The organism is Rhizobium sp. USDA 3886 (genome assembly GCF_056279785.1).
On sequence record NZ_JBWCDC010000001.1, the window covers coordinates 3334578 to 3389655 of the forward strand.

General features: G+C 60.0%; 59 protein-coding genes and 1 pseudogene (2 of these 60 only partly in view). 30 read left to right on the forward strand and 30 right to left on the reverse strand.

Going from position 1 to position 55078, the window contains the following annotated elements:
• From ACZ9BX_RS16860 to ffh, 7 genes are all read right to left on the reverse strand, one after another.
• Positions 1-333: the start of a transporter substrate-binding domain-containing protein gene (locus ACZ9BX_RS16860; RefSeq protein WP_476219023.1), read on the reverse strand. Its footprint begins 465 nt before the window's first position; only the first 333 of its 798 coding nucleotides appear in the window; it begins with the start codon at positions 331-333; its stop codon lies beyond the left edge, outside the window.
• Positions 334-479: 146 nt separating this feature from the next.
• The gene (rplS, locus tag ACZ9BX_RS16865) at positions 480-1043 is read right to left on the reverse strand and encodes a 50S ribosomal protein L19 (protein ID WP_027511776.1); all 564 of its coding nucleotides are present in this window, start codon (positions 1041-1043) and stop codon (positions 480-482) included.
• A gap of 224 nt (positions 1044-1267) precedes the next feature.
• Positions 1268-1948, reverse strand: a complete 681-nt coding sequence (trmD, locus tag ACZ9BX_RS16870; protein ID WP_476219024.1) for a tRNA (guanosine(37)-N1)-methyltransferase TrmD — start codon at positions 1946-1948, stop codon at positions 1268-1270.
• A gap of 4 nt (positions 1949-1952) precedes the next feature.
• A complete protein-coding gene (gene rimM / locus ACZ9BX_RS16875; RefSeq protein WP_132562342.1) occupies positions 1953-2522 on the reverse strand; it encodes a ribosome maturation factor RimM in 570 nt (189 codons plus the stop codon).
• 118 nt (positions 2523-2640) lie between these two features.
• Positions 2641-3009, reverse strand: a complete 369-nt coding sequence (gene rpsP / locus ACZ9BX_RS16880; protein ID WP_476219027.1) for a 30S ribosomal protein S16 — start codon at positions 3007-3009, stop codon at positions 2641-2643.
• Between the two features lie 50 nt (positions 3010-3059).
• Entirely contained in the window at positions 3060-3380 is a 321-nt protein-coding gene (locus tag ACZ9BX_RS16885) for a chorismate mutase (protein WP_027511772.1), read from the reverse strand.
• Between the two features lie 16 nt (positions 3381-3396).
• A complete protein-coding gene (gene ffh, locus ACZ9BX_RS16890) occupies positions 3397-4968 on the reverse strand; it encodes a signal recognition particle protein (RefSeq protein WP_476219029.1) in 1572 nt (523 codons plus the stop codon).
• A gap of 353 nt (positions 4969-5321) precedes the next feature.
• Here ffh and ACZ9BX_RS16895 point away from each other — a divergent pair, with 353 nt between their 5' ends.
• Positions 5322-5522: a hypothetical protein gene (locus ACZ9BX_RS16895; protein ID WP_476220087.1), complete on the forward strand. Its 201-nt coding sequence runs from the start codon at positions 5322-5324 to the stop codon at positions 5520-5522.
• Positions 5523-5661: 139 nt separating this feature from the next.
• Here the strand turns inward: ACZ9BX_RS16895 and ACZ9BX_RS16900 are convergent, their stop codons facing one another.
• A complete protein-coding gene (locus ACZ9BX_RS16900; RefSeq protein WP_476219031.1) occupies positions 5662-7611 on the reverse strand; it encodes an elongation factor G in 1950 nt (649 codons plus the stop codon).
• A gap of 187 nt (positions 7612-7798) precedes the next feature.
• Here ACZ9BX_RS16900 and dapF point away from each other — a divergent pair, with 187 nt between their 5' ends.
• From dapF to ACZ9BX_RS16925, 5 genes are all read left to right on the forward strand, one after another.
• Positions 7799-8704, forward strand: a complete 906-nt coding sequence (gene dapF, locus ACZ9BX_RS16905) for a diaminopimelate epimerase (RefSeq protein ID WP_476219032.1) — start codon at positions 7799-7801, stop codon at positions 8702-8704.
• Positions 8701-9954, forward strand: coding sequence for a tRNA (N(6)-L-threonylcarbamoyladenosine(37)-C(2))-methylthiotransferase MtaB (mtaB, locus tag ACZ9BX_RS16910; protein ID WP_476219033.1), 1254 nt, complete (start codon positions 8701-8703; stop codon positions 9952-9954). The genes dapF and mtaB overlap by 4 nt, the downstream gene beginning before the upstream one ends.
• Positions 9955-9989: 35 nt before the next feature.
• The gene (ftsY, locus tag ACZ9BX_RS16915; protein WP_476219035.1) at positions 9990-11549 is read left to right on the forward strand and encodes a signal recognition particle-docking protein FtsY; all 1560 of its coding nucleotides are present in this window, start codon (positions 9990-9992) and stop codon (positions 11547-11549) included.
• Positions 11550-11612: 63 nt separating this feature from the next.
• A complete protein-coding gene (locus tag ACZ9BX_RS16920) occupies positions 11613-12257 on the forward strand; it encodes a septation protein A (protein ID WP_476219036.1) in 645 nt (214 codons plus the stop codon).
• Positions 12254-12841, forward strand: coding sequence for a DUF2585 domain-containing protein (locus tag ACZ9BX_RS16925; protein ID WP_027511765.1), 588 nt, complete (start codon positions 12254-12256; stop codon positions 12839-12841). Before ACZ9BX_RS16920 ends, ACZ9BX_RS16925 begins: the two co-directional genes overlap by 4 nt.
• Here ACZ9BX_RS16925 and ACZ9BX_RS16930 read toward each other — a convergent pair.
• The 5 genes from ACZ9BX_RS16930 to ccmA form a co-directional block, all read right to left on the reverse strand.
• Positions 12838-13443, reverse strand: a complete 606-nt coding sequence (locus ACZ9BX_RS16930; RefSeq protein ID WP_476219037.1) for a DsbE family thiol:disulfide interchange protein — start codon at positions 13441-13443, stop codon at positions 12838-12840. The genes ACZ9BX_RS16925 and ACZ9BX_RS16930 overlap by 4 nt on opposite strands.
• Positions 13440-13607, reverse strand: coding sequence for a heme exporter protein CcmD (gene ccmD, locus ACZ9BX_RS16935; RefSeq protein WP_027511763.1), 168 nt, complete (start codon positions 13605-13607; stop codon positions 13440-13442). The genes ACZ9BX_RS16930 and ccmD overlap by 4 nt, the downstream gene beginning before the upstream one ends.
• A 2-nt stretch (positions 13608-13609) precedes the next feature.
• Positions 13610-14371 (reverse strand): heme ABC transporter permease, encoded by a 762-nt coding sequence (locus ACZ9BX_RS16940; RefSeq protein ID WP_476219039.1) that lies wholly within the window; start codon positions 14369-14371, stop codon positions 13610-13612.
• A gap of 58 nt (positions 14372-14429) precedes the next feature.
• Positions 14430-15089 (reverse strand): heme exporter protein CcmB, encoded by a 660-nt coding sequence (gene ccmB, locus ACZ9BX_RS16945; RefSeq protein ID WP_027511761.1) that lies wholly within the window; start codon positions 15087-15089, stop codon positions 14430-14432.
• Between the two features lie 181 nt (positions 15090-15270).
• A complete protein-coding gene (gene ccmA / locus ACZ9BX_RS16950; protein WP_476219041.1) occupies positions 15271-15918 on the reverse strand; it encodes a heme ABC exporter ATP-binding protein CcmA in 648 nt (215 codons plus the stop codon).
• 258 nt (positions 15919-16176) lie between these two features.
• Between ccmA and acnA the strand changes: the two genes are divergently transcribed.
• The 3 genes from acnA to ACZ9BX_RS16965 all read left to right on the forward strand — a co-directional run bounded on the left by acnA (position 16177) and on the right by ACZ9BX_RS16965 (position 20507).
• The gene (gene acnA / locus ACZ9BX_RS16955; RefSeq protein ID WP_476219043.1) at positions 16177-18867 is read left to right on the forward strand and encodes an aconitate hydratase AcnA; all 2691 of its coding nucleotides are present in this window, start codon (positions 16177-16179) and stop codon (positions 18865-18867) included.
• Between the two features lie 220 nt (positions 18868-19087).
• The gene (locus ACZ9BX_RS16960; RefSeq protein WP_132562366.1) at positions 19088-19828 is read left to right on the forward strand and encodes a DUF1223 domain-containing protein; all 741 of its coding nucleotides are present in this window, start codon (positions 19088-19090) and stop codon (positions 19826-19828) included.
• Positions 19829-20105: 277 nt separating this feature from the next.
• Positions 20106-20507, forward strand: coding sequence for a DUF2794 domain-containing protein (locus ACZ9BX_RS16965; protein WP_132562368.1), 402 nt, complete (start codon positions 20106-20108; stop codon positions 20505-20507).
• 5 nt (positions 20508-20512) lie between these two features.
• Here ACZ9BX_RS16965 and ACZ9BX_RS16970 read toward each other — a convergent pair whose 3' ends face one another.
• The 4 genes and pseudogenes from ACZ9BX_RS16970 to ACZ9BX_RS16985 all read right to left on the reverse strand — a co-directional run bounded on the left by ACZ9BX_RS16970 (position 20513) and on the right by ACZ9BX_RS16985 (position 25329).
• Complete coding sequence (locus tag ACZ9BX_RS16970; protein WP_476219045.1) at positions 20513-21070, reverse strand: N-acetyltransferase family protein; 558 nt, start codon at positions 21068-21070, stop codon at positions 20513-20515.
• A 102-nt stretch (positions 21071-21172) separates the two neighbouring features.
• On the reverse strand, positions 21173-21901 hold the full coding sequence (locus ACZ9BX_RS16975) for a Bax inhibitor-1/YccA family protein (RefSeq protein ID WP_476219047.1): 729 nt from the start codon (positions 21899-21901) through the stop codon (positions 21173-21175).
• A 179-nt stretch (positions 21902-22080) separates the two neighbouring features.
• Positions 22081-24625: pseudogene (locus tag ACZ9BX_RS16980) on the reverse strand (ABC transporter permease).
• Positions 24622-25329 (reverse strand): ABC transporter ATP-binding protein, encoded by a 708-nt coding sequence (locus ACZ9BX_RS16985; RefSeq protein ID WP_476219048.1) that lies wholly within the window; start codon positions 25327-25329, stop codon positions 24622-24624. The pseudogene ACZ9BX_RS16980 and the gene ACZ9BX_RS16985 overlap by 4 nt, the downstream one beginning before the upstream one ends.
• Positions 25330-25383: 54 nt before the next feature.
• On the opposite strand from ACZ9BX_RS16985, the gene ACZ9BX_RS16990 reads away from it, so the two are divergent.
• Complete coding sequence (locus tag ACZ9BX_RS16990) at positions 25384-26028, forward strand: arylesterase (protein ID WP_476219050.1); 645 nt, start codon at positions 25384-25386, stop codon at positions 26026-26028.
• 68 nt (positions 26029-26096) lie between these two features.
• Entirely contained in the window at positions 26097-26690 is a 594-nt protein-coding gene (thpR, locus tag ACZ9BX_RS16995) for an RNA 2',3'-cyclic phosphodiesterase (RefSeq protein ID WP_476219052.1), read from the forward strand.
• On the opposite strand, the gene ACZ9BX_RS17000 is transcribed toward thpR, so the two are convergent.
• On the reverse strand, positions 26597-27097 hold the full coding sequence (locus tag ACZ9BX_RS17000) for a low molecular weight protein-tyrosine-phosphatase (protein WP_476219054.1): 501 nt from the start codon (positions 27095-27097) through the stop codon (positions 26597-26599). The two genes, thpR and ACZ9BX_RS17000, sit on opposite strands and share 94 nt — an antisense overlap.
• A gap of 36 nt (positions 27098-27133) precedes the next feature.
• Between ACZ9BX_RS17000 and ACZ9BX_RS17005 the strand changes: the two genes are divergently transcribed.
• The 7 genes from ACZ9BX_RS17005 (at position 27134) to ACZ9BX_RS17035 (ending at position 33022) form a co-directional block, all read left to right on the forward strand.
• On the forward strand, positions 27134-27436 hold the full coding sequence (locus ACZ9BX_RS17005) for a 4a-hydroxytetrahydrobiopterin dehydratase (protein ID WP_027511749.1): 303 nt from the start codon (positions 27134-27136) through the stop codon (positions 27434-27436).
• A 51-nt stretch (positions 27437-27487) separates the two neighbouring features.
• A complete protein-coding gene (locus ACZ9BX_RS17010) occupies positions 27488-27877 on the forward strand; it encodes a YkvA family protein (RefSeq protein WP_476219056.1) in 390 nt (129 codons plus the stop codon).
• 339 nt (positions 27878-28216) lie between these two features.
• Positions 28217-28732: an invasion associated locus B family protein gene (locus ACZ9BX_RS17015; protein WP_476219058.1), complete on the forward strand. Its 516-nt coding sequence runs from the start codon at positions 28217-28219 to the stop codon at positions 28730-28732.
• Between the two features lie 223 nt (positions 28733-28955).
• The gene (rlmN, locus tag ACZ9BX_RS17020) at positions 28956-30185 is read left to right on the forward strand and encodes a dual-specificity RNA methyltransferase RlmN (protein WP_476219060.1); all 1230 of its coding nucleotides are present in this window, start codon (positions 28956-28958) and stop codon (positions 30183-30185) included.
• 90 nt (positions 30186-30275) lie between these two features.
• Positions 30276-31229: an ABC transporter substrate-binding protein gene (locus tag ACZ9BX_RS17025; RefSeq protein ID WP_476219062.1), complete on the forward strand. Its 954-nt coding sequence runs from the start codon at positions 30276-30278 to the stop codon at positions 31227-31229.
• Positions 31230-31349: 120 nt separating this feature from the next.
• Complete coding sequence (locus ACZ9BX_RS17030) at positions 31350-32231, forward strand: ABC transporter permease (protein WP_132562389.1); 882 nt, start codon at positions 31350-31352, stop codon at positions 32229-32231.
• The gene (locus ACZ9BX_RS17035; RefSeq protein ID WP_476219065.1) at positions 32228-33022 is read left to right on the forward strand and encodes an ABC transporter ATP-binding protein; all 795 of its coding nucleotides are present in this window, start codon (positions 32228-32230) and stop codon (positions 33020-33022) included. Before ACZ9BX_RS17030 ends, ACZ9BX_RS17035 begins: the two co-directional genes overlap by 4 nt.
• A gap of 11 nt (positions 33023-33033) precedes the next feature.
• On the opposite strand, the gene ACZ9BX_RS17040 is transcribed toward ACZ9BX_RS17035, so the two are convergent.
• Both ACZ9BX_RS17040 and ACZ9BX_RS17045 read right to left on the reverse strand, forming a co-directional pair.
• Entirely contained in the window at positions 33034-33675 is a 642-nt protein-coding gene (locus tag ACZ9BX_RS17040; protein ID WP_027511742.1) for a LysE family translocator, read from the reverse strand.
• 80 nt (positions 33676-33755) lie between these two features.
• Positions 33756-34607, reverse strand: a complete 852-nt coding sequence (locus ACZ9BX_RS17045) for an SDR family NAD(P)-dependent oxidoreductase (protein ID WP_476219068.1) — start codon at positions 34605-34607, stop codon at positions 33756-33758.
• 188 nt (positions 34608-34795) lie between these two features.
• Between ACZ9BX_RS17045 and ACZ9BX_RS17050 the strand changes: the two genes are divergently transcribed.
• Positions 34796-36019, forward strand: a complete 1224-nt coding sequence (locus ACZ9BX_RS17050; RefSeq protein ID WP_476219069.1) for an argininosuccinate synthase — start codon at positions 34796-34798, stop codon at positions 36017-36019.
• A 129-nt stretch (positions 36020-36148) separates the two neighbouring features.
• Complete coding sequence (locus tag ACZ9BX_RS17055; RefSeq protein ID WP_476219070.1) at positions 36149-36790, forward strand: LysE family translocator; 642 nt, start codon at positions 36149-36151, stop codon at positions 36788-36790.
• 6 nt (positions 36791-36796) lie between these two features.
• Here the strand turns inward: ACZ9BX_RS17055 and ACZ9BX_RS17060 are convergent, their stop codons facing one another.
• Entirely contained in the window at positions 36797-37228 is a 432-nt protein-coding gene (locus ACZ9BX_RS17060) for a hypothetical protein (protein WP_476220054.1), read from the reverse strand.
• Positions 37229-37439: 211 nt separating this feature from the next.
• On the opposite strand from ACZ9BX_RS17060, the gene ACZ9BX_RS17065 reads away from it, so the two are divergent.
• The 5 genes from ACZ9BX_RS17065 to ppa all read left to right on the forward strand — a co-directional run bounded on the left by ACZ9BX_RS17065 (position 37440) and on the right by ppa (position 44607).
• Positions 37440-39527 (forward strand): M3 family metallopeptidase, encoded by a 2088-nt coding sequence (locus ACZ9BX_RS17065; RefSeq protein ID WP_476219071.1) that lies wholly within the window; start codon positions 37440-37442, stop codon positions 39525-39527.
• Between the two features lie 137 nt (positions 39528-39664).
• On the forward strand, positions 39665-41242 hold the full coding sequence (locus ACZ9BX_RS17070) for an alkaline phosphatase D family protein (protein WP_476219072.1): 1578 nt from the start codon (positions 39665-39667) through the stop codon (positions 41240-41242).
• A 126-nt stretch (positions 41243-41368) separates the two neighbouring features.
• Positions 41369-43186, forward strand: a complete 1818-nt coding sequence (gene typA, locus ACZ9BX_RS17075; protein ID WP_476219073.1) for a translational GTPase TypA — start codon at positions 41369-41371, stop codon at positions 43184-43186.
• A gap of 202 nt (positions 43187-43388) precedes the next feature.
• Complete coding sequence (locus ACZ9BX_RS17080) at positions 43389-43895, forward strand: N-acetyltransferase family protein (protein WP_476219074.1); 507 nt, start codon at positions 43389-43391, stop codon at positions 43893-43895.
• Positions 43896-44073: 178 nt separating this feature from the next.
• On the forward strand, positions 44074-44607 hold the full coding sequence (gene ppa / locus ACZ9BX_RS17085) for an inorganic diphosphatase (protein WP_476219075.1): 534 nt from the start codon (positions 44074-44076) through the stop codon (positions 44605-44607).
• A 4-nt stretch (positions 44608-44611) separates the two neighbouring features.
• Here ppa and ACZ9BX_RS17090 read toward each other — a convergent pair whose 3' ends face one another.
• From ACZ9BX_RS17090 to hemC, 8 genes are all read right to left on the reverse strand, one after another.
• Complete coding sequence (locus ACZ9BX_RS17090) at positions 44612-44926, reverse strand: DUF167 domain-containing protein (RefSeq protein ID WP_027511732.1); 315 nt, start codon at positions 44924-44926, stop codon at positions 44612-44614.
• Positions 44923-45213: a YggT family protein gene (locus ACZ9BX_RS17095; RefSeq protein ID WP_027511731.1), complete on the reverse strand. Its 291-nt coding sequence runs from the start codon at positions 45211-45213 to the stop codon at positions 44923-44925. The genes ACZ9BX_RS17090 and ACZ9BX_RS17095 overlap by 4 nt, the downstream gene beginning before the upstream one ends.
• A gap of 189 nt (positions 45214-45402) precedes the next feature.
• Positions 45403-46161: a glutamine amidotransferase gene (locus tag ACZ9BX_RS17100; protein WP_476219077.1), complete on the reverse strand. Its 759-nt coding sequence runs from the start codon at positions 46159-46161 to the stop codon at positions 45403-45405.
• Positions 46151-46636 (reverse strand): tellurite resistance TerB family protein, encoded by a 486-nt coding sequence (locus ACZ9BX_RS17105; protein ID WP_476219078.1) that lies wholly within the window; start codon positions 46634-46636, stop codon positions 46151-46153. The genes ACZ9BX_RS17100 and ACZ9BX_RS17105 overlap by 11 nt, the downstream gene beginning before the upstream one ends.
• A gap of 16 nt (positions 46637-46652) precedes the next feature.
• Positions 46653-48257, reverse strand: a complete 1605-nt coding sequence (locus tag ACZ9BX_RS17110) for a heme biosynthesis HemY N-terminal domain-containing protein (protein ID WP_476219080.1) — start codon at positions 48255-48257, stop codon at positions 46653-46655.
• Between the two features lie 3 nt (positions 48258-48260).
• Positions 48261-49514 (reverse strand): COG4223 family protein, encoded by a 1254-nt coding sequence (locus tag ACZ9BX_RS17115; protein ID WP_476219082.1) that lies wholly within the window; start codon positions 49512-49514, stop codon positions 48261-48263.
• A gap of 90 nt (positions 49515-49604) precedes the next feature.
• Positions 49605-50309, reverse strand: a complete 705-nt coding sequence (locus ACZ9BX_RS17120) for a uroporphyrinogen-III synthase (protein WP_476219084.1) — start codon at positions 50307-50309, stop codon at positions 49605-49607.
• A 6-nt stretch (positions 50310-50315) separates the two neighbouring features.
• Entirely contained in the window at positions 50316-51245 is a 930-nt protein-coding gene (hemC, locus tag ACZ9BX_RS17125) for a hydroxymethylbilane synthase (RefSeq protein ID WP_476219086.1), read from the reverse strand.
• 73 nt (positions 51246-51318) lie between these two features.
• On the opposite strand from hemC, the gene tsaD reads away from it, so the two are divergent.
• From tsaD to ACZ9BX_RS17150, 5 genes are read left to right on the forward strand one after another with little or no spacing between them, the layout of a single operon-like run.
• The gene (gene tsaD / locus ACZ9BX_RS17130; RefSeq protein ID WP_476219088.1) at positions 51319-52416 is read left to right on the forward strand and encodes a tRNA (adenosine(37)-N6)-threonylcarbamoyltransferase complex transferase subunit TsaD; all 1098 of its coding nucleotides are present in this window, start codon (positions 51319-51321) and stop codon (positions 52414-52416) included.
• Complete coding sequence (locus ACZ9BX_RS17135; protein ID WP_476219089.1) at positions 52413-53396, forward strand: NAD(P)H-dependent glycerol-3-phosphate dehydrogenase; 984 nt, start codon at positions 52413-52415, stop codon at positions 53394-53396. The genes tsaD and ACZ9BX_RS17135 overlap by 4 nt, the downstream gene beginning before the upstream one ends.
• Positions 53397-53405: 9 nt before the next feature.
• On the forward strand, positions 53406-53699 hold the full coding sequence (locus tag ACZ9BX_RS17140; protein WP_476219091.1) for a YciI-like protein: 294 nt from the start codon (positions 53406-53408) through the stop codon (positions 53697-53699).
• A 3-nt stretch (positions 53700-53702) separates the two neighbouring features.
• Positions 53703-54134: an EVE domain-containing protein gene (locus ACZ9BX_RS17145; protein WP_476219093.1), complete on the forward strand. Its 432-nt coding sequence runs from the start codon at positions 53703-53705 to the stop codon at positions 54132-54134.
• A gap of 6 nt (positions 54135-54140) precedes the next feature.
• Positions 54141-54788, forward strand: coding sequence for a class I SAM-dependent methyltransferase (locus ACZ9BX_RS17150; protein ID WP_476219095.1), 648 nt, complete (start codon positions 54141-54143; stop codon positions 54786-54788).
• On the opposite strand, the gene ACZ9BX_RS17155 is transcribed toward ACZ9BX_RS17150, so the two are convergent.
• Positions 54778-55078, reverse strand: the 3' portion of a protein-coding gene (locus tag ACZ9BX_RS17155) for a hypothetical protein (protein ID WP_476219097.1). The gene runs 161 nt beyond the window's last position; 301 of the gene's 462 nt are visible here — the last part of the coding sequence; the start codon falls outside the window, past its right edge — the gene reads right to left on this strand; the stop codon is at positions 54778-54780. The two genes, ACZ9BX_RS17150 and ACZ9BX_RS17155, sit on opposite strands and share 11 nt — an antisense overlap.

A 55078-nucleotide genomic window follows, 5' to 3' on the forward strand; every position in this document is an offset into this window, starting at 1 on the left:
ATCCACTTTCTGCTTGCGGTCGTCCTTGATGGTGATGCCGGTCATGCCGATACTGTACTGATCGTCGGAGACGGCCTGGATCATCGCGTCCCAGCTCGTGTTCTGATACTCGACCTTGAAGTTCAGCCGCTTGGCGATCTCGTTCATCGCATCATATTCCCAGCCGATCTGCTTGCCGGATTTGGGATCGACGAATTGCAGCGGCGGGTAGGCATTCTCCGTGACGACGACCACCGTCTTGCCGCCAAGATCCGGCAAACTGGCACCAAGGGCCGCCAATGGCGAAAGAACGAGAGCGGCGAGGCTTGCAAGAATGGTGCGGCGGAACGGCATCAGAAATCTCCAATGAATATGGCTAGGGGAAATTGTCATAGTTGCGAAGCGGATGGCAAGAGCATTGGCCCCGACGCCGCAGGCCGAAAACAGAAAAGGCGGCCCAAAGACCGCCTTTTCATACAGAGAATTTTGCGTGGTAGAACTTATTCTGCCGTAGGCTCTGCAGCGGCTGCAGCTTCAGCTGCTGCCTTAGCTTCCGCGGCTTCAGCCGCCGCCTTAGCTTCCGCGGCTTCGGCTGCTGCCTTTTCGGCTGCGAGAGCCTGAGCTGCTGCAACCTTCTCGGCTTCGATGCGTGCTTTTTCCTCGGCAACAGCGGCGCGCTCGGCGTCGTTGAGCTTGCGGGCACGAACGCCGGTGTCTTCAACGATACGGGCGGACTTGCCGCGACGGTCGCGCAGGTAATAGAGCTTGGCGCGACGGACCTTACCGCGGCGAACGACGTCGACGCTTTCGATCATCGGCGAGTAAACCGGGAATACGCGCTCGACGCCTTCGCCGTAGGAGATTTTGCGGACCGTGAAGTTCTCCTGCAGGCCGCCGCCAGAGCGGGCGATGCAGACGCCTTCATAGGCCTGCACGCGCGTACGGGTGCCTTCTGTGACCTTGACGTTGACGCGGACGGTGTCGCCCGGGGAGAATTCCGGAAGCGTGCGCTTCGCTTCGATCTTGGCGGCCTGTTCGGCCTCGAGCTGCTGAATGATGTTCATCGTCTTAACCTTTGTTTCTTCTGAAACAGCCAGAGCGCTCGATACATGATCCTTTGGACTCGCCTCGGGATTTTGCCCTTCGCGGGCGGGAGCGGATTCGCCATTCTTTGTTTACTGGCAGACGGGGATAACCCCATTTCCGCGTGCGCTACTACACGAAAGCCTGGGGCTTGTCATCCCTCGGACGGCATTTTTATGAGGCAGAGGCACGGATTCTCTGGCTTTCAGTCCTTCAGCAGGTCCGGCCGCCTTTCTTTTGTCAACGCAACCGCCTGTTCATGCCGCCATTTTTCGATGGCGCCGTGATTGCCGGAGGTTAGGATCGCTGGAATTTCGCGGCCTTCCCATTCCTGCGGCCGGGTATAGTGCGGATGCTCCAGCAACCCGCCCTCGAAACTTTCATGCAGGCCCGAGAGATCATTGCCCATGACCCCCGGCAGTATGCGCACGATTGCGTCGAGAACGATCAGGGCGGCGGGTTCGCCTCCTGAAAGCACGTAATCGCCGATCGAAACCTCTTCGAGCTCCCGTGCATCGATCACCCGCTGATCGACACCTTCGAAGCGGCCGCAGACGATGATCACGCCGTCGCCCGAAGCAAGCTCGCGCACGCGTTCCTGCGTCAGCGGCTTGCCGCGCGGGCTCATCAAAAGCCGCGGGCGAGTATCGTTTTCGGAGATGCTGTCGATCGCACAGGCCAGCACGTCCGGCTTCAGCACCATGCCGGCGCCGCCGCCGGCGGGTGTGTCGTCGACGGTCCGGTGTTTATCGGTGGCAAAATCCCGGATCTGCACGGTATCCAGCGACCATTGCCCACGCTCCATCGCCTTGCCGGCGAGCGAACAGCTCAGATGCCCCGGAAACATTTCCGGGTAGAGTGTCAGGACGGTTGCCCGGAAACCCATGGCGTTACTTCTTTTTCTTCGGCTTGCCGGAGGCGAGCTTGGAGATTTCCTGCGGATCGTCAATAAGTCCTGCCGCCAGCGGGTCGATCAGGATCGTGCCGCCTTCGAGATCGATTTCGAGAACCGACGCTTCGGAGAAGGGAATGAGCACAGGTCGCTTGCCCGGCCCCTTGAGCTCCAGCAGGTCGCCCGCACCGAAGTCGAAAACGCCGGTAATGTTGCCGTAGCTGACGCCCTTGTCGTCCAGTGCCTCCAGCCCCTCGAGGTCGGCATAGAAGAATTCGTCTTCCTCCAGCTCGTCATCCGGCAGGTTGTCGCGCTCGATGTAAAGCTCCAGGCCGTTGAGCGCCTCGGCCGCATTGCGGTCGTTGATGCCGCGGAAGCGGACCACAACGACATTCTTCATCTCCCGGACTTCGAGGATCTCGAAGGTTCGTCCATCCATGCTGTGCAGATGACCATAGTCGCCGAGTGCCGTCGGGTCGGCCGTATAAGCCTTGGCGCGCACTTCGCCGCGGATGCCTTGTGCACCGCCGATCGTTGCCATCAATACGGGGTTTTCGAGCTTTGTCATGGGGCCCTTCATGTGAAGCCGGAAATCTGGCTTCTCATAAACGAAGTCTGCCGAAATGAAAACGAAAACGGGCGGCATGTTGCCATGCCGCCCGTCCAATCAGGATGTGATCCCGGGATTATTCTGCGGAAGCGGCGGCTTCAGCTGCGTCGGCAGCCTTCTGAGCCCTTTCGGCGGTGCGCTCCTGAGCCTTCTTGCCCGGCTTTGCCTTTTCCGGGTTGTTCTTGGCTTCGCGCTTGGCAACGCCGGCTTCGTTGAGGAAGCGCAGAACGCGGTCGGTCGGCTGCGCGCCGTTATCGAGCCAGTGCTTGATGCGTTCGGCGTTCAGTTCAACGCGCTTTGCGTCGTCCTTGGCAAGCATCGGGTTCCAGGAACCGAGCTTTTCGAGGAAGCGGCCGTCGCGCGGCGAGCGAGCGTCGGCAACGACAACGTGGTAGTACGGGCGCTTCTTAGAGCCACCGCGGGCGAGACGAATTTTCAGTGCCATGTCATTTACTCCTTAGGCTTTTCTTGACCGCTTCGTGAGGCGGTATCGGTTCACTTTGCCGCGGCGCCTTGTTCAGCGTGATCCGCAGCGATCTGCTCATGGTGCCGGATGACTTCTTTAATGACGAAGTTCAGGAACTTCTCGGCGAAATCCGGATCCAGATGTGCGTCTTCGGCAAGCTGCCGGAGACGGGCGATCTGGTATTCCTCGCGCGCCGGATCGGCCGGCGGCAACTTGTACTTGGCCTTCAGCACGCCGACCTCTTTGGTGCAGCGGAAACGTTCGGCCAGGATGTGAACGAGCGCGGCGTCGATATTGTCAATCGACTGGCGATAGCTCGAAAGCTGGGCTTTGACTTCTGGATCAATCATGGGCCAGGCGATCCTCTCACTTCTTCTTCGGCAGTCCGGGCAGACCCGGCAAACCGCCACCGAGACCCGGCAGCTTTGCGCCGCCAAGACCCGGCAAACCGCCGCCCAAACCGGGCATGCTCCCGCCCGGCTTTCCAAGACCCGCCGCTTCGGCCTGCTTCTGAAGCGCCTCCAGCTGTTTCGGGTCGATATTCGAGAGATCGGACATGCCGCCCATTCCACCCATGCCGCCAAGGCCCATCTTGCCGGCAAGACCGCCCATCAGCTGCTTCATCATGCCGCCTTTGCCCTTGCCGCCCATCATCTTCATCATGTCCGCCATCTGGCGGTGCATCTTGAGCAACTTGTTGATGTCGGAGGCTTCGGTGCCGGAACCGGCGGCGATGCGCTTCTTGCGGGAATGCTTGAGGACGTCCGGGTTGGCGCGCTCGGCCTTGGTCATCGAAGAGATGATCGCAAGCTGACGGCCGAAAAGGCCGTCGTTCAGGCCGGCGGACGCCATCTTGTCCTTCATGCCGCCCATGCCGGGCATCATGCTCATGATACCGCCCATGCCGCCCATCTTCTGCATCTGGCGCAGCTGGTCGGCGAGGTCGTTGAGGTCGAACTTGCCCTTGGCCATTTTGGCAGCCATCGCGGCTGCCTTTTCGGCATCGATATTTTCCGCCGCGCGCTCGACAAGCGAAACGATGTCGCCCATGCCGAGGATGCGGTCTGCGATGCGGCGGGGATGGAATTCTTCCAGCTCATTCATCCGCTCGCCGACGCCGATCAGCTTGATCGGCTTGCCGGTGACGGCACGCATCGAAAGAGCGGCACCGCCGCGGCCGTCGCCATCCATACGCGTCAGGACGAGGCCGGTGATGCCGACGCGCTCGTCGAAATTGCGGGCCAGGTTGACGGCGTCCTGACCGGTCAGCGAATCCGCGACAAGCAGGATTTCATGCGGGTTCGACTTCTTCTTGATATCGGCCATTTCGACCATCAAGGGTTCATCGATATGCGTACGGCCGGCGGTGTCGAGAATGACGACGTCGTGGCCGCCGAGCCTGGCTGCCTGAACGGCGCGCGCGGCGATATCGGTCGGCGACTGGCCGGCGATGACCGGCAGCGTGTCGATGCTCGCCTGCGCTCCGAGTTGCCGAAGCTGCTCCTGCGCAGCCGGACGGCGCGTGTCGAGCGATGCCATCAGCACCTTCTTCTTCTCGCGCGTCGTCAGGCGAAGGGCGATCTTCGCCGTCGTCGTTGTCTTACCGGAGCCTTGAAGGCCAACCATCATGATGACGACAGGGGCGGCAGCGTGCAGGTCGACACCGACGCCTTCGCCGCCCAGCATCTCGATCAGTTCGTCATGAACGATCTTGACGACCATCTGGCCGGGCTTGATCGACTTCAGTATCTCGGCGCCGACGGCCTTTTCGCGCACGCGGTCGGTGAAGCCGCGCACGACGTCGAGTGCAACATCAGCTTCCAGCAACGCACGGCGAACCTCGCGCAGCGCTGCGGAAACATCGGCTTCCGAAAGCGCGCCACGGCCTGTCAGTCCATTCAAAATGGATCCAAGACGGTCCTGGAGGTTTTCAAACATAGGCTCTTCCTTGATACATTTCGGGCGGGATTGGTATGCCCGGAAACGTCGTGCTTTTCCTTGACGAAAACAAGACGCAAAGCCAAAAAGCACCCGAGGGCGCATCGCGCTGTCGGGTGTGGACCTCCGGGATCTCTTTATACCTTTGCGGGTCCCGGTCGGCGGCTCGAGTCTTGAAGCTCGTCATAGAATGAGCGGCGGTAAACAGGAAAATGCAGACAAAGTCAAGAGAATGCGGACAAATGACCGCGTTGCGGGCTCCTGAAGCCTTCGGCGTGCCGCTTGCGTAATCTCAAGTGGCACGATCAAAATGCCGCCTTTATCAATCTCGCTGTGTGAAAAAACGTGGCGCCATGAGCGGGTATTGGGATTTCTGGATCGACCGTGGCGGCACCTTCATGGATATCGTGGCCCATAAGCTGCTCTCGGAGAATCCCGAAGCCTATCGCGATCCAGCCGTGCAGCCATCCTCCCCTCCCATCGCACGATCCGGCCTTTCGGCGAATTGGGCAAAACAGAGGCCCGTCGCGCCGGCGGGCAAATCGAAACCATGACCGGCTGCGACCAGTCAACGCTTGCTGCGGGCGAAGCGGTTATCGTCACGACTCCGACCGGAGGAGATTACGGTGCGGCTTGAGGTTAGGCTGGCGACACTCCGGGTAGCTTTGAGTATCTTCAAAGATGCGTGGCGCTTTAATTCGCGTGCGATCCCGAACCGTGTGTATGGATGATAGACTCGGCCTCCTTGCCGTAGATCTCCTCAAAGTGGTCGAAGGTTTTGGAGAAGTACCCGATCCCCTGAGTGGCTGAGCGCAGTGCCCGAGCCAACTCGTCCAGCGCCCCACCGGGAACGAGTGCCCGGAAGACATCCCAGCCTTTGGCGCTCTCATCACGATCGAATCCAAGCACCTGGCCCTTGAGCGCCGAGACGATCGCCACCATGCTGCCGGAGAAGATGGAGGGTATGTGGATTTCGACGCGAACCACCGGCTGCATTAGCACGGCCGCTGCCTCTGACAGCGCCTGCCGCACGCCCATCCTTGCCGCTGCCCGGAAGGCGAAATCGGAGCTATCGACAGAGTGGTACTGGCCGTCCGTGAGCGTCACATCGACATCGATCACCTGAAAACCGAGCGGGCCTTTCTCCATGGCTTCACGGGCGCCGGCCTCCACCGCCGGTATATAATTCCGTGGAACGGTGCCGCCCTTGACCGTCTCGCTGAAGGTGAAGCCTCGTCCGCGCGCGTTGGGCCGGACGCTCAATTGCACGTCCGCGAACTGACCTGCGCCGCCCGTTTGCTTGCGGTGACGGTAGTGGACGTTCGAGGGCTTCGAGATCGTTTCTCGATAGATAGGGTTCGGCGATCGATCGGTCACCTCGACGCGGAACACCTCCGACAGGGTCTTGCGCAGATCGCGCAGGTGAATCGGCCCTTGGGCGCAGATCAACTGCGCGCCCGTTCCTTCTTCCTGCATCACCTTCAGGCCGCGATCGGTCTCGGCCAGCTTTGCCAGCGTCGCCGAGAGCTTCGTCTCGTCGCGCTCTGTGCCCGGAACGAGGATGCGTTCGAGCATTGGCGTCGGCGGCGTCGTCCAAGCGGGCGGCGGCAACGCGTCGGCCGGTGTCAGCAGCGCAGGTGCGGATAGGTGGTCTGACTTGACTGCTGCGAAAATCGTGCCGCGTGTCAGGTTGGGACGGCCGTTTCCTCCCTCCTGAAGCGAGCCGAGCCCCGAGCCGCCCAGCGCCGCGCCCTGCTTCAGTCCGTCGGCAAGCGCGCGGGCGAGAACTGTCTTCCCAACGCTCGGCCGATGGTAGGCGTGAAAGCTCACGGCAGCCAACGCCGTTTCATCTAGGCTGGCGGCTGCGGCCAGCCGCCTCTTCAGAGCTTCAACAGGCGGCGCTTCGTGGCGCAGCGCCTTCATCAGCCGCTTGATGCCATTGCTGTGGGAAGCTGCCCCGAAGAGCACGGGAATGACCCTGTTTTCCTTCAGGATCCGCGAAGCGATGGCAAAGAGTGCGTCGCTTGCCGGTTCGCGATCTTCGATCAGCTCCTCCAGAAGCCAGTCATCATAGTCGGAAAGATGCTCCAGCAATTCGGAGCGTGCCTCGTGCTCGCGCGCTGCAGCACTGTCGGGAAGTTCAACGAGGGCGGAAGGTTGACCTTCGCGATAGCGCCAGGCGCGCTCCGAAATCAGGTCACAGCTGCCGACGACCGCATCTCCGTCGCGGATCGGTATCTGCCGCAGGACGAGGGGATGGCTGGAATAGTCCTGCAGGGCGGCGATGACGTCGCGCAGGCGCCCTCGCGGCTCGTCCATGCGGTTCACGAAAAGAATGCAGGGTGTTCCCGAAGCTTCGATGACACGAAGATAAGGGGCTGCCAGCACGGCTTCGTCCGGTGACGGCGATACGCAGAGGATGCAGGCGTCGCTTGCCAGCAGCGAATCCTGGGCGAGCGCCAGCGCCTCGTTGGCGCCGGGTGTGTCCAGCGCACACCATCCCTCGCTTCCGAATTCGAATTCCGTCAGGCTTGATCCGTATGGCGAAACAGACTTTCTCGGTGTCCCTTCGAGCGAAGCCAGTTTTGCGACGAGCGTCGACTTTCCCGTCTGCGAGGGTCCAAGTACCGTGAAGCAGCGCATCGGCTATCCTCCCATTGCCAAGAACACGCATCCCATTGCCAAGAATGCCTTCAACCGATGAAAAGCGCTAGGCCATTGCGATTTTTCTCAAGGATGATGTGGCACGATGGGCGTCCGCTTTGTCGGTGCCCACTGGTAATTCCTGCGCGTTTCCGCCATATACAGCCGAAATACACGGAATGATCCTATGAGCACAACGGTCGAATTCGCGAAGATGAACGGGCTTGGCAACAAGATCCTGGTCGTTGACATGCGCGGCCGTGCGGACAAGGTGACGTCGGCTGCGGCGGTTGCGCTGAATGCCCATCCGGATACGGCCTTCGACCAGATCATGGCGATCCATGACCCGAGAGCCCAAGGCACCGATGCCTGGATCGATATCCTGAACTCCGATGGGTCGAAGGCGCAAGCCTGCGGCAACGGCACGCGTTGCGTGGTGCAGGCTCTTGCTGCGGAAACCGGCAAGAAGGTCTTCACCTTCCAGACGGTGGCAGGCATCCTCAATGCCGTCGAGCATGATGACGGCACGATCTCGGTCGACATGGGCAAGCCTGTTTTCGATTGGGACAAGATCCCGCTTGCGGAAGAATTCCACGATACGAGCCGCATCGAACTGCAGATCGGCCCGATCGACAGCCCGGTCCTGCATTCGCCCTCCACTATTTCGATGGGCAATCCGCATGCCGTCTTCTGGGTCGACCGGGACGTGATGTCCTTTGATCTTGCCCGCTTCGGACCGTTGCTTGAAAACCATCCGATGTTTCCGGAGCGCGCCAATATCACGCTGGCACAAGTCACCTCGCCGGTATCGATCACGACGCGCACGTGGGAGCGCGGCGCGGGTTTGACGCTTGCCTGCGGTTCGGCTGCCTGCGCAACCGCGGTTTCCGCTGCCCGCACGGGCCGCACAGGCCGCAAGGTCGACATTCATGTCGCCAGCGCCAAGCCGCCCGGCATATTGTCGATTGAATGGCGCGAGCGCGACGACCACGTGATCATGACCGGCCCAGCCGAATGGGAATGGTCCGGCACTGTCGATCCCGCCAGGGGCTCATGGTCGCGCGACCAGGTGCAGGGGGCCGAGGCGCGGTGAGCGGCGTCGAGGTCATCACCTTCGGCTGCCGCCTCAATACCTATGAATCCGAAGTGATGCGGGCGGAGGCGGAAAAGGCCGGGCTCAACAATGCCATTCTAGTGAACACTTGCGCGGTCACAGGCGAGGCCGTGCGTCAGGCGCGGCAGGCCATCCGCCGCGTGCGCCGCGATAATCCACATGCCCGCATCATCGTGACGGGCTGCGCGGCCCAGACCGAAAAGCAGACATTTGCCGAAATGACCGAGGTCGACGCCGTTCTCGGCAATGAGGAGAAGCTGACGAGCACTTCCTACCGCGCGCTTCCCGATTTCGGCGTTTCGGCGGAAGAGAAGCTGCGCGTCAACGACATCATGAGTGTGCGCCAGACGGCGCCGCAGATGGTGAAGCACATCGACGGGCATGTGCGTGCTTTTATCCAGGTGCAGAACGGCTGCGACCATCGCTGCACTTTCTGCATCATTCCCTATGGCCGCGGTAATTCCCGTTCCGTGCCCATGGGTGCCGTGGTCGATCAGGCGCGCAACCTCGTTGAAAGTGGCTATCGCGAGATCGTGCTGACAGGCGTCGATGCCACCAGCTACGGCGCCGACCTCACGGGCGAACCGACGCTCGGGCTGCTCGCTAAGACGCTTCTGAAGCAGGTACCCGACATCCGCCGTCTGCGGCTGTCTTCGATCGACAGCATCGAGGCGGACAAGCATCTGTTCGATCTGATCGCCGACGAGCCGCGTTTCATGCCGCACCTGCATCTTTCGCTGCAGCATGGCGACGACATCATTCTGAAGCGCATGAAACGGCGGCATTCGCGCGCCGATGCGTTGGGCTTCGTCGAGCAGGTCCGCCGTCTGCGTCCGGAGATGAGCCTCGGCGCGGATATGATCGCCGGTTTCCCGACCGAGACCGAAGCGATGTTCGAAAATGCTGTCAGCCTGGCGGAAGAAGCGAAGATCGCTCATCTGCACGTCTTCCCTTACAGCCCTCGTCCAGGCACGCCGGCAGCCCGCATGCCGCAACTCGACCGAGCACTCGTCAAGGATCGCGCGGCACGGCTTCGCGCTACTGGACATCAGCTTCATCAGTCCCATCTGGATCAGATGGTTGGAACGCGGCAATGGCTGCTGGTGGAAAACAACGGGCTGGCACATACCGAAAACTTCACGCTTGTCGCAGCTCCCGGTCTTCGTCCGGGTTCGTTCGTCGAGGCGACCATCACCGGCCACAACGACAACATCTCGACATGCAATTGATAGCCGCCGACGCGGCCTGATTTCACGGAATTCCCATGGCGCTCAGTTTCATCAAAAAGGTCTTCACCTTCGGCAGGGAAAAGCCGGCGGAAGAACAGGCGCCGGAGGCGGCAGAGACGAAAGCTCTCGAAGCCGAACTGGAGCCGCATTCGCGCGAAGAGCACCTGCCGCGCGCAAGCGATCCCGCTTTGCCGGAGGAGATGGATACCGCGGGTGAGCCGGCTGCGGATGCGTCTGAGACTTCCGCAGAGGAGAATTTGACGATTCTTCCGGCGGCCGACCAGATTGGTGATCTGGGAGTGATACCACTCTCGCTGCTGGAGGCGGAAGCCGAGCAGGAGGTGGGCGAGATAAAAACACCCCCCTCTGTCCCTATGGGACATCCCCCCCACAAGGGGGGAGATCAGTTGGAGGGCGAGGCTGCCTTTTCGGAAGAAAGCGCTGCTGAGGTTGTTGAGGCGTCAGAAGCTGAACCAGTGACGTCAGAGTCTGGGAAAGACATCGCCACTCAACCGCTCTCCCCCCTTGTGGGGGAAATGTCCGGCAGGACAGAGGGGAATATTCCTAGTCCTGAATCGGATGGCGAGCATGCTTCAGAGGCGGAGCCTGTGCTTCCCAAGGGCTTTGCAACCGGTCCGAAAATCGCCGAACCGGAACCGATTGCTCTGACGCCAAAACTCAGCTGGTTCCAGCGTCTGCGTGCTGGTCTCGCGCGCACCTCGTCGCAACTTACGGGCCAGATTTCCGCGCTCTTCACCAAGCGCAAGCTGGACGACGACACGCTTCAGGATCTCGAAGACCTGCTGATACAAGCCGACCTCGGCCTCGAGACCGCCATGCGCGTCACCGGTACGCTTGCTTCCGAGCGCTATGGCAAGGATGTGACGGGAGAAGACGTCAGCCGCATCATGGCGTTTGAAATTGCCAAAGTGTTGAAGCCGGTCGCAAAGCCGTTGCAGCTCGATCTCAGCCACAAGCCGCATGTCATTCTCGTCGTCGGCGTCAACGGCACCGGCAAGACGACGACAATCGGCAAGCTGGCGTCGAAGCTCTCGGGTGCCGGGTTGAAGGTCATGGTGGCGGCGGGCGACACTTTCCGTGCCGCGGCGATCGAGCAGTTGAAGATTTGGGCCGATCGCACGAAGTCGGAATTCATCGGCACCAAGCTCGGTGCCGATGCCGCGGGCCTCGCCTATGACGCCTTCGAGCAGGCGAAGGCGAAAAAGTGCGACGTGCTGATCATCGATACCGCCGGACGCCTGCAGAATAAGGCGGAACTGATGGCGGAGCTTGAAAAGATCGTCCGCGTGCTCGGCAAGCTCGATCCCGACGCTCCGCATACGGTGCTGCAGACGCTGGATGCGACCACCGGCCAGAACGCTCTCAACCAAGTCGAAATCTTCCGCAACGTTGCGGGCGTCAACGGCCTCATCATGACCAAGCTCGACGGGACGGCGCGAGGTGGCATCCTCGTCGCCATTTCCGCCAAGCACAAGCTGCCGGTCTATTTCATCGGCGTCGGCGAAGGTGTGGACGATCTGGAGCCCTTCGAGGCCGAGGATTTCGCTCATGCCATTGCTGGTCTCGGGCAATGATGCCACAGATAAGTCGACAACTGCGCGCAAGCCGCGCGAACGATGAACAGGTTTGACGGGTACATGACCACTGAAAGCGATATTACGCCCAGCGCCGCCGACCGGCACCATCCGATGCTGAAGCTGGCGCTGGAACTTGGGCCGCTCCTGATCTTCTTCTTCGCCAATCTGCGCGGCGCCTGGCTGGTCGAGAGGTTCCCTGCCTTGTCCGAACTCGGCGGGCCGCTCTTCGTGGCGACGGGGCTGTTCATGGCGGCAACGATTGTCTCGCTCGTTGTTTCCAAGCTTGTTCTCGGCCATCTGCCGATCATGCCCTTCGTGTCGGGCATCGTCGTTCTGATCTTCGGTTCGCTCTCGATCTACCTCCAGAACGAAACCTTCATCAAAATGAAGCCGACGATCGTCAATACACTGTTTGGCGTCGCGCTGCTGGGCGGGCTTGCCTTCGGCAGGTCTCTGCTCGGCTATGTCTTCAATGCAGCCTTTCAGCTCGACGCCGAAGGCTGGCGCAAGCTGACGGTCCGGTGGGGTATCTTCTTCCTGTTCCTCGCCGTTTTGAACGAAGTCGTTTGGCGCAATTTTTCGAATGATTTCTGGGTGGCCTTCAAGGTCTGGGGGACGATGCCGATTACTATCATTTTCACCATGGCGCAGATGCCGCTCATCCTGAAGCATTCGATAACTCCTGCAGGAGAGACCGAGAAGTGACGGCTTTCAGTGCGGCGGAAAGAACGAGGCATCAGAATTTCTGGTTTGCGGCCTGCCTGGCGGTTTTGATCGCCCAGATGGCTGCCGAGTATCTGATGGGCCGCACGCCGATCTGCACCTGCGGCTATGTCAAGCTGTGGGAAGGCGTTGTCAACTCGAGCGGCAATTCCCAGCATCTTTCGGACTGGTACACGCCATCCCACATCATTCATGGCTTCCTGTTCTATGGGCTGGCGCATCTCGTGCTACGCGGCAAACCTATTGCCGTCCGCCTGCTTCTGGCGCTCGTCATCGAGTCCGGCTGGGAGCTGATGGAGAATTCGCCGATCATCATCGACCGTTACCGTGCGGCGACGATCTCCCTCGACTATTATGGCGACAGCATCCTGAACTCGGCCATGGACACCGTCTTCATGGTCGCCGGCTTCTTCTTCGCTGCCCGCGCGCCGGTCGCGCTTACCGTTGCCATCGCGATCTTCTTCGAGATTTTCACGGGTTATATGATCCGCGATAACCTGACGCTCAACGTGCTGATGCTGGTTTGGCCGGTCGAGGCGGTCAAAACCTGGCAGAGTGCGATTTAGGAAACAGGTTTCCCGAGGGCCTTTTCCATCGCTGGATAGAGGCCTTCCTTGAGGCTGACATCATCGAAGGGGCCGACGCGCTTATAGAGGATCGTGCCGTCGGGGCCGACCAGGTAACTCTCCGGGATGCCATAGACGCCCCAGTCGATCGCTGCCTTGCCATTCGGATCGACGCCGATCGCGGCATAGGGATTTCCGAGCTCGGCGAGGAAACGCAGTGCGCTGTCGTTCTTGTCCTTGTAGTTGATCGCCACGATGTTGAGCCGGTTGTCCTTTGCCAGTTCCGTGAGGATCGGGTGCTCCTCCCGGCAGGGAAGGCACCAGGAAGCAAAGACGTTGACCAGCGTCAGCTTTCCCTTGATCGCGGTGTCCGTCAGAGGCGGCAGGTTGGAGCCTTCGAGCGGTGCCAGGTTCAATGCCGGAGCCTTGGTGCCGATCAGTGCTGACGGAATTTCCGAAATGTTCTTGCCGTGGAAATCCTGATCGTAAAGCATTTTTGCAGCTGTCACTGCGATGCCGCCGAAAACCATAAGCGGGACCAGAGCCAGCGCGTAACGGGCCAAGCGACGCGGTTTCGGCTGATCCTGCTGTTGCGTGCTCATTCGCCATCCTTTGCGCGCGCCGAGCGGCGGCGGATACCGGAAGCCTCGAGCACTGCGAGTTCCTTCCGCCGTGCTCGTCCGTCGGCCCAGACCCAGAGCGTGACGGCAATCGTGAGCAAGGCTGCGAAACCGTAGGCGCTATAGACGTAAAAAGCATGCGTCATGGCTATTCCTCGCGGCTTGCCATGCGGGCAGCGAGGCGGCGCTGGGCAGTAACGCGACGGCGCCAGATCTCGTTGCGCATTGCGGTGACGTGCAGCGTGAAGAAGAGCAGCGTGAAGCCGATGGCCATCACGAGAAGCGGCCGCAGGAATTCCGGATCGATTGCGGGGCCGTCGAGACGCACGACGCTTGCGGGCTGATGCAGCGTATTCCACCAGTCGACGGAAAACTTGATGATGGGGATGTTGACGAAACCGACGAGAATCAGAACCGCGGTGACACGTGCGGCCCTGGACGGATCATCGATGGCGCGGTTCAGTGCAATGAGACCGAGATACATCAGGAAGAGGATGAAGACGGATGTCAGCCGCGCGTCCCAGACCCACCAGGTACCCCACATCGGCTTGCCCCAGAGAGAGCCGGTGACGAGCGCTAGGAGGGTGAACGCGGCACCGAGCGGTGCGGCCGCCTTCGCGGAGACATCGGCCAGCGGATGGCGCCAGACGAGGGTGCCGATCGCCGAAATGCTCATCACCGTGTAACACATCATCGCAAGCCAGGCCGAAGGCACATGGAGATACATGATGCGGACGGTTTCGCCCTGTTGGTAGTCGCCTTCCGTTGAGAAGCTGAGATATAGCCCGACGATGAGACAGAGCGCCGTTGCCGCCGCCATCCACGGGATCGTGCGCTGCGCCAGCGCCAGAAACCGCGTCGGATTGGCGAGATCGCTAAATTTGCTGATGGCAAGGCTTGTTTCGTTCATGAACGGTTCTTTACCTTGAACGCAGTGCTCCCGCAATTGATCGTGATCAAAGAGCCGATCAATCCGATGTGTTTCGCAGCGCAAGTGCTGCGGCTGCCGGGCCGATAACTGCAAAGAACAATGTCAATGCGATCAGAATGAGGAAGGGCGGCAGGAAAGGTGCCGGATCCTCCACGGCCGCATAGGTGGCGCTTACGCCGAAAATCAGCACCGGAATGGTCAACGGTAGGACAAGGATCGAGACCAGCAGCCCGCCGCGCGGAAGCGCGACGGCGACGGCCGCGCCGACGGCGCCAATGAAGGTGATCGCGGGCGAGCCGGCCAAGAGCGTCAGCATCGTCGCGCCGATCGCAATCTCGTTCATATTCATGAAGAGACCGAGGAACGGGGAGGCAATCACCAACGGCAGGCTCGTTGCCGTCCAGTGCGCGAAGCATTTAACGAGAACCGTCAGCACAAGCGGCGTTTCCTGCATCAGCATCAGGTCCAGCGAACCGTCGTCGCGTTCGGCTTGGAAAAGCCGGTCAAGACCGAGCAAAGCCGCAAGCAGCGCACCAATCCAGACGATCGCGGGGCCAATCCGCGAAAGCAGATTCAGGTCTGGCCCGACGCCGAACGGGATGACAGCGACGACGGTGAGGAAAAACAGCACGCCAACCAGCGCACTGCCGCTGGCGCGGATGGAAAGCTTCAGGTCGCGGAAGAAGAGGGCGGTCATATGCAGATGTCCCCTCGGATGGACGACCCCTCCCCAACCTGCCGCGTCGGCTGGCGTCTAAAGCAGGCCATTTCGGAATTAGCGAGGATACGATCCATATGAGCGGATGCCGTGTTGAAGCCCCTCGCCCTTGTGGGGAGGGGTTGGGGAGGGGTCTTGTTCGGGTGTGCCATAAGCTTCATCAACCCCAAACTCCTCGATCCACACCCGCAAACCCGGTCATCTTGAGTTCCCGGGCACTCTCCAGCCCGAGCGGCTGGTGGGTCGCGGCGAGAACGATGCCGCCCTTTCTGCGGTGGGCGTCGATGAGATCGGCAAACAAGCGGTCAGCGCTTGCGTCGAGCGCTGCGGTCGGTTCGTCGAGAATCCAGACCGGGCGGTAGGCGACGAGCAGCTTGGCGAAGGCAAAGCGGCGTTGCTGGCCGGCAGAGAGATAGCCGAAGGGAAGATGCGTAATGCCCGAGAGGCCGACGGCCCCGGCGGCGTCTTCGATCGATAATTCTGAAGCGCCGAGCGTGTCGCCGAGAAAATTTTGCCAGAAGGCGAGATTTTCTGAAACGGTCAGCTCGCTTTTCATCGCATTGCGGTGGCCGAGATAGTGGCTGACCTCGCGCGGATCCCGGTCCGTTTCACCACGCGAATCAGTGAATTCGACTGTGCCCCTTTCGGGCGTCAAAAGACCGGCCACGACACGCAGCAAAGTGGACTTTCCCGATCCGTTTTTCCCAGTCAAAACTAGCGCTTCGCCTGCGTCGAGACGAAAGGATACGTCTGTGAAAATCAGGTCTTCGCCCCGCCTGGCAGCGAGATTGGAGGCGTCGAGATGCATAGGTTTTCCGTTCGATAAGTTTTTGGTCACCGCGACGCAAAAAATGTCCCAAATGGGCCAAGCTCTCTCTGGCACCTTTCTTAGAAATTATCTATAAGAGCCGCAACCACGCCAGCGGCCGGCGTGAATTTCATCCTTGCGCCGAACATGGAGAACCTCTCCACGTGCGGACAGCGGAAATGGCCGTACCCGCATCCTGATGTGCATTAGTGCATAGGCGTCCGCACGACTGTGTTGGCTATCAGAACGGGGTCTCTCGTGTCTAAATCTCTTGACAGCTTCAATTGTCGTTCCACGCTTTCCGTGAGCGGGAAAGACTATGTCTATTACAGCCTGCCGAAGGCTGAGGCGAATGGTCTCAAGGGCGTGTCGAAGCTTCCCTATTCGATGAAGGTTCTGCTCGAGAACCTGCTGCGCTTCGAAGACGGCCAAACGGTCACCAAGGAGCACATCCTGGCCGTCGCCGAATGGCTGAACAACAAGGGCTCCGTCGAAAACGAAATCGCCTATCGGCCGGCACGCGTGCTGATGCAGGACTTCACCGGCGTTCCGGCTGTCGTCGACCTCGCCGCGATGCGCGACGCGATGGTCTCGCTCGGCGGCGATCCGGAAAAGATCAATCCGCTGGTTCCAGTCGACCTGGTCATCGACCATTCGGTCATCGTCGATGAATTCGGCACGCCGCAGGCCTTTGCGAAGAACGTCGAACTGGAATACCAGCGCAACGGCGAGCGCTACCGCTTCCTGAAGTGGGGCCAGCAGGCATTCAAGAACTTCCGCGTCGTTCCTCCCGGCACTGGCATCTGTCACCAGGTCAACCTCGAATATCTCGGCCAGACCGTCTGGACGAAGGAAGAGGATGGCGAGACGATTGCATACCCGGATACCTGCGTCGGTACGGACTCTCACACGACGATGATCAACGGCCTTGGCGTTCTCGGCTGGGGCGTCGGCGGTATCGAAGCGGAAGCCGCCATGCTCGGCCAGCCGGTCTCGATGCTCCTGCCGGAAGTCATCGGCTTCAAGCTCACCGGCAAGCTCAAGGAAGGCGTGACCGCGACTGACCTTGTTCTCACCGTCGTGCAGATGCTGCGCAAGAAGGGCGTCGTTTCGAAGTTTGTTGAGTTCTTCGGCCCGGGCATGGACAACATGCCGCTCGCAGACCGCGCAACGATCGGCAACATGGGTCCGGAATACGGCGCGACCTGCGGCTTCTTCCCGGTCGACGGCGAAACCATCAACTACCTCACCATGTCCGGCCGTACACATGACCGGATCGCGCTGGTCGAAGCCTATTCCAAGGCGCAAGGCATGTGGCGCGATGGCGATGGTTCCGATCTGGTCTTCACCGACACGCTGGAACTCGACCTCGGCGACGTCGTGCCGTCCATGGCAGGCCCGAAGCGCCCGGAAGGCCGCATCGCGCTCGAAGGCATCGCGTCCGGTTTCGCCACGTCGATGGACGCCGACTACAAGAAGCCCGGCCAGCTTTCAAACCGCTATGCGGTCGAAGGCACGGACTTCGATCTCGGCCATGGCGACGTTGCCATTGCCGCCATCACGTCCTGCACTAACACCTCCAACCCATCGGTGCTTATCGCTGCCGGCCTGCTTGCCCGCAACGCCGTTGCCAAGGGCCTGAAGACTAAGCCCTGGGTCAAGACCTCGCTGGCGCCTGGATCGCAGGTTGTTGGCGAATATCTTGCCAAGTCCGGCCTACAGGCCGAACTCGACAAGCTCGGCTTTAACCTCGTCGGCTTCGGCTGCACGACCTGCATCGGCAATTCCGGCCCGCTGCCGGCACCGATCTCGAAGACGATCAACGACAAGGGCCTTATCGTTTCGGGCGTGCTTTCGGGCAACCGCAACTTCGAAGGCCGTATCTCGCCGGACGTTCAAGCGAACTACCTGGCATCCCCGCCGCTCGTCGTCGCTTATGCGCTCGCCGGCACGGTCCAGAAGGACTTGACCAAGGAGCCGATCGGCGAGGACCAGAACGGCAAGCCGGTCTATCTCAAGGACATCTGGCCGACCGCGAAGGAGGTTCAGGAATTCATCCTGAAGTATGTCACCCGCGAACTCTACGAAACGAAATATGCGGATGTCTTCAAGGGCGATGAAAACTGGCAGGCCGTTCAGGTTCCTCCGGGCCAGACCTACGCCTGGGACGACGACTCAACCTATGTCCAGAACCCGCCTTATTTCGTCGGCATGGGCAAGAAGGGCAGCGGTACCTCGGATATCAAGGGTGCCCGCATCCTCGGTCTCTTCGGGGACAAGATCACCACCGATCACATTTCCCCGGCCGGTTCGATCAAGGCTGCGTCGCCGGCCGGTTCTTATCTGCTCGAGCACAATGTCGGGGTCGCGGACTTCAATCAATACGGCACGCGGCGCGGCAATCATGAAGTGATGATGCGCGGCACCTTCGCCAACATCCGCATCCGCAACCACATGCTCGGCCCGAACGGCAAGGAAGGCGGCTACACGATCCACTATCCATCGAAGGAAGAGGAATCGATCTACGACGCCGCCATGAAGTACAAGGCAGAGGGTGTCCCGCTGGTCATCTTCGCAGGTGTCGAATACGGCAACGGTTCGTCGCGTGACTGGGCGGCGAAGGGCACGAACCTGCTCGGTGTCAAGGCCGTTATCGCGCAGTCCTTCGAACGTATCCACCGCTCGAACCTGGTTGGTATGGGCGTCATCCCCTTCGTCTTCGAAGACGGTACGACTTGGCAGAGCCTTGGCCTCAAGGGTGACGAGACCGTTACCATCGAGGGCCTGGAAAACATCAAACCTCGCCAGAAGAAGATCGCCAAGATCACTTACGGCGACGGCACGGTAAAGGAAGTTCCGCTCCTGTCGCGCGTCGATACGCTTGATGAAGTGATCTACCTTAACAACGGCGGTATCCTGCAGACGGTTCTGCGCGATCTTGCTGCCTGATTGTTAAGAGGCATGGCATATAATGACCGCCGGAGAGCAATCTCCGGCGGTTTTCTTTGCGGGTTTCCATCTCACGCCGATGTGTTCCGGCGACGATGCCGGCGGGTGGCGTCTCACCCCTTCGTGACTTCCCGTTTGCGGCCGGAAGGATTATCTCTACCATCGTAAATCAGGGCCTGCGGTTTTCGGTCTGCTGCGTGTCTCTGGAAAAGAGGTTGGAATGTCGCCGCGTTTTGTGATCTCGCTGGTCGCCGGTATGGTGCTTACAGCGCCGCTTCATGCCGAGGATGGCAAGCCGAAAGGCGTCGTTGAACTTTTCACCTCGCAGGGATGCTCCTCTTGTCCCCCCGCCGATGCTGCCTTCCGGAAGCTTGTTAGCCAGGGCGATGTCATCGCGCTCGCCTATCATGTGGACTACTGGAATTATCTCGGGTGGACGGACACGTTCAGCTCGAAGGAAAACACCGAGCGCCAATATGGTTATGCGCGGATGATGGGCCGCAGCAATGTCTATACACCGCAGGTCATGGTGAACGGCCGCGATCACCTGACTGGCTCAGACCTTTCTGCTATCAACGGCAAGATCGATACATTTTCGACGGAAGGCAAAGGCTTGACCGTGCCCGTGGACGCGCAGATGCGCGGCGACGAGCTCGAGATAAAGATCGGCGCCGGCGAAGGAAAGGCCAATGTCGTTCTTGTCTATTTCGACAAGGAAAAGACGATTACCGTCGAAAAGGGCGAAAACAGCGGCAAGAAGATTTCCTATCTCAACAGCGTCAGCGATGTCGAAACGATTGGCATGTGGGACGGCAAGTCGGCAAACCTGACGCTGCCCGCAAGCGTTCTGCAGAAACCAGGACTCGAGGGGTGCGCCGTCCTGCTTCAGGCTGCGACAGCGGACGGCGATCCGGCCGCGATTCTCGGCGCAACAATCGTCATGGCAGGCAAGAATATCTGACCGGTTTCACCGCTTCGACGCGGATGGAAATGAGGCGGCCCGGCTGATCGTATTCGGGGCTGGGGTTAAGGTCGATACGCTCAGCCGGGCCCTTTGGCGCGCTGGCGCCAAATCAGTGAGCGAACTTCCCCCGGAAATGAGGCGCTGTTTTGACTGAAATGCGGCGCTTGGGAGATTGCATAGCATATGTTTAATGTGATGGTTGGCCGCACTTGCAATTTGATGTGGCTCGGGCAAACTGTCGTTCTCCTGTCATAAGCGGAGGCTTGGGAGACTGATGACAGATCAGCCGGATTTGCGGCATGGCGACGCCCGTTCCGCCAGTAGTAGTTCCTCGGTCGTCGTCGATTTAAAAGAGTACAAGCAAAGCAAGGATCCGCCGCCGGTGACGTTTCATCGCCGCGAGCTGGATGCGATTCTGTGGATCTACGGAAGGATGGTCGGCGAAGGCGAGTGGAAAGACTACGCCATCGACCATTTGAAGGAGAAGGCCATCTTCGCCGTGTTCAAACGTTCAGGCGAGATGCCGCTTTTCCGCATCGAGAAGGATCCGAGGCTTGCCACCAAGCAAGGCGCCTATTCGGTGGTCAATTCAAACGGCATGATCCTGAAGCGCGGCCATGACCTCCAGCAGGTGCTGAAAGTCTTCAACAAGGTGCTCAAACTCGTCGAGAAGTGACGGCATCAGCCCATGAACAGCGTGCCGGGATAGACCGACGGATTAGGATCGCTGTCTTTGCCATCGCCGAGCGGCCGCTGCATGATCATCGTGTCAAGCCAGCGCCCGTGTTTGTATCCGGTACCTTTCAGCAAACCCGTATCGTCAAAGCCCAACGTGCGATGAAGCGCGATCGAAGCAGGATGAGCGCCGCCAATGACGGCTACCATCTGGCGGAAGCCGAGTTCCGTGCAGCGTGAAATCAGCGCTGTGAGCAGTGCCCGACCGATGCCAAGGCCGCGCGCTGCAGGCACGAGATAGATTGAATCCTCCACGATCCAGCGATAGGCAGGTCGGGTGCGGAAGGCGGAGGCGTAGGCATAGCCAAGCAGGGTCCCATTCTCATCAACCGCAGCGACATAGGGATACCCGAGGTCGGTATTCGCGGAGAAGCGAGAGGCCATCTCGGATTCCGAAGGCGGGATGATCTCGTAGCTCGCGACGCCATTGAGGACTGATTCGCGATAGATCTCCGTGATTGCGGGGAGGTCGGAAGGAGTGGCGTCACGAAGGGAGAAGGGCATTGAGTCGGCCGACTATTGATGAATAGTCTTTAGAAAACACTCCATCGCTCAACGCGCAATAAAAAAGGCGGCCGGAGCCGCCTTTTCGGTGATGCTGTCCCCTTACCTGCGGTTACCGAGGAACTGCAGCAGGAACATGAAGAGGTTGATAAAGTCGAGATAGAGCGTCAGCGCGCCTATGATCGCCTTGCGGCCGGCGACGGCAACGTCATCGGCTTCGAAGTACATTTCCTTGATCCGCTGCGTATCGTAGGCTGTAAGGCCTGCGAAGATCAGAACGCCGATCACGGAGATCGCGAACTGCATCGCGGAAGAGGCCAGGAAAATGTTCACCACCGAGGCGATGATCAGACCGAAGAGGCCCATGATCAGGAACGAGCCCATCGCCGAGAGGTCACGTTTTGTCGAGTAACCGTAGAGCGACAGCGCGCCAAAGGAGGCGGCGGTGATGAAGAACGTTTGAACGACGCTCTGGCCCGTGTAGATCAGCAGGATTGACGACAGCGAAAGGCCGACGAGTGCGGCATAGACCCAGAAGGTCGTCTGGGCGGCGGCGACACTCATGCGGCCAATCCGGAAGCTCAGGAAAAACACCAGAGCCAACGGGGCAAGGATCACGACCCACTTCAGCGGGCTCACATAGATCGCCTGGCCGAAGGCGGTCAATTGACCGTCGGCAAAAGCGAGCTGGAATGACAGAAATGCCGCTACACCCGTGATCGCCAGACCCAGCGCCATCAGGTTGTAGACCTTGAGCATATAGGAGCGCAGTCCTTGGTCGATCATCTCGCCAGTTTGTGCGCGGCTTTGGTAGTTACGAAGGTCAGCCATAGTTTCCTCTTAAAAGCTCCGATGGAAATACGGTGTCGGGCTATACGACCCGGGCGCCGCTGCGGAGCTCCAGCATGCCTAGCGATAATATGAGCCTTTCGCCCGTTGCAAACAAGGCCCTTGCAACCCGCGATCGGGTTAAATCGCCGTAAGGTGAAGGGATTTTATCTGCCGCCGATTCAGAGTTCGCGTAAAACGGGTGCTGCCTTCTGGCCGAGAATGCGCCAAGTGCCGATCAGCCCGATGCCAACGGTCAGGACCAGAGCGGTGATCAGCGTAAGGCCAGCGACATCCGGCAGGAACGTCGAAGGTATCCGCATGATTCGGCTGACGATGAACCAGGCCGCGGCTCCGCCGGCGATCAATGCGAAGACCGCCGTTGCAATCCCTAGGATCAGATATTCGTAGCTGAAGGCGCGGATCAGCATCGCTCGCGTCGCGCCCAGCGTCTTGAGCACGACGGCATCGTGGGTTCGTGCCCGGTTGCCGGCGGCAAGCGCGCCGGCGAGTACCAGAATGGAGGAGATGAGCGCAACGGAGGCGGCCGCGCGGATTGCAGTCGCAAGCTGCGCGACCAGCGTGTTGACGATGTCGATCGCATCTTTGACACGGACGCTGGTGATCGTCGGGTAGGTATTGGTCACGGATTTGAGGATGGCTGCTTCCACGGCCGGCGTCGCCGAGGGATCGGTAAGCGTTGCCAACCATGCATGCGGAGCGCCACGGAAGGTATTGGGCGAGAAGACCATGACGAAATTGATCGACAGCGATTCCCACTCGACCTTCCGCAAGTTGGCAATTTTGGCAGTGAGGTTGCGGCCAAGCACATTGACAGTGACGGTATCGCCGATCTTCAGGCCGAGTTCTCTGGCTTCTTCCGAGGAGAAGGAGACAAGCGGCTCGCCCCCGTAGTCCTTCGGCCACCAGCTTCCCTCCGTCAGCGAGGAGTTTTCCGGCTTCGACTCTGAATAGGTGATGCCGCGATCGCCGCGCAGCACCCACTGGCCACCGGGCGGCACCTGGATCTTGGTCACGTCCCTTCCCGTTCAGCGCCAAGATACGGCCGCGCAGCATCGGCACTTCGACGAGTTTGCCTTCTGGTGCCTGCCGGTTGATCAGGCTGCGGAAGTTTTCGACCTCGGCACTTTGAATGTCGACGAAGAAGAAATTCGGTGCGCCATCGGCCATGCGTCCAGTCAATTGCCGGCGGAGGTTGCCGTCGATGAGCGTCAGGGTGACCAGCAGAGCGAGGCCGAGACCGAGCGAGAGGACGACGGACGGCGTCAGTGCGCCAGGGCGATGGATGTTGCCGATCGCAAGCCTCAGTGCCGGCGAATTGACGTGCGGGCTGCGCTTGGCAAGCCAGGCGATCAGTGCCGCAACAGCGCGCAAGATGACGAAGGCGAAGACGATCGCACAGACGAAGATGACGGCGATGTAGCGGTCATAGGCGGTAAGGATCGCAAGACTGGCAAGTGCTGCCATGAAAAGCGCGGCAAGCAGGATATAGGGCCACGAGGGCAGGCGGCGTGCCTCGAAACCCTGTTCGCGGAAGAGCGCGGTTGCCGGCACTTCGCGGGCATGGCCGAGCGGCATGATGGCGAAGGCGAGTGTCGTCAGGATGCCGAAGAGCGCTGCTATCAGCAGCGCGTCTGGATAGAGCGTCGGCTCGGTGGAGACCGGCAGGAATTGTGCGAGAAATTGCGCGGCGAGCATCGGCGACAGGATACCCAAGAGGAGGCCGATCAGGATGCCGGCGAAGGCGATGATCGCAATCTGGAAGAGATAAACGAGGACGACGACTGCGGCAGGTGCTCCGAGGCATTTGAATGTCGCGATCGTTGTGCGCTTCGCATCTAGGAAGGCCCGGACGGCGTTAGCGACGCCCACGCCGCCGACGATCAGTGCGGTGAGGCCGACGAGCGTGAGGAATTGCGAGAAGCGGGTAATGTTTTCGGTGAGCGAGGGTGCCGCGCGGTCGCTCGTTCGGATCGACCAGCCCGCCGATGGTAACTCCGTGGTGGCGCGGTCGCGCACGCTGCCGCGCTCGGAGGGGTCGTCGAGCTTGATCTTGTAGACATGCTCGACAAGGCTGCCGGTCTGGATGAGCCCGGAGGCAGCCAGAGCTTGCCGGCTGACCACCAGACGCGGCGCAAAACCGAAACCTTCTGAGAGCGCATCTGGCTCTGTCTTAACGGTGCCGGTGATGCTGAGCGTCGCGTTTCCGAGCAGGATCTCGTCGCCGACCGCAAGACCGAGGCGCTCCAGCAGCAGGGGTGCTGCAACGGCGCCATAGGTTCCGTTCTGATCGGAGAGCAGAGCGGAAAGGGTGTAATCCGGTTCGGCAATGAATCTGCCATAGAGCGGATAGGCGTTATCCACCGCCTTGACCTCGACCAGCGCCTGATCGGAGCCATCCGGCTTTCGTGCCATGGAGCGAAGGCCGGTCGAGGCGGAAACCTGGCCAAGGCCCCGGAGGAAACCCATCTCCTGCTGGGTCGCCTCGCGATTATTCAGTTCGAAACGGACATCGCCGGCGAGCAGTTCCTGGCCCTGGGATGCGATTGTGTCGGTGATCGATTGCGAGACGGAATTGACGGCGGCGATCGCGCCGGTGCCGAGCGCGATGCAGGCAAGGAAAATATAGAAGCCCCTGAGGCCGCCGCGAAGCTCGCGAAGGGCAAGACGGAAGGCGAGCGCGACGCGGGGTGTGACGAGCTTCATGCGATGGCTGCTTCGGAACGCCGGTCGGCAGTATCGCCTTCGATCTGGCCGGAACGGACTTTGATCTGCCGCGAGCATCGGTTGGCGAGCGACACGTCATGCGTGACGAGCAGCAGAGTCATGCCGCGCTCGGCCTGCTTGGAAAACAGCAGATCGGCGATCTGGCGGCCGGTATCGGTGTCGAGATTACCGGTCGGTTCGTCGGCGATGAGGAGGGCGGGCGAAGGCGCAAGCGCGCGGGCGATGGCGACGCGCTGCTGTTCGCCGCCGGAAAGCTGGCCCGGATAGTGGCTCAGCCGCTCGCCGAGGCCGACCGACATCAGCTCGCGCCGGGCGATTTCGAAAGGGTTCGGCACGTTTGCGAGCTCAAGTGGTACTGCGACGTTTTCAAGGGCCGTCATATTGGCGATCAGATGGAACGACTGGAAGACGATGCCGATATTGCGGCCGCGGAAATCAGCGACCTGGTCTTCGCTGAGAGCGTGCAGGGGTGTCTCGTTGATGTGGATCTCGCCGCTATCGAGTTTCTCGAGACCGGCGAGGACCATCAGCAATGTGGACTTGCCGGAACCGGAGGGGCCAACGATACCAACCGACTCGCCGGCGGCGACCGAAAGGTCGATGCCTTTCAATACATGCACGGAGGCTGCAGCATTGCCCAGCGTCAAATCTGCCTGCTTGAGCTTGATGATGGTTTTTGCCAACAGAAAATCGCCCTATATGAATTGCAAAGACTTTGCCAATCTAGGGAAAGCCGCATGAGATTTAAAGTTGTCGCGCTTCACATCGCTGTCATTGCCGTTTCGTTGATTTTCGGGACCAGTGCAAATTCCACGACCATCAACCTTGTCGGCTTCGGCGACAGCCTGATGGCAGGCTACGAACTGCCGCCAGGCGACGGCTTCCCGGAGAAGCTGCAAGCGGCCTTGAAAGCCAAAGGCGTCGATGTTTCGATCGCCAATGCGGGCGTTTCCGGCGACACGACGGCAGGCGGGCTGGCGCGAATCGACTGGTCTGTCCCGGATGGCACAAACGGCGTCATTTTGGAGCTTGGTGCCAACGACGCGTTGCGCGGCATTGCCCCGGAAGAGAGCGAAAAGAATCTCGATGCGATAATTGCCCGGCTAAAGGGTCGCGGCATCGCGGTGCTGCTTGTGGGTATGATGGCGCCGCCGAACATGGGGGCGGATTATGCCGCGCGGTTCAATCCGATCTACCAAAAACTCGCGGAAAAACATAAGGTTCCGCACTATGCCTTCTTCCTTGACGGGGTCGTCACGGACGCCAGTTTAAAGCTTGAGGATGGAATGCATCCGAACGCGAAGGGCATTGATGTGATGGTCCAGAAGATGGAACCAGCTGTCACGGAATTCATCGGGACGATTTCTACTGTGAAGAAATAAGGGCTTGCGCGGGTCTCGAATGCGTGATTCCGTGTGAGCACCTGCAAAAGATTCGGGGAGTGCTCGTTATGCCGAGACTGTTTACCGCCCTCGAAATTCCGCGCAATGCGGCGATGAGCCTTTCATTGCTGCGCGGTGGTCTTCCCGGTGCTAGATGGATCGATGTCGAGAATTACCATATCACGCTGCGTTTCATCGGCGATGTCGATGGACGTACTGCGGACGAGATCGTCGAGCGCTTGGACCGGATCGACCGGCCCGAATTTCAGATACGCCTTGACGGCATCGGCTCCTTCGGCTCGAAGAAGCCCCATTCCGTTTGGGCGGGCGTTTCGCCTTTGCCGGAGATGTATGCCCTGCAGGCTGAAATCGAACGTATATGCCAGAGGATCGGCCTGCCGCCGGATCCCCGCAAATTTACGCCGCATGTGACGCTGGCGCGGCTGAAGTCCTCGCGCGTCGATGACGTCGTCCACTATCTTTCCAGTCGAGGCAACTTCCAGACGTCATCCTTCACGGTTCCACGCTTCGTGCTGCTTTCTTCGCGGGAGTCGGTCGGCGGCGGTCCCTATCTGACGGAAGAAGTCTTCCCGCTGAGCGAGGCTTGGTCCGCGCCGAGCTTATCGACCAGCGCGATGCAGCCGGTCAAAAGCCTCGTATAGATCAGTTCAAAGCCTTCCGGGCCGCCGTAGTAGGGGTCCGGGATATCCTCGCCGGTCTGAAGCGCGGCGTCGCCGAAAAGCATTATGTTGCCTGCGCCCGGCGCCATCGCGCGAAGCTCGGCAATATTGGCGCGGTCCATTGCGAGGACAAGATCGAATTCCTCGAAATCGTCAGGGCGGATATGGCGGGCACGCTGCTCTGTAATGTCAATACCGTGGGCTCGTGCGATTGCGATCGAGCGCCTATCAGGCTGTTTGCCTTGATGCCAGCCGCCGGTACCTGCCGAATCAATCTTGAAACGATCGGCAAGACCGGCTTCTCTTGCAGTACGCGCAAGGATGCCTTCGGCGAGCGGAGAGCGGCAGATGTTGCCCATGCAAACAAAGAGAATGCTGACGCGTTTCATGAAGGGACCTGACGGAACAGATGGGAGAACAATGACATGAAACAGGAGAAACTGGAACGGAGTGCGATCAACGGCCAGCTTGCCGGATTGACGGGCTGGTCCCTGGATGATGGTGCAGCATCGATCTCCAAAACCTTCAAATTCGCAAGCTTCGTTGAAGCCTTCGGTTTCATGACGAAGGCGGCGCTTGTGGCAGAAAAGCTCAACCACCATCCGGAATGGTTCAATGTCTATTCCAGGGTTGAGGTGAAGCTGAACACGCATGATGCGGGCGGCCTGACCGAACTCGACTTCAAGCTTGCCAAGGCGATGGACAAGGCTGCCGGACAGATTGATTGAATATGCCGAAGCCATCACCATATCTTCGCATGCACGAAAAGGGAAAACGGAATGGACGACGTCAAGTTCGGTGAGATCCTGCTCCCCGGGGACGAAGATACCCAGAGCAGGCGGGAAAAGGCTGTGCGGAAAAAGTTCTGGCCGACCTTCAAGCGGGCAGTGCGGCAAATTCCGTTTTCACGCGATCTGGTGGCGGGCTTCTATTGCGCGCTCGATCCCGAGACGCCGGCGCGTGTACGCGGCATCATGCTTGCTGCGCTAGCGTATTTCATCCTGCCTCTGGACATGATTCCGGACATTTTCGCCCTAGTCGGCTTTTCGGACGATATTGCCGTGCTCTCCGCAGCGTTTGCGATGGTCAGCAGCCATGTGAAAGCGAAGCATTACGAGCGGGCGGATCGTGCGCTTGCCGATCAGCCGGAAGGCATGAAAACGATCTAGGCCGTTTCGGCTTCCAGCACCTGTGCTCAGGCAATTCTTTGATAAATTTCCAATGCCTTAATGGTCCTGCAGCGGAATTCCGGAAGGTCAAACTCTTGCCTGAATCTTTATGTCTTAAATCTCCTCGAAGGGATGGCATCACGCCATCAGGGCAGAATATCGTCGCGGGGCGCAATCGCGTTATACGTTGACACTCAGGCCGGAATGACACACGTGGCGACAATTCGTAGGCTCCGTTGACGCTTTGGTAACCTGAATCAAGTCAAAATAAAGCAGATCGTGACGAAGACGCCGCTCGCTCCGACAGGGCGCTGAATCGTAAGAACCGGCAGGAAATCCATGTTTGTAAAAAGTATCGTATCCGCTCTCGCACTCGTTCTGATCACGGCCGGAACTGCAGGAGCGCAGCAGACTGCTGCTGCGCCCACGCGCATCCAGCAATTCCAGGCTTGGGGTGCCTATTCCTACAAGCAGGGCAATGGCAATGTTTGCTACGTGCTGTCCGTGCCGACCGAAAAGAAACCGGCTGGCATCGACCACGGCGACAACTTCTTCATCGTCTCGCAGCGTCCCGGCCAGAACATCTCCTACGAGCCGCAGGCCATGATGGGCTACACGGTCAAGGAAGGCTCGAAGATAGAAGTCGTCATCGATAGCAAGACCTTCGTTATGTTCACCAAGGATAAGGCCGGCTGGGTCGAGAATGCGGCGCAGGAACCGGCGCTTGTGGCAGCCATGAAGGGCGGTAAGTCGATGACTGTCAATGCGATGTCTCGCCGAGGCACCGCCACATCCTACAGCTACTCGCTCTCCGGCATCTCTGCTTCGCTGAAGCAGATCGAAGCCTGCAAGTAAGCCCCGTTGCGCGATCTTGAAGTTCAAGGCCGGCCCTTGCGCCGGCCTTTGCCGTTTGCCATCTATAGTGACGCGCGGCGAAAATGATGATAAAGCCGCGCGCAACTGCGGAAGATCGCGGCATAGCCGCTCCGCTAATCAATTTTCTGTGAACTGCCGATGCCGCCCGCGAAGTCTTCCGGCTTACCGGGGTGAGTGCAGTTTGATTTCGGGATAAGGGACCATGTCCGTCATGGATGCCGTGACCATCACCAAGCCTGCCGCGCAGCCGCGCACGGAGCTTTCGCCGAAGCCGTCGCTGATCGGCTTGAGCCGCGGGGAAATGGGCCAAGCGCTTAGCGAGAAGGGCGTTGCCGACAAGCAGATCAAGATGCGCGTCAGCCAGTTGTGGAACTGGATCTATGTGCGCGGCATCTCCGATTTCGATCAGATGGTGAATATCGCCAAGGACATGCGCGAGATGCTGAAGCAGCATTTCACGATCGCGCGTCCAGAGATTGTCGAAGAGCAGGTTTCCAATGACGGCACACGCAAATGGCTGCTGCGCTTTCCGCCCCGCGGCGCCGGACGGCCCGTCGAGGTCGAGACGGTGTACATCCCGGAAGAGGGCCGCGGCACGCTCTGCATCTCCAGCCAGGTGGGCTGTACGCTCACCTGTTCCTTCTGTCATACCGGCACGCAGCGGCTGGTACGCAACCTGACAGCGGAAGAAATCCTCTCGCAGCTCCTGCTTGCCCGCGACCGGCTTGGCGATTTCCCGGACCGCGACGTTCCGGTCGGCGCCGTCGTGCCGTCGGAAGGCCGCAAGGTGAGCAACATCGTCATGATGGGCATGGGTGAGCCGCTCTACAATTTCGATGCAGTGAAGCAGGCCTTGCTGATCGCCACGGACGGCGACGGGCTTTCACTTTCGAAGCGCCGCGTCACGCTTTCCACCTCCGGCGTCGTGCCCGAGATTTTCCGCACCGGAGACGAGATTGGCGTCATGCTGGCGATCTCGCTGCATGCCGTGCGCGACGACCTGCGCGACATCCTGGTGCCGATCAACAAGAAGTATCCGCTGAAGGAATTGATCGACGCGTGCCGTGCTTATCCGGGCCTCTCCAACGCGCGTCGCATCACCTTCGAATATGTGATGCTGAAGGACGTCAACGACAGTCTGGAAGATGCCAAGGGGCTGATCCAGCTCTTGAAGGGCGTGCCTGCCAAGATCAACCTGATCCCGTTCAATCCCTGGCCTGGCACGAATTATCAGTGTTCTGACTGGGCGCAGATCGAGAAGTTTGCCGATTTCATCAATTCGGCGGGCTACGCGTCGCCGATCCGCACGCCACGCGGCCGCGACATCCTTGCCGCATGCGGCCAGCTTAAGTCGGAATCCGAGCGCATGCGCAAGACCGAGCGCCTGGCCTTCGAGGCGATGATGATCGCCAATCACGGCGCCGATGACTGATCAGCAAGTTTGATCCTTGCAGCAGTTCTTTGCGATTGATTGCGGCGTGCGGTTTTCTTAGAAGCCTTTCATCACCGATGGAGGACTCTCATGCGTTTGATCTCGCTCGCCGTCGCGGCGACTCTTGCCCTTACCTTGCCCGCCAAGGCTGACGACGTCACGGTCGCCGTGACCGCTATCGTCGAGCACCCGGCGCTTGATGCCGTGCGCAAGGGCGTCCAGGATACGCTTGCGGCGGCAGGCTACAAGGAAGGCGAGAACCTCACATTCCTCTTTGAATCCGCACAGGGAAATCCTGCTACGGCAGCGCAGATCGCCCGTCAGTTCGCAGGCGAGGATCCGAACATCATTGTGCCGATCTCCACGCCGTCGGCGCAGGCCGTGGTTTCCGCGACCCGCGACATTCCGGTGGTCTTCACCGCCGTTTCCGATCCGCTCGGCGCGCAGCTCGTCAAGGATATGGACAAGCCTGGCGGCAATGTCACCGGCCTTTCCGATATGTCGCCGGTTGCCGAGCACGTCGCGCTGATCAAGGAAATCCTGCCGGAGGCCAAGACGATTGGCTACCTCTACAATTCCGGGGAAGCGAATTCGGTGTCGCTGCTTGCAGTCCTGAAGGGTGAAGCGGAGAAGGCCGGCATGAGCGTCGTTGAATCGGCGGCAACCAAGTCTGCGGAGGTGCAGGGTGCAGCTCGCTCGCTCGTCGGCCGTGCCGATATGATCTACGTGCCGACGGACAACACGATCATCTCGGCGCTGGAAGGCGCAGTTGCGGTCGCCGCAGAAAGCAAGCTGCCGCTCTTTACGGCGGATACCGATTCCGTCTCACGCGGCTCCGTCGCGGCACTCGGGTTCAACTATTACGACGTTGGCAAGCAGACCGGCGATGTCGTGGTCCGTGTCCTGAAGGGCGAAAATCCGGGTGATATCCCGGTCAAGGTCGCCGCCGGCAGCGATCTCGTCATCAACAAGGCCGCGGCTCAGAAAATGGGCGTTACGCTTCCAGAAAGCGTTCTCAAGCGGGCCAATCGTGTCATCGAATAACAAGCAGCTTTTGCCGCTATCGATATTGCGCTTAGCCGTTCCTGTTTCTAAACGGGAGCGGCTGATGATATTGATGCCCTTACGATTGGGCAGAACTGAAGAAAAGAAGGGCATGTCGCCTTGAGTCAGATTGCATTTTGGGGAGCCGTGGAGCTGGGGCTGGTTTATGCCTTTGTCGCCCTCGGTGTCTATCTCGCGTTTCGCGTCCTCGATTTTCCGGATCTGACTGTCGACGGCTCCTTCCCGCTCGGTGCAGCGGTTACTGCGGTGTTGATTATTGCCGGCGTGAACCCTTGGCTTGCTGCGCTCCTTGCGATGGTCGCGGGGGCTGGCGCAGGCATCGTGACCGCGATGCTCAACGTCAGGTTCAAGATCTTGAACCTGCTCGCGTCGATCCTGACCATGATTGCGCTCTTCTCGGTCAATCTCCGCGTCATGGGCAAACCCAACGTCGCGCTGATCAATGCCGATACGATGATCAGCCCGTTCTTCGGTCTTGGTCTTCGCGACTTTTATGTCCGGCCGCTCTTTGTCGGTGTTCTCGTCATCATCTTGTTGATCGTGGTCTGGCGTTTCCTCGAAAGCGATGCCGGGCTTGCGATGCGAGCAACGGGTGCAAATGCACGGATGGCGCGGGCGCAGGGCGTCGATACGAGCAGGCAAATTTATCTTGGCATGGCGATGTCGAATGCTCTTGTCGCGCTTGGCGGCGCGCTCTTCGCGCAGACCAATGGCTTTGCCGATGTGACCTCTGGTGTCGGCACGATCGTGGTCGGCCTTGCCGCCGTGATCATCGGTGAGACGCTGCTGGGCCGCCGGGGGCTCCTGATTGCCCTCATCGGCTGTGTCTTCGGCTCGATCATCTACCGCATTGCCATTCAACTTGCGCTTTCGACCGATATAATGGGACTTCAGGCCTCGGACCTCAATTTCGTGACGGCGGTTCTCGTGACTATTGCGCTCATTCTTCCCCGTATTCGCCGCGGAGGAGCCGCATCGTGATCAGCGTCAAGGATGTCAAAGTCGTTTTCGGGAAGGGCACGCCGCTCGAGAAAAGGGCGCTAAATGGCGTCAGCCTGACGATTGAGCAAGGCTCCTTCGTGACCGTCATCGGCTCCAACGGCGCCGGCAAATCGACGCTGCTCGGCGTTCTTGCTGGCGACGTTCTGGCAAGCGAGGGGAAGGTGCTGATCGGCGATATCGATGTGACGCGCAAGCAGACCGCTCAGCGTGCGGGGCTTGTCGCACGCGTCTTCCAGGACCCGCTGACCGGAAGCTGCGGCTCCCTCTCGATCGAGGAGAATCTAGCTCTTGCCGCCCGGCGCGGCGAGCGGCGCGGATTGGTGGCGGCCCTCGGCCCGAGGCGCCGCGATCATTTCCGTGAACGGATCAGCGAACTGAACCTCGGCCTCGAAAATCGTATGGCTGATCGCATGGATTTGCTTTCCGGCGGTCAGCGGCAGGCGGTTTCGCTGGTCATGGCGACGCTTGCCGGTTCCGAGGTGCTGTTGCTCGACGAACATACGGCCGCACTTGATCCAGCCATGGCGGAATTTGTCATGAGCCTCACGGACAAGATTGTCTCGGAGCGCAAGCTGACCACGCTGATGGTGACCCATTCCATGCGCCAGGCGCTGGACTACGGACACCGCACCGTCATGCTGCATGGTGGCGAAATCGTGCTGGACGTCAGCGGTGGCAGCCGCAAGGACCTGCAAGTCGAAGACCTGATCGCGATGTTCCGCAAGATGCGCGGACAGACGCTGGACGACGACGCACTACTGATCGGCTAGGGCAGGTGTGGTCAACGCGCCTGCGTAAAGAAGATCTTCACGGCGAAGATCGAGAAGACCCCCGCAAACGTGTAGTCCATTCCGCGCAGAACCTTCCTGTTTTTCTGTAGCCAGCCGGCGAGCCAGTCGGAGGCGAGAACCACAAAAGTGTTCACCGGCATACCGATCAGGATGAAGAAGAAACCGAGGAACAACAGCTTCTGTGTCACCGCCGGATCGCCGGCGCTTACAAACTGCGGCAGGAAGGTCATGAAGAAGATGATGACCTTGGGGTTTAGGAGATTGACCCAGAAGCCGACGGATATGTTGGAAAGCGGTGTGCCTTTGGCTTCGCTGACCTGCTCGACGGAGAGCTTCGAGCCAAAGCGGATTGCCTGAAGAGCCAGCCAGAGAAGATAGGCGGCACCTCCGGTCTTCAGAATCAAGAAGGCCATCGGCGAGGCGGTGATCAGCGCCGAGATACCGAAAGCAACCAGCATGGTATGAACCACGATGCCGAGGCTGGTGCCCAAGACGACGTAAAGCGCCGGCTTTTTGCCTTGAGAGAGTGCTCGGCTGATCGAGAGTGTCATATCCGGCCCTGGCGTTGCTGCGAGAAGCAGGCTGGCCGCCGTGAAGGCGAGAAGGGTTGCGATGCTCGGCACGAAATCCATGACACACTCTGAAAGCTGATAAGAGTTAGTGTTTTCTTATCCAGCTTTCAGAAAATTACAAATCAATCCTGATGATCCGCCTATCGCTTTTCTTCAAGGGAGGCCTTGAACCTGTCGGCATAATCCTTGTGCCAGCGCGATAGCGGCGGGCGGTTCTCGATGATGTCGCCGATCGCCCAGGCCATGCGGCGCTCGTCAACCGGGCGGGCGACGTCGTTGTCCGGGCATAGGATATAGAAATCGCCGCGCTGCAGGCTTTCGATCATGAAGTCGACCGTCTGCTCCGGTGTCCAGGCGGCCGCGGGCTTTTCGGCGCTGTCGCCCTTGGTGAGGCCGGTGAAAACGAAGCCCGGGATCAGAAGATGGGCTGAGATCTTCGAGCCTTCGGTGTTGCGAAGCTCGTGCTCCAGCGCTTCGGTGAAAACCTTCACGCCTGCCTTCGAGATATTGTAGGCGGGATTGCCCGGAGGGGTCGTGATGCCCTGCTTGGAGCCGGTGTTGATGATGAGTCCGGGCTCGCCATGTGCCAACATGCCCGGTCCGAAGACGCGCGTGCCATTGATGACGCCGAGGAGATTGACAGCCAGGATGCTGTCCCAGTTCGCCTGAGCACTGAAGATCGAGGTTTCCGGACCGATGCCGGCGTTGTTCATAAGGACATGGACGCGGCCGAAGCGCTGAACGACAGCCCGTTCGAGCGCTTCCAGCGACGTTTTGTCGGAAACATCCGCCTCGACCGCGATCACGCGCTCGTGGCCGGCAATGGCTTCGAGTTCGCCACGAGCCTTAGCCAGCCGCTCGCCGCCGAGATCGGCAATTGCGACCTTCATGCCTGCCTTGGCGAAATGCTTCGCCGCCGCAAGGCCGATACCGGATGCGCCGCCGGTTATCACGGCAACATTGGGCTTCTTGAAAATCTCCTGAATATTCATAGGACCGGCCTCCTCAACCATTGTTCGGACGCAGCCAGATATGGGTGTGCGTTTCGCACTGTCAAACTCCAAGCCCACACCTGCGGCGGCAATCCTGCCCTTGCGTCACGCGACAATCTCGCTAAAAGTGCCCGCGACACCGGGCTATGCGGGTTCGCCGCTGCCCATATGCAACGGACCTCATCATCATGGCATCCAAAAAAGACGTGAAAAAAGTCGTGCTCGCCTATTCCGGCGGCCTCGATACCTCGATCATCCTCAAGTGGCTGCAGATTGAACTCGGCGCCGAAGTAGTGACCTTCACCGCCGACCTGGGCCAGGGCGAAGAGCTGGGACCGGCGCGCAAGAAGGCCGAGATGCTCGGCATCAAGGAAATCTATGTCGAGGACGTGCGCGAAGAGTTCGTGAAGGATTTCGTCTTTCCGATGTTCCGCGCCAATGCCCTCTATGAGGGCGTCTACCTGCTCGGCACTTCGATCGCCCGGCCGCTGATCTCCAAGCACCTGATCGACATCGCACGCAAGACCGGCGCCGATGCGATCGCCCATGGCGCAACCGGCAAGGGCAACGACCAGGTCCGTTTCGAGCTTTCCGCCTACGCGCTGAACCCGGACATCAAGATCATCGCGCCGTGGCGCGATTGGGCGTTCAAGAGCCGCACCGAGTTGCTCGCGTTTGCTGAACAGCACCAGATCCCGGTTGCCAAGGACAAGAAAGGCGAGGCACCGTTCTCCGTCGACGCCAACCTGCTGCACTCGTCATCCGAAGGCAAGGTCCTGGAAGATCCGGCCCAGGAAGCACCGGAATACGTGCACATGCGCACGATCTCGCCGGAAGCCGCACCTGACAAGGCGACGGTCATCAAGGTGGGCTTCGAGAAGGGCGATGCGGTTTCGATCAACGGCGTTCGCATGACCCCTGCGACGCTTCTCGCCACGCTCAACACCTACGGCCGAGACAACGGCATCGGCCGCCTTGACCTCGTGGAGAACCGTTTCGTTGGCATGAAATCGCGCGGCGTCTATGAAACGCCCGGCGGCACGATCCTGCTTTCGGCACACCGTGCGATCGAATCCATCACGCTCGACCGCGGCGCAGCGCACCTCAAGGACGAGATGATGCCACGTTACGCGGAACTCATCTACTACGGCTTCTGGTTCTCGCCGGAACGCGAAATGCTGCAGGCCCTCATCGACAAGAGCCAGGAGCATGTCGAAGGCGAAGTGACGCTGAAGCTCTACAAGGGCAACGTCATGGTCATCGGCCGGGAGAGCCCGAAGTCGCTCTATTCTGACAAGCTGGTCACCTTCGAGGACGACCAGGGAGCCTACGATCAGAAGGACGCGGCGGGCTTCATCAAGCTGAACGCACTGCGCCTGCGCACACTCGGCAAGCGTAACCTCAAGAGCTAAGCATGTCATAATATGCTTGACGAGAGGCCCGCCGGCAGCGCCGCGGGCCTCTTCTTTTTGAGTTGTGCGGCGCTTGACGGATTATCGGGTTAGCATAGTCTGCGGCTTTGACCCTTCGGAGCGTTTGACATGACGCAACCCCTGCTTGTCGGTACCTTTCTGGCGGCTCTCTTTTATGTGCTCATTCCAGGTCCGGCGTTCCTTCAGCTTCTCGGCATTGGTGCTGGGCAAGGACGAAAGGCTGGTGCCTTCTTCATGATGGGGCATCTCGTCGGCGATATTCTCTGGTCGGCGCTGGCGCTGGTTGCGATCGTCGGCGCAAGAACAATCGGCACCTTCGTCTTCGATCTGCTCGGCTTGCTCTGCGGCTTCTATCTCGCCTGGATCGGCTGGAGCGCGGTAACGGCGAAGCCGAAAGGTGACGGGCGGGCGTTGGTGATGGTCAAGCGGCCCTTTCGCCGTGGGCTGATTTTCGGTGTCACCAATCCGAAGGGTTATCCGGTAGCGCTTGCGACCTTCACGGCGTTGGTCGCAGGTTCGGCAGGTGCCCTCGATTTCGAGGCGTTGCCGCTGCTTCTCAGCGTATCCTTCGTAGGCTTCGTGACTGCCGATCTTATTCTTGTCGCCATCATCGGCGCAGGCGCTGTGCGTCGTTTCTACCGCGCGCATGAGCGGCTGATCGTCCGCTGTTCCGGCGTGCTCTTCATGGGATTTGCAGCCCAGGCGCTCTGGCACGCGACGCCAGGCCTGCTCGGATGGCGTAAGGCCTGAACGCGGTCAAACGTTCAAGAAATTCACGATGGATTTCAGTGTCTTCACGCTATCGGAATCGCCGATCGACATGGCGATCTGCAGCTGGTTTTCGTAATAATCGCGAAAATTGAATAGCGTGCCGTCGGTGATCCCGGTCAGGTCGATGACGTTACCCTGTGCATCGATGGCGTGCATCGGCAGCGGCTCGGAAATCGCCGCAAATGTGTCCTGATCGATCCCGCCCCCGTCGTAGCTTTGGCGCGCATGGTTGCGCAGCTCGCCCGGGCTCATCGCCGTAAAATCCGGGCCTTCGACACCATTGTCTTCGATTCTGAATATCACTGAAGCGGCCGCTCCGGTGTCGATTCCAATCTCTTCGGTCTTCGAATTTTTTGCGTTGTTCTGGCTGTTTTTAAAAAGCAAACTCTGAGAAGACCGCACAGAAAAAATTTCCATGGCATATGTCCCCTGACGGAAAGAGTGGCTTGAGACTAGCGCCAGCGCGCGCGTCGCGTCAATCGTCAACGATTGGTTAATTCTTGTGTATCAATTCTTGTCGGTTAAAACTTACTGTGAAAGGCAAAAAGTGAATTTCGCCAGCGGCATACCAATGCCGCGATGCCTTGCCTATATTGCCGTTTCAGCCCTCTGCATAAAGGACGTCAGCATGCCATCCACACAAGATTTCAACCCGGCTCTCGTCAACTGGAATGGGCTTCATGGCCTGCCGCGCTTCGACGCGTTGAACGATGGCGATTTCGCTGCCGCTTTTGATGCTGCTTTCGCATCTCATGATGTGGAGATCGATGCGATCGCCGGAAACGTGGAAGCGCCCACATTCGAGAATACGATCGTCGCGCTAGAGCTTGCAGGCGATGAGCTTTCGCGTGTTTCGGCGCTGTTCTGGAACCGGGCGGGCGCGCATACGAACGATACGATCCAAGCGCTGGAGCGCGATATCTCGCCGAAAATGTCGCGCCACCATTCCAAGATCGGAATGAACGCTGCGCTTTTTGCACGTATCGATGCGCTCTGGGAGAAGCGGGAGAGTCTCGGTCTGACACTCGAGCAGACGCGTGTGCTAGAGCGGCATTGGAAAAGCTTCGTGAAATCCGGTGCCAAGCTGCCGAAGGGGGAACAGGAAAAGCTCGCGACAATCAACGAAAAGCTCGCAGGCCTGAGCACGCAGTTCGGACAGAACGTGCTTGCCGACGAGAAGAACTGGTCGCTGATCTTCTCCGAAGGACCGGAGCTCGCGGGCATTCCGGATTTCCTGAAGGACGCCATGGCGGCGGCGGCGCGCGAGCGCGGTGAAGAGGGGAAGTTTGCGGTCACTCTGTCGCGCTCGATCATCGAACCATTCCTGACCTTTTCCGAGCGGCGCGACCTGCGCGAGCAGGCCTTCAAGGCATGGGTTGCCCGCGGCGAGAACGAGGGCGAGACGGACAATCGCGGCATCATCCGCGAGACGCTGGCGTTTCGCGGCGAAGTCGGGAAGCTTCTCGGATACGGCAATTTCGCGGAACTGAAGCTCGACAATACGATGGCAAAGACGCCGGCCGCTGTAAACGGTCTGCTGCGCGCTGTGTGGGCAAGGGCTGTCAAACGGGCGCATGACGAAGAGGCGGATATTGCCAGGCTGATTGCCGAGGACGGCAAGAACCATGAGGTCATGCCTTGGGATTGGCGCTATTATGCCGAAAAGATCAGGGCGCAGAGGTTCAATTTCTCCGAAGCCGAGCTGAAGCCCTATCTGCAACTCGAAAAAATCATCGATGCCTGTTTTGACGTCGCCGGCCGCCTCTTCGGCATTCGTGCCGTCGAAAAGAAGGGCATTGCCGCCTATCATCCGGATGTGCGCGTCTTCGAAATTCGTGATAGCGAAGATAAGCTGGTTGCGCTTTTCCTGGGCGACTATTTTGCCCGCAGTTCCAAGCGCTCGGGCGCCTGGATGAGCGCGTTCCAATCTCAGCACAAACTCACAATGAAGAATGCACGCCAGGGCGAACTGCCGATCATCTACAATGTGTGCAATTTCGCAAAACCGGCCGAGGGTAAGCCGGCACTGCTTTCGCTGGACGATGCGCGCACGCTTTTCCATGAATTCGGCCACGCGCTGCATGGCATGCTTTCGAATGTGACCTATCCGACCGTGTCGGGCACGGCCGTTTCGCGCGACTTCGTGGAGCTGCCATCGCAGCTTTACGAGCATTGGCTGACGGTTCCTGCGATCCTCAAGCAATATGCGGTGCATTTCGAAACCGGCGAATCCATGCCGCAGGCACTGCTCGACAAGGTGCTTGCGGCCCGCACCTTCAATGCCGGGTTCAACACGGTCGAGTTCACCTCCTCGGCGATTGTCGACATGGAGTTTCACACGCGCGACACTGTGGAAGACCCGATGGCGGTGCAAAAGCAGGTGCTTGCCGAACTCGGGATGCCGAAGTCTCTCGTGATGCGCCATGCCTCGCCGCACTTCCAGCACATCTTCTCCGGGGGTTATTCGGCAGGCTATTACTCCTATATGTGGTCTGAAGTGCTTGATGCCGATGCCTTCGCGGCTTTCGAGGAAACAGGTGACGCCTTCAACGGTGAGATGGCGCGGAAGCTCAAGGACAACATCTATTCCAGCGGCGGGTCGATCGATCCGGAAGACGCCTACAAGGGTTTCCGCGGCAAGCTGCCGACCCCGGATGCGATGCTCGTCAAGAAGGGCCTCGCCACGTTCGAGGAGCTGTCGGGCAGCGATGCCTGAGATGATCCATTAACAAAACTGTCGCCGAAGTTTCGGAAAACCGTCATGTCATCTTCAAGAGACTGACATGACGGCCGCTCTAGGCTTGCTGCGGGAGATTCGTTCCCGCTCTCGAAGCAAGCCGGATGAGCCATGGCATGAAATTGACGGACACGACGCGCCGCCGCTTCCTCTCTTCGATCGGCGCAGTCGGTGGCTTTGCGGCAGCCAGCCTCGTGATGCCATATTACGCGCGCGGCTCTTCGAGCCGCCCGATCTTCACGTCAGGCGTTCAATCCGGTGATGTGGACGTAACGTCAGGCATGATATGGACGCGTGTCGATCGGCCGTCGCGGCTCTTTGTCGAATATTCGACGAGCGACAAATTCGCGAATGCTGTCAGACTGGCTCCGATCGACGTCACAGCGGAGACCGATCTTGCGGGCAAACTGCTGCTGCAGGACCTGCCGCCGGACCAGGACATCTTCTACAGGTTTACGGCCGCCGACCTACAGGACATCAACAGCATCTCCGAACGAATTCACGGTCAGTTCCGCACCGCGCCTACCAACAAGCGGACGATCCGCTTCGCATGGTCAGGCGATACGGCGGGGCAGGGTTGGGGGATCGATGACGACGGTATGCGCACCTATCAGACGATCGCCTATCACCGCCCCGATTTCATGATCCATTCCGGCGATACGATCTATGCCGACAATCCGATGCCGGACGAGATCAGGCTGCGTGACGGCGGGCTCTGGAAGAACAGGATTGTGACTGAGGAAAAGCGCGACATCGCGCAGACACTCGATCAGTTTCGCGGACAGTGGAAATACAATCTGCTCGATGAGCACGTGAGGGAACTGAACGCCCTCTGTCCGATCTTCTATCAATGGGACGACCATGAGGTCCTGAACAACTGGTCGCCTTCGACCGATCTTCGTGGGGACGATCGCTATAAGGAAAAGTCCGTTTCAACGCTGGCAGCGCGGGCAAGCCGCGCCTTCCATGAGATGACGCCCATCCGCTACATTGCCGCTGAACCCGGGCGCTTCTACCGCAAAGTCTCATATGGTCCGCTGCTCGATATCTTCTTCGTCGATTTGCGATCCTATCGGGGGCCGAACGACCATGGGCTGGATCAGACCCTGACGGTGAAATCCCGCCTCCTTGGCGAGACGCAAGTGGCGTGGCTGAAGCGCGAACTGGCGCGCTCGGCTGCAACATGGAAGGTGATTGCCTGCGATATGCCGGTCGGACTGGTCATCTGGGATGATTATGGAAAACGCCAAGGCAGCGAGTCCTTCTCCAACGGCGACAACGGAACTCCGCTCGGGCGAGAGGTGGAATTTGCCGATCTGCTGCGCTTCATCCGTGACGCGGCAATCTCGAACATCGTCTGGCTGACGGCCGATGTTCACTACACGGCGGCGCATTATTATGATCCGGCCAAGGCGAAATTCCGCGAGTTTCTGCCGTTCTGGGAATTCGTTTCCGGGCCGCTGCATTCGGGAACCTACGGCCCGCAGGAGCTCGACATGACCTTCGGCCCTGAAGTGCGCTTCATCAAAGCAGCCCCCGGCGGCGCGGACTCCAACCTGCCGCCGTCCGCCGGACTTCAATTCTTCGGACTGGTCGAGATCGACGGGCAGACCGAGCAGATGACCGTGCGGCTGATGGACAGAAACGATACCGAGCTCTGGCGGACGGTCATCGACCCGCAACGCATGAGCTAAAGGGTTGCATGGCTCCGATCCGCCCTCCCCCCTTTCGCAAACGCGAAAAACACTGTAAGAGCGCGCCAAACGTAATTGGCGCATTCTCTTGAACGTAGCGCCTCAGCCTCAGAGATTTGAAAACATATGGCACTTCGCAACATCGCGATCATCGCGCACGTTGACCATGGCAAGACGACCTTGGTGGACGAACTCCTGAAACAGTCCGGCTCGTTCCGCGAGAACCAGCGCGTTGCAGAGCGTGTGATGGACTCGAACGACCTCGAAAAGGAGCGCGGCATCACCATTCTCGCGAAGGCGACGTCGGTGGAATGGAAAGGTGTCCGCATCAACATCGTCGACACCCCCGGCCACGCCGACTTCGGCGGTGAAGTCGAGCGCATTCTCTCGATGGTGGACGGCGCGATCGTTCTGGTCGACTCGTCCGAAGGCCCGATGCCGCAGACAAAGTTCGTCGTCTCGAAAGCCCTGAAGGTCGGCCTTCGCCCGATCGTCGCGATCAACAAGATCGACCGCCCTGATGGCCGCCACGAAGAAGTCATCAACGAAGTGTTCGACCTCTTTGCAAACCTCGACGCGACTGACGAACAGCTCGATTTTCCGATCCTTTACGGTTCTGGCCGTGATGGCTGGATGAACGTCAACCCGGAAGGCCCGAAGGACCAAGGTCTCGCACCGCTGCTCGACCTCGTGCTCGAGCATGTTCCGGAACCGACAGTCCACGAAGGTCCGTTCACGATGATCGGTACGATCCTCGAGGCTAACCCCTTCCTCGGCCGTATCATCACTGGCCGCATCAATTCCGGCTCGATCAAGCCGAACCAGGCCGTCAAGGTTCTGAGCCAGGATGGCAAGCTGATTGAAAACGGCCGTATCTCGAAGATCCTCGCTTTCCGCGGCATCGAGCGCACGTCGATCGAAGAAGCGCATGCAGGCGACATCGTCGCGATTGCCGGTCTCTCCAAGGGCACGGTTGCCGATACCTTCTGCGATCCCTCGGTTACCGAGGCGCTCACCGCACAGCCGATCGATCCGCCGACTGTCACCATGTCCTTCATCGTGAACGACAGTCCGCTGGCTGGGACCGAAGGCGACAAGGTGACCTCGCGCGTCATTCGCGACCGTCTCTACAAGGAAGCCGAAGGCAACGTCGCGCTGAAAATTGAAGAAGCAGAAGGCAAGGATTCCTTCTACGTGTCCGGTCGTGGCGAATTGCAGCTCGCCGTTCTGATCGAAACGATGCGCCGCGAAGGCTTCGAACTGGCCGTGTCGCGTCCGCGCGTGGTTATGCATCGCGATGAGAACGACCAGCTGATGGAGCCGGTCGAAGAAGTCGTCATCGACGTCGATGAAGAGCATTCCGGCGTCGTCGTGCAGAAGATGTCCGAGCGCAAGGCCGAAATGGCCGAGCTCAGGCCTTCTGGCGGCAACCGTCTTCGCCTGGTGTTCAACGCGCCGACGCGGGGCCTGATCGGCTACCAGTCGGAACTCCTGACCGACACGCGCGGCACAGCCGTGATGAACCGTCTGTTCAAGGAATATCAGCCGTTCAAGGGTGAAATCGGCGGCCGTACCAACGGCGTTCTGCTCGCCAACGCTCCGGGCGAAGCTGTTGCCTATGCCATGTTCAACCTGGAAGATCGCGGCCCGATGATGATCGAGCCGGGCGAAAAGGTCTACATGGGCATGATCATCGGCATTCATTCCCGCGACAACGATCTTGAAGTCAACGTTCTCAAGGGCAAGCAGCTGACCAACATCCGCGCTGCTGGCAAGGACGAGGCCGTCAAGCTGACGCCGCCGATCCGCATGACGCTCGACCGCGCCCTGTCCTGGATCCAGGACGACGAGCTGATGGAAGTGACGCCGAAGTCAATCCGCCTGCGCAAGATGTATCTCGACGCAAACGATCGCAAGCGCTTCAGCAAGGCAAAGATGGCCTGAGCCATCCAGACACCTTGAAGGCTTTAAACCCCGGCTACTGTGCCGGGGTTTTTTATTGTGTGCTGCGTCGAATCCGGCTTGTCGCAATAGTTAAAAAAGCGTTAAATTTTGCTCATCGTCCACATGTTAAGTCTGTGGGCAAACGGCCGAAACGCATGATCGCGTATGGTTAATTGCCTGCTGGAAGACCAGAGTAAGCGTTATGAAGACGTTGTCGATCGATGTCCGGCGGGCGGAACCGCATGATGCTCAGGCCATCTCCGAGGTGCATCGCCTCGCTTGGCAGTACACCTATGCCGGGATCATTCCGCATCGTGCCTTGACGCACATGATCGAACGCCGCGGCGAGAACTGGTGGCGCAAGGCAACCCGCGGTCCGGCAACCCTTCTCGTTCTTGACGTCGCCGGCACGGTCGCAGGCTATGCCACACTCGGCCTCAATCGCGCCCGCGCACTGCCGCAGGAAGGCGAGATCTACGAACTTTATCTTCGTCCTGAGTATCAGGGCATCGGTCTTGGGCGCATGCTTTTCGGCGAGGCGAGGCGGCTTCTGAAGTCACTCGGCTGCAAGGGCCTCGTGGTTTGGTGCCTGGAGGAAAACGAGAACGCCAGCCATTTCTATCGCGGCCATGGCGGCGTCGACTTCTGCGAAGGCATGGAGAGCTTCGACCACAAGCAGTTGAAGAAAATCGGCTTCATCTGGAACTGAAAAGCACAGCCTTCAACTTTTCGAAACAGTGCTGCATCGCTTTGAACCAACTGGCGAAATAGGCCGCTTGTCCTTCAATATTTCAAGCTGTATCTGGAACATCACGAACGCGCCGTGTTGCGTTGCGGCATAAAACGGACTATTTGGCTGCGAACAATTCATTTTGTGGGAGTTTTGCATGCGAATCGACGCCATTTCCATCGGGAAGAATCCTCCGGAAGATGTCAACGTCATCGTTGAAGTTCCGGTCGGCGGTCACCCCATCAAGTATGAAATGGACAAGGAAGCCGGCACGCTGGTCGTCGACCGCTTCCTCTATACGCCGATGACCTATCCGGGCAACTACGGCTTCGTGCCGCATACGCTTTCGGAAGACGGCGATCCGATCGATGTCCTGATCGCCAGCACGCGTCCGCTGGTTCCAGGCTGTGTCATCAATGTCCGCCCGATCGGCGTTCTGAAGATGGAAGACAATTCGGGCAAGGACGAGAAGATCATCGCCGTTCCTTCGCCGGCGCTTACGTTGCGCTACGAGAAGGTGAAGGATTACACCGACCTTCCGGAGATCACGCTGAAGCAGATCGAGCACTTCTTCGCGCACTACAAGGACCTGGAGCCCGGCAAGTGGGTGAAGATTTTCGGCTGGGGCGATTCGAAGGAAGCCGGTCAGCTCATCCTCGAAGCCGTTGAGCGTGCCCAGACGGCGAAATAAGCCGTTACGGCTTCAGAAGCTTTTCGAGCCTTTCCATCAACTCCTTCGGGTCGCCATCGATCCGAAGGATTTTTTTGCGTGATGTATCGCCTGAAACCAATTGGATCGAGGATTTCGGGATGCAGAGCGCTTTGGACAGAAGCGCGATCAGCGCCTTGTTGGCTTTTCCTTTTTCAGGAATCGCGGTGACACGGACTTTAATGTGGCACGCGCCTTCGGCATCGGCCTCGAAGCCATCGATCGCGTCGCGCCCGCCATTCGGTGTCAACCGAACGGCAAGGCGTATGTGATCATCGAAAATCTTCCCGGCGGAATTCACGCCACCAGCGGGAAGAGAGTGTTCCACATCAGCGAGCGGAGGAAGAAGATGATGAGCAGAAGAATGATCGGCGAGATGTCGATACCACCAAGATTCGGCAGCAGCCGGCGAATCGGACGCAGTAGCGGCTCGGTCACATTGTAGAGGAACATGCCGACCGAATTGACGAACTGGTTGCTGGAATTGATGACGTTGAAGGCGTAAAGCCAGGAGAAAATGGCACTCGCAATGAGCACCCAGGTGTAAAGATTCAAAGCCAAATCAATGGTTTGAAATAGGGCAATCATCTTGGTCTCCAGTTCGTTTCTGACAGACATGTAGCCATTGGGGGCCAAACGGGCAAGTGCCGCGTGAAAACCTGCGGCGAATCATGCTTGGCGGGCGTGTTCGATCATGCGTGCGGCTTTTTCGCAGCAGAAAACGAACAGTGCAATGGGAAAGCAGCGGCGCGTGGCATCGAGCAGACTTCTGCGCACCTATGCGGACAGTGCAGCTATAGAGCCCGGTACGGCCTTTGCCGTCTTGCCTTCGAAGACGATATCGAGAAATTCGGTCAGCCAGGCCTTGAGCGGCGCATCGAAGAGCATGCGGCCTTCCAGATGCTCCCGGCCCTGCTGTGCATTCGGCAGAATGAAGCGATGAGCGCCGTGGACGACCCAGCGGTGCATCATCACGCGGGTGAGCTCGGCGTGGAACTGCAGCGCCCAGGCGTTGCCGTTGTAGCGAAAAGCCTGGTTCGGATAGGTATCGCCTTCTGCGAGCAGATCGGCGCCGTGCGGCAGATCGAAGCCCTCGCGATGGAAATGGTAGACCATCTTCGGCCAGTGCATCAGCAAGCGGCCCTTTTCGGTCGGGCGGAGCGGATACCAGCCGATTTCCGTCGAGCCGTCGGCATTCGGCTGCACCTTGCCGCCAAGGTGGCGCACCAGCATCTGTGCGCCAAGGCAGATGCCGAGGAACGGGCGGTTTTCCTTGAGTGGAATGTCCAGCCAGTTGACTTCGGTTTTCACGAAGTCGTCCGGATCGTTTGCGCTCATCGGCCCGCCGAAGACGACCGTTCCGGCGTGGTTTTCAAGCGTGGTGGGCAGCTTATCGCCCAGAACCGGGCGGCGGATGTCGAGGCTGTAGCCCTTGTCGACCAGAAGCTGACCTACTCGGCCGGGGCTGGAGCGTTCCTGATGCAGGATGATCAGGATAGGGCGCTTGTCGCGCTCGATGGGACGGTCAATCGGCATCGTCTTGCACCACCACCGTATCGGTCACGCGTGCGGCTGCCTCCTGACGTTTCCGGATGCGCTCGCGGGAGGAGACGCCGAGCAGATCGGCGATCCGCCAGATGACGTGATCCTCCATCTCGCTGCGTTCGCCATCGGCATAGACGATGTCCCAGAGAATGCCGATGAGTTCCTGCCGCTGCTCGGTATCGAGATGGCGTTTCAGGTCGGACGTGAAGCGGTAATAGTCGACGGCGCTGCTCTCGGCTTCCTGGCCGGCGGCGATCAATGCGTCCAGCTGCTTTCCGTCGAGCCCGTATTGCTCCTTGAGCAGTTTGCGGAGCCGTTTCTTTTCGCTGTCCTTGATCTTCCCATCCGCCTCCATCACCTGCATGCAGAGAGCGGCAACGGCAATGCGGGGATCGTCAGGGCTAAAACCCTTCTTGGGATTGTTTGCAGCGAGATTTTGGAAGAATGCCTGAAAACGTTCGAACATGCAGATTTCGTTCCATTCAGAAAAGGCGGAGTCGTGTCTTGGGTTCTGGTTCCGCCTTCGTGTTGCGAACGCCAGGGTCATCCGGCATTCCATAAAAGGGTTTCGGTTCTGGCTGCGCGGTAACCGGCTCTGGTTGCTTGGCGACCGGCGCGGGCGAGACAGACTTCGGAGCAGGAGCCGGTCGGGCGGCCTCGGCAATCGTTGCCGCGCGCTCCAGCTCGATGATTCGGTGATCGTTGGCCGGACTTTCGGGCCGTGTTTCGCGAACGGGCGGCAAAGTCCGCAGCGCGGCGTCGATCGAGATGGTGGGTCGTTCCTCGACCGGCCCTTCGAGCTGACCGAAGGGCGCCTTCCATTCGAAGACGTCGAGACGGCCGGTGATGGGTGAGACGGGCAGCCATTTGTCGGAAACGAAGCCGTCGGCGACCCAGGCCGGGTCACGCGGCGCCTTCAGCGCCTGCGCCAGCCAGTGGCGTACACGGCCCTGGTCGCCGGTTTCGGCCTCTTCGATGTCGGCAAGCAGCAGGAAGGCGGCTTCACGCGGCTGCATGCGGGCGGCAGCTTCCGCCTTCGCGCGGGCCTTCGCAAAGTCCTGCGCATCGAGCGCCGCCTGCGCGACCACGAGCAGGGACTCGACGTTGTTGGGACGCAGGACCTCCAACTTTTCGGCGCGTTTCAGGCGATCAAGGGAGGAATCGCCGCTTCGAGCGAGCACATAAGTGCGGCCGATCTCGGGATGCGGTCCGGCTTTCCATGACTGCTCGAGGATCGAGGCGGCCTTGCGCAGTTTATCCTCGCGGAAAAGTGCCTTGGCGGCGATGATAGCGGCCGGTTCGAAGTCGGCAATGAGCTTCAGCGCATGCATCGCGTCGTCACGGGCACCGGCCGGATCGCTGTCCAGCTTGTCGTCAGCGCGAGCCGTCAGCAGCACGCCGCGCAGACGGTCCGCATCCTGCTTTTCGACGACACGCGCGGCCTTCTGTTGCTCAAGAAGCCGGATGGCGTCGTCCCAGCGGCCGGACTGGCTCCGGTATTCGAGCGTCGCCTGTGCCGCCCAGGGCAGATAGGGCGCGTTGTCGGCTGCCTTTTCGGCATATTGGCGCGCCGCCTCGTTGGCGCCGAGGCGTTTGGCTTCGAGATAGAGGCCGCGAAGGCCGAGTTCACGCGTTTCCGGATCGTTTGCCATCGCTTCGAACTTGGCGCGCGCTTCGTCATGCCGGCCTTCGATCAGGGCAGCCTGTGCCTCGAGCAGGTTGATCAGCGGCTCCTGATCGGCACGGATGAGGCCGCGGGAACGGGCTGCCATCTTGCGGGCAAGCAGGGCATTGCCCGCGCCGGCGGCAATAAGGCCGGTCGAGAGCGCCTGATAACCGCGATCGCGCTTGCGGGCGCGAAAATAGCGTGTCACAGAATGAGGCGACGTCCAGACCGTGCGGATCAGCCACCAGGCGATCATGACAACGGCGATCAGTGCGATAAGGCCGCTTGCCGCGACGATCAGCTTTGCCTGATAAAGCCGGCCTTCCCACACCAGCGACAGATCGCCCGGGCGATCGGCAAGCCAGGAGAAACCATAGCCGAGAACGACGACGAGGGCGACGAAGACGACGAGACGGATCATCGATCAACCCTCCTTGCCGGCGCCGGAAATGGCCTTGGAGAGCGCACCACCCACCAGTTCCTCGACACGGATGCGGGCTTCCAACGATTGCTTGAAAGCGGCGGAAGCCTGCTTTGCGTTCGCGGGCAGATCGTTCCACTCGTTGGCAGCGCCCGGCAGGTCGCCGTTCTTCACCTTGTCTTCCATGCGGGCGGCAATCGCCTCGACGCTTTCGCCCTCGATATTGCCGACAGGGCGCACGGTAACGAGCGACTTGGCGCTCGCCATCAGCCGGTCCGACCAGCTCTGGTTCGGATCCGATTGGGTGACGGATTGGATGACGGCGGTCGCGACGTCGGGAACCTGACGGATCAGTTCGGCACGCGAGGGTACGCCGGTTTCGGCGAAATTGCGTAGATCGGCGACTGCGGGGTCGTCCGGCGAAACGCCGGCGAAAGTATCGAGTTCGGCCATGAAAGGTCCGCCGCGGTCGATCGCTGCCTTGAGCGCCGCAGCGGCAATCGCCTGCGCAACCGCAACATCCTGGCGTGGTTCGTTGAGCTTCTTCTCGGCTTCCTCCAGGCGCTTGATAATGTCGGCGCCGTTCGACGCCCGCTCTTCGGAGGATTGAGAGAGAGAGGTGCGCACCTGTTCCAGCTGCGTGGCCAAATCCGCGACCTTCTGGTTCAGCGCATCGACTGCCGCTGTGTCTGCTGGCCCCGTGACGGCAGGCGTCTTTGCCGCCGTCTCGAGAGCAGATAGTCGCTTGTCGAGCGCGTCGTCGCTGGTATTCGGTGCTGCGGCCAAGTTCGCGATGGATTGCTTGAGGCCGTCGATTTCAGCCGAAAGGTTGGCCGTTTCATCCAGCGCGGTCTGGGGTGGGGAAGACGTCGGAAGGTAGCCGGCATATTGGATAACGCCAACACCCAGCAGGGCAACGAGGCCGCCGAAAATGCCCGCAGCGATCTGACCCGACGTCGCTCCGCCGCGCGGCGGCTGCCGGATCGGCTCCGGGTCGGCTGTCATTTCCGGCTGACCGGGCTCCTCGGAGGCGGCGGCGGGCTCAGCCGTCTCCTCGGCCAATGGTTCCTTTTCCGGATCGACGGATGCCTCCAGGTCGGCTGTCGCATTGTCTGCGTCGGGAGCGTCGGCGTCAGGGCCGTTCTCTTCGGATTTCTTGTCGGTATCGGCTGCTGCCGCAATTTCCTGCGCTTCCAGATCGATCGTGACCGGCTCGTCGGGGTTTTTCGAATGACGTGGCGGATTTCCCGATACCATGCGTATCCTCATTTTCCTGCATCGCAACGAAACTAGTCAGAGATGCCACTTATGAAAAGAGGTTAGATCAAATTTGAGCGGCTAAGGCCTTCAAAGAAGCGACAGAAGGCTTCTCTCATCCGGTAATGCTGCGATGCGAAGATTTCTGCCGAGCGATGCCGGAACAGCTGCTGCGACGGCTTTGCTGAGACAAAGAATGAGCGCCTGATTGATCCAGGCGGGTTCCGATTGGGTTCCGGCGAGACTGAAAAAACGCTCCGCGGTCTGGCGGGAATAGAGGAGAACTGCCTCTGGCGGCGGGATCAGTGCTTTTAGCAGGGCGTCCGGATCAGATTCTGCCGGCAGCATCCGATAACACTCGACGATATCGACCTTCAGTCCAAGTGCTTGTGCCTTGAGCTCAAACGTTTCCGCACGTGGCGAACCGGCAAGATAGGTGACCGGTTCCCGTATTTGCCCTGCGATCAGCTCCGCCAGTTGCGCGCCATCGCCCGCCGAAGCCAGGACCGAAGCAAATCCGATCGCTTTGGCTGCGTTTGCGCTCGCTTTGCCAACGGCGAACACCGGCCGGAGGCGATAAGGCTTGACGTCTGTTCCTGACGATGAGAGCGCATGGACAGCCTCCGTGCTTGTGATGGCGATAGGACCGTCGCTCCTCGCCAGCGCATCCATCGCGGCCTTGCCATCATGCATGGGCTGCGAAAGCGGCAGCAATACGGGCTCATGTCCCATATCGCGTAACGTTTTGGCGGTTCGTTCCCCCGAATGATGCGGACGGGTAACCAGCACGCGCATGCTGCATCAGCTCCAGTCGTCGAAGAAGCTGCTGCCGGCGCGGGCGCGAATGTCCTGGCCGGCGCGGGTGCCATGTGCTGCGGCATCGCGGCGATGGCCGTCGATGGTCACCGAATGCTGGTTGCGGCCGTCCGGGGTGATGATCAGGCCGGAGAACCTGATCTGATCGCCTTCGCAGATCGCGTAGCCGCCGATCGGCGTGCGGCAAGAGCCGTCGAGGGCAGCAAGGAAAGCGCGTTCGCAGGAGACGGCATCGTAGGTGACCGGGTCATTGATCGTTGCAAGCAGATCGTCGATCCGCTGATCGCCGATGCGGCTTTCAATGCAGATAGCACCCTGCGCGGGCGCGGGCGGGAAAGTATCGGGGTCGAGGATGTCGGTAATCACGTCCACCTTACCGAGACGCTTCAGGCCCGCGAGCGCGAGCAGCGTCGCATCGACCTGGCCTTCGTCCAGCTTGCGCAGCCGGGTTTCCACCGCGCCCCGGAAGGTTACGACCTTGATATCAGGCCGCATACGGCGGATCAGTGCCTGGCGGCGCAGTGATGCCGACCCGACCGTCGCACCGTGCGGCAACTCGATCAGTTTCGGCGCCGTGCGGCCGATTACCGCATCGCGGATGTCTTCCCGCGGCAGATAGGCCGAGAGATGGAGCCCTTGCGGCAACACCGTCGGCATGTCCTTGGCGGAATGGACGGCGAAATCGAGATCGCCGCTGGCAAGCTTTTCTTCCAGCTCCTGAGTGAAAAGACCCTTGCCGCCAATCTCTGCAAGCGAACGATCTGTGATGCGGTCGCCTTTCGTCGTCAGCACAACGATCTCGAACATTTCCTCCGGCATTCCGTGCGCTGCCATCAGCCTGTCGCGCGCTTCGTGGGCCTGAGCAAGGGCCAGCGGGCTGCCCCGCGTGCCAATCCGGAAAGGTTTTGTTTGCATCCGCTTTGATCCGTTGTTACCGGAAGTTCTCGTAACCGGGTTTCGCACCCATCGCAAATCAACGACAGGCTTCATGGCTCCCTTTCTACGCATCCTCGGCATCGAAACAAGCTGCGACGAGACTGCCGCGGCTGTGGTCGAGCGCGATGCGGACGGGCGCTCGAAGGTGCTTTCCGACGTCGTCTTGAGCCAGTTGGACGAGCATAGCGCCTATGGCGGCGTGGTGCCAGAGATAGCCGCGCGCGCTCATGTCGAGGCGCTCGATACGCTGATCGACGAGGCGTTGCAGCGCGCCAATGTGTCGCTCTCCGACGTCGATGCGATTGCCGCCACCTCCGGGCCGGGATTGATCGGTGGGCTGCTCGTCGGATTGATGACGGGCAAAGCGATCGCCAAGGCCACCGGTAAGCCGCTTTATGCCGTGAACCATCTCGAAGGCCATGCGCTGACGGCCCGGTTGACGGACGGGCTTTCCTTTCCTTATCTCATGCTGCTCGTGTCCGGCGGCCATACGCAGCTCATCCTCGTGCGCGGCATTGGCCAATACGAACGCTGGGGAACGACGATCGACGATGCGCTCGGCGAGGCCTTTGATAAGACCGCGAAGCTGCTCGGGCTGCCTTATCCAGGCGGGCCACAGGTGGAAGAGGCGGCGAAGAACGGCAATCCGGACCGTTTTGATTTCCCGCGGCCGCTCGTCGGTGAAACGCGGCTCGATTTCTCCTTTTCGGGCTTGAAGACGGCGGTCCGGCAGGCAGCAACGGATATCGCGCCGCTCACGGATCAGGATGTCGCCGATATATGCGCCTCGTTCCAGAAGGCGATTTCGAGGACGCTGAGAGATCGCATCAGCCGTGGATTGCAGCGGTTTAAGGCGGAGTTCCCGCAGCTGAACAGGAAGCCGGCCTTGGTCGTTGCGGGCGGCGTCGCCGCCAATCTGGAAGTGCGTGGTACGCTGCAGGCCCTCTGCGACAAACACGGCTTCCGGTTCATCGCGCCGCCGCTGAGATTGTGCACCGACAATGCGGTGATGATTGCCTGGGCAGGGCTCGAGCGCATGGCGACGGGCGTTGCGCCGGATGACCTCGATGTGCAACCGCGGTCGCGCTGGCCGCTGGATTCGAACGCGGAAGCGCTGGTTCATTACGGAAAGCGGGGGGCAAAGGCATGAGCGAACAGATTGCCGTCGTTGGCGCAGGCGCTTTCGGAACGGCGCTCGCCTCCGTCGTTGCGCTCACCGGCCGCAACCAGGTCACTCTTGTCGGCCGTAATCCCTCGCTGATTGCCGACCTGAAGGCCGAACGGCTGCATGATGCGGTTCTTCCGGGCATCGAGCTGCCGAAAGCTCTGGAGTTTTCGGCAGAGCCTGATTCAATCGGCGATGCCGATATCGTGCTTTTTGCCATGCCGTCGCAGGCGCAGGCGGATGCCGCCCGGCAGTATGGCGCTCATCTCGCTAAGGACGCGATCATCGTAACATGTGCCAAGGGCATCGAGCGGGCGACCGGCAACTTGTTGACCGACATGCTGGAGCGCGAATTGCCGCAGCATCGCGTCGCAGTGCTTTCAGGGCCAGGTTTTGCGGCTGATATTGCCAAAGGGTTGCCGACCGCTATGGTACTTGCGGCATCGGAGGTGGCTGTTGCCGAGCGGCTGGCTCAGGCGATTTCGGGCAGAACCTTCCGGCTCTATCCGTCGTCCGACCGTATCGGCGTGCAGCTTGGTGGTGCGCTGAAGAATGTATTGGCGATCGCCTGTGGTATCGTCGAAGGCTGCGGCATTGGCGATTCTGCGCGTGCGGCGCTGATTGCGCGCGGGCTGGCGGAGATGTCGCGCCTCATCGTCGCCAAGGGCGGGCAGGCCGATACGGTGCGCGGGCTTTCCGGGCTTGGCGATCTCGTCTTGACTGCGACGAGCCATCAGTCGCGCAATCTGCGCTTCGGTATTGCGCTCGGCCGTGGCGAAAAGGCCGATCCTTTGCAAGGCGAATTGGTGGAAGGTGCATTTGCCGCCGCCGTCGCCTCGCGGCTGGCGGAAGAGCTCGGCATCGCGATGCCGATCACGGACGCCGTCTCGGCGATCATCGAAGGCAAACTCGGCATCACCGAGGCCATCGAGCAATTGATGACACGTCCGATCACGACCGAATAGGAGAGAGACATGCTTTTCGCCCTTCTCTGCAAGGACAAGCCGGGGCATCTCAATGTACGCATGGAGACACGTGCTACACATTTGGAGTATTTGAATAAGCTGAATGCCGAAGGCACGCTCAGCATGGCCGGACCGTTCCTCGACGGCGAAGGCAAGCCCTGCGGCAGTCTGGTAATCGTGAAAGCCGAGACGGCCGAGGAAGCCAAGGCGCTCGCCGATGCCGACCCGTATGCGAAGGCCGGTCTTTTCGAGAGCGTCGAGATCAAGCCCTTCAACTGGGTCTTCAACAATCCGGAGGCATAAGGAATGGCCCATTGGCTCTATAAATCCGAACCGTCTTCCTGGTCCTGGGAGAAGCAGAAGGCCGCAGGCGAAAAAGGCACGGAGTGGACGGGCGTTCGCAATTATCTCGCCCGCAACAACATGCGCGCCATGCAGATCGGCGACAAAGGCTTCTTCTATCACTCGAATGACGGCCTGGAGGTCGTCGGCATCGTCGAGGTCTGCGCGTTGTCGCATCCGGATTCGACGGCGAAGGGCGACGATCGCTGGGATTGCGTCGATATCCGCGCCGTGCGCGATATGCCGAAGCCGGTGACGCTGAAGGATGTCAAGGCGAACGAAAAGCTCTCGAAGATGGCGCTGGTGACGTCGATGCGCCTTTCGGTCCAACCGGTGACAGACGACGAGTGGCTCGAAGTCTGCCGGATGGGCGGCCTCGACAATCCGCCGCGCTGACCGCCTTTGAAGACAGATCCCGAAATCTTCATCCGCGCCAATACGAGTCTGATTGCGCCGCCGCATGTGCCGGAGATCCGGTTACATCTGGCGAGCGAAGCGCATGAGCTTTGGCTCAAGACGGAAGAGGAACTGGTGGAGATCGGCCTGCCGCCGCCGTTTTGGGCTTTTGCCTGGGCAGGTGGACAGGGGCTTGCGCGTTATATTCTCGATCATCCGGAGACGGTGCAGAATAAGCGCGTTTTCGATTTTGCAACAGGCTCGGGACTCGTCGCGATTGCGGCGAAGATGGCGGGTGCGGCGACGGTGAAGGCGGCGGATATCGATCCGTGGGCTGAGACGGCCGTGATGCTTAATGCTGTTGCCAATGGGGTCTCGATTGATTTCGATGGCGCCGATTTCGTCGGCCAACCTGTCGATGCCGATATCGTTCTGGCGGGCGACGTGTTCTATGACCGCGTCTTCGCGGACGCCCTCGTTCCGTGGTTCGAACGGCTGGCCAGCGAAGGCAAGGAGGTCTTGGTCGGCGATCCGGGACGCGCTTATTTGCCAAAGGAGCGGCTGGAGTTTTGCGCCATCTACCAAGTGCCCGTAGCGCGGGCGCTCGAGGATAGCGAGATCAAGAAGACGACGGTCTGGCGATTCAGGGCCTGATGACGCAGACGCCGGCCTCGTAGCTGCAGGGGTCGCCCTGGACGGCGACGTCGATCACCTTGGCCTTGGCTGCAAGCGGCGCGGCCTGCGGCGCGCCGTAGGTCTCATAGCCGTCGACGCCGAAATAGGTGCCGCCTTCGGTCTCGTAGCCATAAGTGCCGCCGTAAACGCCGCTGTAGGCATGGCGGGAGAGCTGCGGCGATGCAGCGATAACGCTGCGGATACCGTAGCCGTTCGATGACGGCGAGAAATGCTTGAGGCGAACATGGCGGTTATGACCGTGATGGTGA

Bases quoted from the DNA above. Each gene is read 5' to 3' on its own strand.
- ACZ9BX_RS17040 (WP_027511742.1), bottom strand. From the start codon at position 33,675: ATGGATTTCGTGCCGAGCATCGCAACCCTTCTCGCCTTCACGGCGGCC.
- rimM (WP_132562342.1), bottom strand. From the start codon at position 2,522: ATGACAAAGCTCGAAAACCCCGTATTGATGGCAACGATCGGCGGTGCA.
- ACZ9BX_RS16975 (WP_476219047.1), bottom strand. From the start codon at position 21,901: ATGGCTGACCTTCGTAACTACCAAAGCCGCGCACAAACTGGCGAGATG.
- ACZ9BX_RS16885 (WP_027511772.1), bottom strand. From the start codon at position 3,380: ATGATTGATCCAGAAGTCAAAGCCCAGCTTTCGAGCTATCGCCAGTCG.
- ACZ9BX_RS17110 (WP_476219080.1), bottom strand. From the start codon at position 48,257: ATGATCCGTCTCGTCGTCTTCGTCGCCCTCGTCGTCGTTCTCGGCTAT.
- tsaD (WP_476219088.1), top strand. From the start codon at position 51,319: ATGGCTCCCTTTCTACGCATCCTCGGCATCGAAACAAGCTGCGACGAG.
- hemC (WP_476219086.1), bottom strand. From the start codon at position 51,245: ATGCAAACAAAACCTTTCCGGATTGGCACGCGGGGCAGCCCGCTGGCC.
- ftsY (WP_476219035.1), top strand. From the start codon at position 9,990: ATGGCGCTCAGTTTCATCAAAAAGGTCTTCACCTTCGGCAGGGAAAAG.
- ppa (WP_476219075.1), top strand. From the start codon at position 44,074: ATGCGAATCGACGCCATTTCCATCGGGAAGAATCCTCCGGAAGATGTC.
- ffh (WP_476219029.1), bottom strand. From the start codon at position 4,968: ATGTTTGAAAACCTCCAGGACCGTCTTGGATCCATTTTGAATGGACTG.
- rlmN (WP_476219060.1), top strand. From the start codon at position 28,956: ATGTCCGTCATGGATGCCGTGACCATCACCAAGCCTGCCGCGCAGCCG.
- thpR (WP_476219052.1), top strand. From the start codon at position 26,097: ATGCCGAGACTGTTTACCGCCCTCGAAATTCCGCGCAATGCGGCGATG.
- ACZ9BX_RS16990 (WP_476219050.1), top strand. From the start codon at position 25,384: ATGAGATTTAAAGTTGTCGCGCTTCACATCGCTGTCATTGCCGTTTCG.
- ACZ9BX_RS17145 (WP_476219093.1), top strand. From the start codon at position 53,703: ATGGCCCATTGGCTCTATAAATCCGAACCGTCTTCCTGGTCCTGGGAG.
- ACZ9BX_RS17120 (WP_476219084.1), bottom strand. From the start codon at position 50,309: ATGCGCGTGCTGGTTACCCGTCCGCATCATTCGGGGGAACGAACCGCC.
- ccmB (WP_027511761.1), bottom strand. From the start codon at position 15,089: ATGACCGCCCTCTTCTTCCGCGACCTGAAGCTTTCCATCCGCGCCAGC.
- ACZ9BX_RS17045 (WP_476219068.1), bottom strand. From the start codon at position 34,607: ATGAATATTCAGGAGATTTTCAAGAAGCCCAATGTTGCCGTGATAACC.
- ACZ9BX_RS16920 (WP_476219036.1), top strand. From the start codon at position 11,613: ATGACCACTGAAAGCGATATTACGCCCAGCGCCGCCGACCGGCACCAT.
- ACZ9BX_RS17140 (WP_476219091.1), top strand. From the start codon at position 53,406: ATGCTTTTCGCCCTTCTCTGCAAGGACAAGCCGGGGCATCTCAATGTA.
- ACZ9BX_RS17000 (WP_476219054.1), bottom strand. From the start codon at position 27,097: ATGAAACGCGTCAGCATTCTCTTTGTTTGCATGGGCAACATCTGCCGC.
- trmD (WP_476219024.1), bottom strand. From the start codon at position 1,948: ATGGGTTTCCGGGCAACCGTCCTGACACTCTACCCGGAAATGTTTCCG.
- ACZ9BX_RS17010 (WP_476219056.1), top strand. From the start codon at position 27,488: ATGGACGACGTCAAGTTCGGTGAGATCCTGCTCCCCGGGGACGAAGAT.
- ACZ9BX_RS17050 (WP_476219069.1), top strand. From the start codon at position 34,796: ATGGCATCCAAAAAAGACGTGAAAAAAGTCGTGCTCGCCTATTCCGGC.
- ACZ9BX_RS17115 (WP_476219082.1), bottom strand. From the start codon at position 49,514: ATGGTATCGGGAAATCCGCCACGTCATTCGAAAAACCCCGACGAGCCG.
- ACZ9BX_RS17015 (WP_476219058.1), top strand. From the start codon at position 28,217: ATGTTTGTAAAAAGTATCGTATCCGCTCTCGCACTCGTTCTGATCACG.
- ACZ9BX_RS17065 (WP_476219071.1), top strand. From the start codon at position 37,440: ATGCCATCCACACAAGATTTCAACCCGGCTCTCGTCAACTGGAATGGG.
- ACZ9BX_RS16970 (WP_476219045.1), bottom strand. From the start codon at position 21,070: ATGCCCTTCTCCCTTCGTGACGCCACTCCTTCCGACCTCCCCGCAATC.
- ccmA (WP_476219041.1), bottom strand. From the start codon at position 15,918: ATGCATCTCGACGCCTCCAATCTCGCTGCCAGGCGGGGCGAAGACCTG.
- typA (WP_476219073.1), top strand. From the start codon at position 41,369: ATGGCACTTCGCAACATCGCGATCATCGCGCACGTTGACCATGGCAAG.
- ACZ9BX_RS17095 (WP_027511731.1), bottom strand. From the start codon at position 45,213: ATGATTGCCCTATTTCAAACCATTGATTTGGCTTTGAATCTTTACACC.
- ccmD (WP_027511763.1), bottom strand. From the start codon at position 13,607: ATGACGCATGCTTTTTACGTCTATAGCGCCTACGGTTTCGCAGCCTTG.
- ACZ9BX_RS16930 (WP_476219037.1), bottom strand. From the start codon at position 13,443: ATGAGCACGCAACAGCAGGATCAGCCGAAACCGCGTCGCTTGGCCCGT.
- ACZ9BX_RS17025 (WP_476219062.1), top strand. From the start codon at position 30,276: ATGCGTTTGATCTCGCTCGCCGTCGCGGCGACTCTTGCCCTTACCTTG.
- ACZ9BX_RS16895 (WP_476220087.1), top strand. From the start codon at position 5,322: ATGAGCGGGTATTGGGATTTCTGGATCGACCGTGGCGGCACCTTCATG.
- ACZ9BX_RS17005 (WP_027511749.1), top strand. From the start codon at position 27,134: ATGAAACAGGAGAAACTGGAACGGAGTGCGATCAACGGCCAGCTTGCC.
- ACZ9BX_RS17135 (WP_476219089.1), top strand. From the start codon at position 52,413: ATGAGCGAACAGATTGCCGTCGTTGGCGCAGGCGCTTTCGGAACGGCG.
- rplS (WP_027511776.1), bottom strand. From the start codon at position 1,043: ATGAACATCATTCAGCAGCTCGAGGCCGAACAGGCCGCCAAGATCGAA.
- ACZ9BX_RS17060 (WP_476220054.1), bottom strand. From the start codon at position 37,228: ATGGAAATTTTTTCTGTGCGGTCTTCTCAGAGTTTGCTTTTTAAAAAC.
- ACZ9BX_RS17105 (WP_476219078.1), bottom strand. From the start codon at position 46,636: ATGTTCGAACGTTTTCAGGCATTCTTCCAAAATCTCGCTGCAAACAAT.
- ACZ9BX_RS16940 (WP_476219039.1), bottom strand. From the start codon at position 14,371: ATGAACGAAACAAGCCTTGCCATCAGCAAATTTAGCGATCTCGCCAAT.
- ACZ9BX_RS16900 (WP_476219031.1), bottom strand. From the start codon at position 7,611: ATGCGCTGCTTCACGGTACTTGGACCCTCGCAGACGGGAAAGTCGACG.
- ACZ9BX_RS17055 (WP_476219070.1), top strand. From the start codon at position 36,149: ATGACGCAACCCCTGCTTGTCGGTACCTTTCTGGCGGCTCTCTTTTAT.
- ACZ9BX_RS16960 (WP_132562366.1), top strand. From the start codon at position 19,088: ATGTCGCCGCGTTTTGTGATCTCGCTGGTCGCCGGTATGGTGCTTACA.
- ACZ9BX_RS16965 (WP_132562368.1), top strand. From the start codon at position 20,106: ATGACAGATCAGCCGGATTTGCGGCATGGCGACGCCCGTTCCGCCAGT.
- ACZ9BX_RS17100 (WP_476219077.1), bottom strand. From the start codon at position 46,161: ATGCCGATTGACCGTCCCATCGAGCGCGACAAGCGCCCTATCCTGATC.
- dapF (WP_476219032.1), top strand. From the start codon at position 7,799: ATGAGCACAACGGTCGAATTCGCGAAGATGAACGGGCTTGGCAACAAG.
- ACZ9BX_RS17080 (WP_476219074.1), top strand. From the start codon at position 43,389: ATGAAGACGTTGTCGATCGATGTCCGGCGGGCGGAACCGCATGATGCT.
- rpsP (WP_476219027.1), bottom strand. From the start codon at position 3,009: ATGGCACTGAAAATTCGTCTCGCCCGCGGTGGCTCTAAGAAGCGCCCG.
- ACZ9BX_RS17070 (WP_476219072.1), top strand. From the start codon at position 39,665: ATGAAATTGACGGACACGACGCGCCGCCGCTTCCTCTCTTCGATCGGC.